General features: G+C 69.1%; 45 protein-coding genes and 1 pseudogene (1 of these 46 running past the window's edge). 35 read left to right on the forward strand and 11 right to left on the reverse strand.

What is annotated here, in order from left to right; translation table 11 throughout:
* The first annotated feature begins 285 nt into the window (after positions 1-285).
* From rplS to dprA, 8 genes are all read left to right on the forward strand, one after another.
* A complete protein-coding gene (gene rplS / locus C5E10_RS06365) occupies positions 286-636 on the forward strand; it encodes a 50S ribosomal protein L19 (RefSeq protein ID WP_068484112.1) in 351 nt (116 codons plus the stop codon).
* A 101-nt stretch (positions 637-737) separates the two neighbouring features.
* A complete protein-coding gene (lepB, locus tag C5E10_RS06370) occupies positions 738-1,616 on the forward strand; it encodes a signal peptidase I (RefSeq protein WP_258071018.1) in 879 nt (292 codons plus the stop codon).
* Entirely contained in the window at positions 1,613-2,266 is a 654-nt protein-coding gene (locus C5E10_RS06375; RefSeq protein WP_258071019.1) for a ribonuclease HII, read from the forward strand. The genes lepB and C5E10_RS06375 overlap by 4 nt, the downstream gene beginning before the upstream one ends.
* Before the next feature lie 12 nt (positions 2,267-2,278).
* Positions 2,279-2,602: a DUF2469 family protein gene (locus C5E10_RS06380; protein WP_068484088.1), complete on the forward strand. Its 324-nt coding sequence runs from the start codon at positions 2,279-2,281 to the stop codon at positions 2,600-2,602.
* 73 nt (positions 2,603-2,675) lie between these two features.
* Complete coding sequence (locus C5E10_RS06385; RefSeq protein ID WP_104330929.1) at positions 2,676-4,763, forward strand: RecQ family ATP-dependent DNA helicase; 2,088 nt, start codon at positions 2,676-2,678, stop codon at positions 4,761-4,763.
* 180 nt (positions 4,764-4,943) lie between these two features.
* Entirely contained in the window at positions 4,944-5,303 is a 360-nt protein-coding gene (locus C5E10_RS06390) for a YraN family protein (protein ID WP_104330930.1), read from the forward strand.
* On the forward strand, positions 5,300-6,931 hold the full coding sequence (locus C5E10_RS06395) for a YifB family Mg chelatase-like AAA ATPase (protein WP_104330931.1): 1,632 nt from the start codon (positions 5,300-5,302) through the stop codon (positions 6,929-6,931). The genes C5E10_RS06390 and C5E10_RS06395 overlap by 4 nt, the downstream gene beginning before the upstream one ends.
* Positions 6,932-6,937: 6 nt before the next feature.
* Positions 6,938-8,281: a DNA-processing protein DprA gene (gene dprA, locus C5E10_RS06400; RefSeq protein WP_146080178.1), complete on the forward strand. Its 1,344-nt coding sequence runs from the start codon at positions 6,938-6,940 to the stop codon at positions 8,279-8,281.
* 38 nt (positions 8,282-8,319) lie between these two features.
* On the opposite strand, the gene C5E10_RS06405 is transcribed toward dprA, so the two are convergent.
* On the reverse strand, positions 8,320-8,790 hold the full coding sequence (locus C5E10_RS06405; RefSeq protein WP_104240681.1) for a MarR family winged helix-turn-helix transcriptional regulator: 471 nt from the start codon (positions 8,788-8,790) through the stop codon (positions 8,320-8,322).
* A gap of 65 nt (positions 8,791-8,855) precedes the next feature.
* On the opposite strand from C5E10_RS06405, the gene C5E10_RS06410 reads away from it, so the two are divergent.
* Positions 8,856-10,997 (forward strand): MMPL family transporter, encoded by a 2,142-nt coding sequence (locus tag C5E10_RS06410; protein ID WP_104330933.1) that lies wholly within the window; start codon positions 8,856-8,858, stop codon positions 10,995-10,997.
* Between the two features lie 55 nt (positions 10,998-11,052).
* Positions 11,053-11,958, forward strand: a complete 906-nt coding sequence (locus C5E10_RS06415; protein WP_104240683.1) for a tyrosine recombinase XerC — start codon at positions 11,053-11,055, stop codon at positions 11,956-11,958.
* A 157-nt stretch (positions 11,959-12,115) separates the two neighbouring features.
* On the opposite strand, the gene C5E10_RS19110 is transcribed toward C5E10_RS06415, so the two are convergent.
* Positions 12,116-13,702, reverse strand: a complete 1,587-nt coding sequence (locus C5E10_RS19110) for a hypothetical protein (RefSeq protein WP_181062674.1) — start codon at positions 13,700-13,702, stop codon at positions 12,116-12,118.
* Positions 13,703-13,743: 41 nt separating this feature from the next.
* Positions 13,744-14,286, reverse strand: coding sequence for a murein hydrolase activator EnvC (locus C5E10_RS06435; RefSeq protein WP_104330936.1), 543 nt, complete (start codon positions 14,284-14,286; stop codon positions 13,744-13,746).
* A gap of 305 nt (positions 14,287-14,591) precedes the next feature.
* Here C5E10_RS06435 and rpsB point away from each other — a divergent pair, with 305 nt between their 5' ends.
* The 11 genes from rpsB (at position 14,592) to C5E10_RS06490 (ending at position 23,255) form a co-directional block, all read left to right on the forward strand.
* Positions 14,592-15,497 carry a 30S ribosomal protein S2 gene (gene rpsB, locus C5E10_RS06440; protein WP_104298832.1) on the forward strand — a complete coding sequence of 302 codons (906 nt, stop codon included), beginning with the start codon at positions 14,592-14,594 and terminating at the stop codon, positions 15,495-15,497.
* A 27-nt stretch (positions 15,498-15,524) separates the two neighbouring features.
* On the forward strand, positions 15,525-16,355 hold the full coding sequence (gene tsf / locus C5E10_RS06445; RefSeq protein WP_104240687.1) for a translation elongation factor Ts: 831 nt from the start codon (positions 15,525-15,527) through the stop codon (positions 16,353-16,355).
* A gap of 150 nt (positions 16,356-16,505) precedes the next feature.
* Positions 16,506-17,231 carry a UMP kinase gene (gene pyrH / locus C5E10_RS06450; protein ID WP_104240688.1) on the forward strand — a complete coding sequence of 242 codons (726 nt, stop codon included), beginning with the start codon at positions 16,506-16,508 and terminating at the stop codon, positions 17,229-17,231.
* Between the two features lie 124 nt (positions 17,232-17,355).
* The gene (frr, locus tag C5E10_RS06455) at positions 17,356-17,910 is read left to right on the forward strand and encodes a ribosome recycling factor (protein ID WP_104330937.1); all 555 of its coding nucleotides are present in this window, start codon (positions 17,356-17,358) and stop codon (positions 17,908-17,910) included.
* A gap of 6 nt (positions 17,911-17,916) precedes the next feature.
* Positions 17,917-19,101, forward strand: coding sequence for a phosphatidate cytidylyltransferase (locus C5E10_RS06460; RefSeq protein WP_258071020.1), 1,185 nt, complete (start codon positions 17,917-17,919; stop codon positions 19,099-19,101).
* A gap of 55 nt (positions 19,102-19,156) precedes the next feature.
* The gene (locus C5E10_RS06465; RefSeq protein ID WP_374953083.1) at positions 19,157-19,717 is read left to right on the forward strand and encodes a DivIVA domain-containing protein; all 561 of its coding nucleotides are present in this window, start codon (positions 19,157-19,159) and stop codon (positions 19,715-19,717) included.
* A gap of 94 nt (positions 19,718-19,811) precedes the next feature.
* The gene (locus C5E10_RS19520) at positions 19,812-20,420 is read left to right on the forward strand and encodes a hypothetical protein (protein ID WP_104330938.1); all 609 of its coding nucleotides are present in this window, start codon (positions 19,812-19,814) and stop codon (positions 20,418-20,420) included.
* 82 nt (positions 20,421-20,502) lie between these two features.
* Entirely contained in the window at positions 20,503-21,153 is a 651-nt protein-coding gene (locus C5E10_RS06475) for a transglycosylase family protein (RefSeq protein WP_104330939.1), read from the forward strand.
* Positions 21,154-21,283: 130 nt separating this feature from the next.
* Positions 21,284-22,036 (forward strand): transglycosylase SLT domain-containing protein, encoded by a 753-nt coding sequence (locus C5E10_RS18830; protein WP_146080180.1) that lies wholly within the window; start codon positions 21,284-21,286, stop codon positions 22,034-22,036.
* 107 nt (positions 22,037-22,143) lie between these two features.
* The gene (locus C5E10_RS06485; RefSeq protein ID WP_258071021.1) at positions 22,144-22,500 is read left to right on the forward strand and encodes a hypothetical protein; all 357 of its coding nucleotides are present in this window, start codon (positions 22,144-22,146) and stop codon (positions 22,498-22,500) included.
* On the forward strand, positions 22,497-23,255 hold the full coding sequence (locus C5E10_RS06490; RefSeq protein WP_104330940.1) for an alpha/beta hydrolase: 759 nt from the start codon (positions 22,497-22,499) through the stop codon (positions 23,253-23,255). Before C5E10_RS06485 ends, C5E10_RS06490 begins: the two co-directional genes overlap by 4 nt.
* Here the strand turns inward: C5E10_RS06490 and C5E10_RS19550 are convergent.
* From C5E10_RS19550 to C5E10_RS06505, 3 genes and pseudogenes are all read right to left on the reverse strand, one after another.
* A pseudogene (locus C5E10_RS19550) lies at positions 23,227-24,263 on the reverse strand (putative zinc-binding metallopeptidase). The gene C5E10_RS06490 and the pseudogene C5E10_RS19550 sit on opposite strands and share 29 nt — an antisense overlap.
* 46 nt (positions 24,264-24,309) lie before the next feature.
* Positions 24,310-25,356: an AI-2E family transporter gene (locus C5E10_RS06500; protein WP_104330941.1), complete on the reverse strand. Its 1,047-nt coding sequence runs from the start codon at positions 25,354-25,356 to the stop codon at positions 24,310-24,312.
* A gap of 84 nt (positions 25,357-25,440) precedes the next feature.
* Positions 25,441-26,940, reverse strand: coding sequence for a DivIVA domain-containing protein (locus C5E10_RS06505; protein WP_181062675.1), 1,500 nt, complete (start codon positions 26,938-26,940; stop codon positions 25,441-25,443).
* 332 nt (positions 26,941-27,272) lie between these two features.
* Between C5E10_RS06505 and C5E10_RS06510 the strand changes: the two genes are divergently transcribed.
* On the forward strand, positions 27,273-29,627 hold the full coding sequence (locus C5E10_RS06510) for a hypothetical protein (RefSeq protein ID WP_104330943.1): 2,355 nt from the start codon (positions 27,273-27,275) through the stop codon (positions 29,625-29,627).
* Positions 29,620-30,603 carry a tetratricopeptide repeat protein gene (locus tag C5E10_RS06515; protein ID WP_104330944.1) on the forward strand — a complete coding sequence of 328 codons (984 nt, stop codon included), beginning with the start codon at positions 29,620-29,622 and terminating at the stop codon, positions 30,601-30,603. Before C5E10_RS06510 ends, C5E10_RS06515 begins: the two co-directional genes overlap by 8 nt.
* Positions 30,604-30,681: 78 nt before the next feature.
* Here the strand turns inward: C5E10_RS06515 and glgB are convergent, their stop codons facing one another.
* The 3 genes from glgB to glgX all read right to left on the reverse strand — a co-directional run bounded on the left by glgB (position 30,682) and on the right by glgX (position 37,409).
* Complete coding sequence (glgB, locus tag C5E10_RS06520; RefSeq protein WP_104330945.1) at positions 30,682-32,886, reverse strand: 1,4-alpha-glucan branching protein GlgB; 2,205 nt, start codon at positions 32,884-32,886, stop codon at positions 30,682-30,684.
* A 57-nt stretch (positions 32,887-32,943) separates the two neighbouring features.
* On the reverse strand, positions 32,944-35,085 hold the full coding sequence (locus C5E10_RS06525; protein WP_104330946.1) for an alpha-1,4-glucan--maltose-1-phosphate maltosyltransferase: 2,142 nt from the start codon (positions 35,083-35,085) through the stop codon (positions 32,944-32,946).
* Positions 35,086-35,276: 191 nt separating this feature from the next.
* Complete coding sequence (gene glgX / locus C5E10_RS06530; RefSeq protein WP_104330947.1) at positions 35,277-37,409, reverse strand: glycogen debranching protein GlgX; 2,133 nt, start codon at positions 37,407-37,409, stop codon at positions 35,277-35,279.
* A gap of 120 nt (positions 37,410-37,529) precedes the next feature.
* Here glgX and C5E10_RS06535 point away from each other — a divergent pair, with 120 nt between their 5' ends.
* Entirely contained in the window at positions 37,530-38,741 is a 1,212-nt protein-coding gene (locus tag C5E10_RS06535) for a cysteine desulfurase family protein (RefSeq protein ID WP_104330948.1), read from the forward strand.
* 71 nt (positions 38,742-38,812) lie between these two features.
* Complete coding sequence (locus C5E10_RS06540; RefSeq protein WP_104330949.1) at positions 38,813-40,690, forward strand: ABC transporter ATP-binding protein; 1,878 nt, start codon at positions 38,813-38,815, stop codon at positions 40,688-40,690.
* A gap of 1 nt (position 40,691) precedes the next feature.
* Here C5E10_RS06540 and C5E10_RS06545 read toward each other — a convergent pair whose 3' ends face one another.
* Complete coding sequence (locus tag C5E10_RS06545; RefSeq protein ID WP_181062676.1) at positions 40,692-41,960, reverse strand: CynX/NimT family MFS transporter; 1,269 nt, start codon at positions 41,958-41,960, stop codon at positions 40,692-40,694.
* 76 nt (positions 41,961-42,036) lie between these two features.
* Here C5E10_RS06545 and C5E10_RS06550 point away from each other — a divergent pair, with 76 nt between their 5' ends.
* From C5E10_RS06550 to C5E10_RS06595, 10 genes are all read left to right on the forward strand, one after another.
* Positions 42,037-42,651 (forward strand): TetR/AcrR family transcriptional regulator, encoded by a 615-nt coding sequence (locus C5E10_RS06550; protein WP_181062677.1) that lies wholly within the window; start codon positions 42,037-42,039, stop codon positions 42,649-42,651.
* Entirely contained in the window at positions 42,648-44,282 is a 1,635-nt protein-coding gene (locus tag C5E10_RS06555) for an MDR family MFS transporter (protein WP_104330951.1), read from the forward strand. The genes C5E10_RS06550 and C5E10_RS06555 overlap by 4 nt, the downstream gene beginning before the upstream one ends.
* A gap of 55 nt (positions 44,283-44,337) precedes the next feature.
* Complete coding sequence (gene mnmA, locus C5E10_RS06560) at positions 44,338-45,528, forward strand: tRNA 2-thiouridine(34) synthase MnmA (RefSeq protein ID WP_258067521.1); 1,191 nt, start codon at positions 44,338-44,340, stop codon at positions 45,526-45,528.
* A complete protein-coding gene (locus tag C5E10_RS06565; protein ID WP_104330952.1) occupies positions 45,525-46,001 on the forward strand; it encodes a hypothetical protein in 477 nt (158 codons plus the stop codon). The genes mnmA and C5E10_RS06565 overlap by 4 nt, the downstream gene beginning before the upstream one ends.
* Positions 45,998-48,376: an NAD-dependent DNA ligase LigA gene (gene ligA, locus C5E10_RS06570; protein WP_104330953.1), complete on the forward strand. Its 2,379-nt coding sequence runs from the start codon at positions 45,998-46,000 to the stop codon at positions 48,374-48,376. Before C5E10_RS06565 ends, ligA begins: the two co-directional genes overlap by 4 nt.
* Positions 48,377-48,494: 118 nt before the next feature.
* On the forward strand, positions 48,495-50,894 hold the full coding sequence (locus tag C5E10_RS19115) for a DUF6882 domain-containing protein (RefSeq protein WP_181062678.1): 2,400 nt from the start codon (positions 48,495-48,497) through the stop codon (positions 50,892-50,894).
* Between the two features lie 75 nt (positions 50,895-50,969).
* Positions 50,970-51,269 carry an Asp-tRNA(Asn)/Glu-tRNA(Gln) amidotransferase subunit GatC gene (gene gatC / locus C5E10_RS06580; RefSeq protein ID WP_104298847.1) on the forward strand — a complete coding sequence of 100 codons (300 nt, stop codon included), beginning with the start codon at positions 50,970-50,972 and terminating at the stop codon, positions 51,267-51,269.
* Entirely contained in the window at positions 51,266-52,792 is a 1,527-nt protein-coding gene (gene gatA, locus C5E10_RS06585) for an Asp-tRNA(Asn)/Glu-tRNA(Gln) amidotransferase subunit GatA (RefSeq protein ID WP_104240710.1), read from the forward strand. Before gatC ends, gatA begins: the two co-directional genes overlap by 4 nt.
* Positions 52,792-54,306, forward strand: a complete 1,515-nt coding sequence (gatB, locus tag C5E10_RS06590; protein ID WP_104330955.1) for an Asp-tRNA(Asn)/Glu-tRNA(Gln) amidotransferase subunit GatB — start codon at positions 52,792-52,794, stop codon at positions 54,304-54,306. The genes gatA and gatB overlap by 1 nt, the downstream gene beginning before the upstream one ends.
* Before the next feature lie 86 nt (positions 54,307-54,392).
* The gene (locus C5E10_RS06595; RefSeq protein WP_146080182.1) at positions 54,393-55,925 is read left to right on the forward strand and encodes a hypothetical protein; all 1,533 of its coding nucleotides are present in this window, start codon (positions 54,393-54,395) and stop codon (positions 55,923-55,925) included.
* A gap of 52 nt (positions 55,926-55,977) precedes the next feature.
* Here the strand turns inward: C5E10_RS06595 and C5E10_RS06600 are convergent, their stop codons facing one another.
* Positions 55,978-57,671, reverse strand: the 3' portion of a protein-coding gene (locus C5E10_RS06600; protein ID WP_104330957.1) for a long-chain-fatty-acid--CoA ligase. 85 nt of this gene lie beyond the right edge of the window; 1,694 of the gene's 1,779 nt are visible here — the last part of the coding sequence; the start codon falls outside the window, past its right edge — the gene reads right to left on this strand; the stop codon is at positions 55,978-55,980.

Here is a 57,671-nt window from a genome sequence, read left to right on the forward strand (position 1 = left end):
GCTGCGCTCCTCCGGGTCGGGGTCGAGGGTGATGACCTTTCCGGCATCCGGACCGGATGCCGGAAAGGTCATCACCCTCGACCCCGACCCGGAGGAGCGCAGCTGAGCGCAGCTGAGCGCGCGTTCCGCACGGCGCTCGCATTGCGGGCGTCTGTCGGGCGTGGTTTACTAGATCCTTGTGCCGCGGCTCGACTCTGCCACAGGGGAAGAGAGCACTTCGCGATGCACGCCAACCTCTTCACTGACCTTCGCAGCCGACCTGTGGCGACTGCAGAGAGCGAAATCATGACCAACGTTATCGACGTCATCGACGCAGCATCGCTGCGTAGCGATGTCCCAGACTTCCGCCCCGGCGACACCGTCAAGGTGCACGTGAACATCGTCGAAGGCACGCGCTCGCGCGTCCAGGTCTTCCAGGGTGTTGTCATCGCTCGTCAGGGCGCTGGCGTCCGCGAGACCTTCACGGTCCGCAAGGTCAGCTTCCAGGTGGGCGTGGAGCGCACGTTCCCCGTGCACACCCCGGTCATCGAGAAGATCGAGATCGTCTCCCGCGGCGCCGTGCGTCGCGCGAAGCTCTACTACCTCCGTGGTCGTCGTGGCAAGGCTGCGAAGATCCGCGAGAAGCGCGACAACTAGGCTTCAGCAGTAGGCGAATGGCTCCCCATAGCGGGAGCCATTCGTGTCGATCCGGACGAAACATCACAACCGCCACGGCGGACCGAGCTTGAGGGGGCGCCATGGTCGACGCGAGTGCGCGCGATCGCCGCGCTCCGTCTCACGGACGGGCGCCGCACGAGGGCAGGCACCGCCTCGGTCGCACCGATCGCCCTGCGGGACTGGGCGCGTCCGAGATCGCCGACGCGCCCATCCACGCGACGGGGCTCATCGCCGCCGATGAGCCCGCGCCGGAGCGCACCGGCCGTCTCGGCAAGGCGATGCTCTCGTTCGCGCGCGACCTCGTCATCGTCGCGGTCCTCGCGATCGTCATGTCGATGCTCATCAAGACCTTTCTGCTGCGGCCCTTCTACATCCCCTCCGCGTCGATGAACGACACGCTCGTCGTCGAGGACCGCGTGCTCGTCAACCTCCTCGTCCCGGACATGATCGGCATCGAGCGCGGCGACATCGTCGTGTTCGAGGATCCGGGCGGATGGCTCCCGGTCGTCGCGCCGACGGAGAAGACCCCGTCGCAGGCCGCGGTCGACGGCGCCCTCGAGTTCGTGGGCCTCAAGCCGGAAGAGACGAGCAACCACCTCATCAAGCGGGTCATCGGGCTGCCTGGCGATACGGTCTCGTGCTGTAACGAGTACGGCCAGGTGCTCATCAACGGCCTGCCGATCGGCGAGCCGTACCTGCTGCTCCAGGACGGGCAGGCGGCTTCCGGGCTGCCGTTCGACGTGACCGTCCCGGAGGGGCACCTCTGGGTCATGGGCGACAACCGCTACAACTCGGAGGATTCCCGCTACCACCAGGACGAGCCGGGAGGCGGCTTCGTGCCCGTCGACGACGTCGTCGGCAAGGCGTTCCTGCTGAACTGGCCGCTCGATCGCTTCACCTTCCTCGGCAACTACCCCGAGGTCTTCGACCGCGTCCCGGAGCGGACGGACCAGGAGTGACTCCCCCCGTCGACCCCACGCTCGACGTCGAGCGAGAGCTGCTGCTCACCGCGCCCGTCGTCATCGGCGTCGACGAGGTCGGGCGCGGAGCCATCGCCGGGCCCGTCGCCGTCGGAGCCTGCGCGATCGATGCCGGCCGGATCGAGCTCGGGGCCCCGGCGGGCGTCCGCGACTCGAAGCTGCTGAGCGCGAAGCGACGGCTCGAAGCACGCGCGGGCATCGAGGCGTGGGCGATGAGTGTCGGCGTCGGGTACGCGAGTGCCATCGAGATCGACGAGCGCGGCATCACCGCCTGCCTCGGGGCCGCCGCCAAGCGGGCGCTCGCCGAACTCCACGCGGGCGGTGTCCCGGTCGCGGACGCCGTCGTGCTGCTCGACGGCTCGCACGACTGGCTCTCGCCGTGGCTGTCGACGCCGCTCCGTGTCGTGGTGCGCCCGAAGGCCGACCGGGACTGCACCTCGGTCGCAGCAGCGTCCGTGATCGCGAAGCTGGAACGAGATGCCCTCATGGTCTCGGCGGGCGAGGCGCATCCTGAATACCTCTGGGAATCGAACAAGGGATACGGCAGCGCGGCCCACCTCGCGGCGATTGCCGCGGCAGGCCCGAGCGAGCTCCACCGGCACACCTGGCTTCGCGCCGCGACCCCGTAGACTGGGCGGATCATGGACGACGAGAATTTCGACGATTACGAGCGCGAGCAGGAGCTTTCCCTGTTTCGCGAGTACCGCGACGTCGCGGGGCAGTTCAAATACGTGATCGAGACCGAGCGCCGCTTCTACCTTGCGAACAGCGTGGACCTGGTGCGGCGCGACACCGAGCACGATTTCTACTTCGAGCTCACGATGAAAGACGTGTGGGTGTGGGACATCTACCGTTCCGACCGCTTCGTCAAGCAGGTTCGCGTGCTGACGTTCAAGGACGTCAACGTCGAGGAGACGGGCTCGAAGGAGTTCGAGCTTCCCAAGGAACTCGCGCTCGACGAATAGCGGGCGCGCGGCGACGCGCCGGGTGGACGCTGATGTCGGTGGTCCATGGGAGCCTCGTGGAGTGACAGAGACGATGATTTCCGAGGCCACCGCATCCGCAGCCACTCAGATCCTGAGGGCGCTTGTCGGCAGAGACGACGCGGTCTTCCACGACGGACAGCTCGAGGCGATCTCGGCGATCGTCGACGAGCGCCGACGAGTCCTCGTCGTGCAGCGCACCGGCTGGGGCAAGTCGGCCGTGTACTTCATCTCGAGCCTCATGCTGCGTGCCCGCGGCGCCGGGCCCACGATCCTCATCTCGCCGCTGCTCGCCCTCATGCGCGACCAGGTCGAGGCCGCGAGTCGCGCCGGCGTGCGCGCGGTGTCCATGTCGTCGGCGAACGCGCACGAGTGGGCGAGCATCCGAGAGCAGCTCGCCGCCGACGAGATCGATGTCCTGCTCGTCTCACCCGAGCGTCTCAACAACCCGGAGTTCCGCGACACGCAGCTGCCTGAGCTGCTCAACCGCACGGGTCTTGTCGTGGTCGACGAGGCGCACTGCATCTCCGACTGGGGTCACGACTTCCGGCCCGACTACCGTCGCATCGCGTCCCTCATCTCCGGGCTCGGCACCGACATCCCCGTCCTCGCGACGACGGCGACCGCGAACGAGCGCGTCGTCCACGACATCGAGGAGCAGCTCGGTCGCAGCGGCATCCTCACGATCCGCGGCCCGCTCGCGCGAGCCAGCCTCCGACTCGGCGTGCTCCGACTCGGCAACGCTCGTGAGCGGCTGGCGTGGCTCCTGCAGCACCTCGAGGAGCTGCCGGGATCCGGCATCATCTACACCCTCACGGTCGCGGGGGCCGAAGACACGTCTGCGGCCCTCCGGGAAGCCGGAATCCACGCGCCCGCGTACACGGGCAAGACCGACCCTGACGAGCGCGAGCGCCTCGAGGGCGCGCTGAAGCGCAACGAGGTCAAGGCCCTGGTCGCCACAAGCGCCCTCGGCATGGGGTTCGACAAGCCCGACCTCGGGTTCGTCGTGCACCTCGGGGCGCCGTCGTCGCCCGTGGCGTACTACCAGCAGGTTGGTCGAGCCGGTCGTTCGAGCGCGTCGGCCGACGTGCTGCTGCTGCCGGGCGAGGAGGACCGCGCGATCTGGGAGTACTTCGCGACGGTCTCGATGCCGGACGAGGAGCGCGCGCAGGCTGTCCTCGGTGCGCTTGGCGGCTCGCCGCGGTCGACGGTCGCTCTCGAGTCGGCGGTCGACCTCCGACGCTCTCGCCTCGAGCTGCTGCTCAAGGTGCTCGACGTCGACGGCGCTGTGCGGCGCGAGCAGGGCGGCTGGGTCTCGACCGGCCAGCCGTGGAGCTACGACGGCGAGCGCTACGCCCGCATCGCCTCGGCCCGCTCGGCGGAGGCGCAGTCGATGATCGACTACGAGCGCACCGACGGCTGTCGCATGGAGTTCCTGCAACGTCAGCTCGACGACTCGACCGCGGCGCCGTGCGGGCGCTGCGACAACTGCGCGGGCATCTGGTTCGACTCGACGACGGATGCGGCGGTGCAGGCGAGAGCGGGGGCCGCGCTCGATCGTGTCGGCGCCGACATCGCGCCGAGGCGCCAATGGCCGAGCGGGATGGCGAGCCTGGGTGTCGAGCTGAAGGGGCGTATCCCCAAGGAGGAGCAGGCGTCAGAGGGCAGGGTGCTCGCGCGCCTCAGCGACCTCGGCTGGGGAGGTCCGCTGCGTGAGCTGTTCGACTCGGCCGGGTCGGAGACGACCGTGACGGGGCCGTTGCTGCAGGCGTGCATCCGCATCCTGTCCGAGTGGAAGTGGGCGGCGCGGCCGCAGGGAGTCGTGTTCGTTCCCTCGCGCTCGAGGCCCCGCCTGAGCGCTTCGCTTGCCGAGGGCATCGCGAGTGCGGGGCGTCTGCCGCTCCTGGGGTCGCTTGATCTCGTTCGCGGCGGGCCGGCGGGCCAGCCGGGTGGCAACAGTGCGTTCCGGCTCTCCAGCGTCGAGGGGCGCTTCTCGGCGGGGTCGCTCGAGATCCCGGCCGGGCCCGTGCTCCTCATCGACGACTTCGTCGACAGCGGCTGGACCATGACGGTCTGCTCGCGTGAGCTCCGTCGTGCGGGTGCAAGCGCCGTGCTGCCGTTGGCCCTCGCGCAGCGCGGCTGACGCGCAGCCAGGCAGGCGGAGACTGCGTTCCGGCGGCGTTCCGGGCCGCGGTGCGTCCGGGGTCGGTCGGCGACTCTGCTGACGCTCGTTCTGTGGACGCCCGGCGCTCCACAGAGGCTGGTCTCGACGTGGGCGAGCGGTGCGTAGCGGTCCAGACTCCCGGCAAGGGAGGTGGTGCGGATGCGTGCCAAGGATCAGCTGGGGCGGCTCGGGGAGAATCTCGCGACCGCGTATCTCGAGGAGCGCGGCCACGATGTGGTGGAGCGGAACTGGCGGTGCCGCGAGGGGGAGATCGATGTCGTCTCGCGTCGGGGCGGGTTCATCGTGTTCACGGAGGTGAAGGCGCGGCGGTCGACGGCGGCGGGGCATCCGCTCGAGGCGATCACGCCGACGAAGCTGGCCCGCATGCGGCGGCTGGCGGGGCTCTGGATGCTCGCGCACCCGGACGAGCGCGGTGCGATGCGGCTCGACGTGATCGCGGTGATCGCCCCGAGCGATGGCACGCCGACGGTGCAGCACGTCGTGGGGGTGGGCGCGTGACGCAGGGCACGGTCGGCCATTCGGTGGCGATCGCGCTCGAGGGGCTCGGCGGGGAGCTCGTCGAGGTGGAGACGCAGATCAGCCCGGGCCTGCCGTTCTTCAAGCTCGTGGGGCTGCCGGACACCTCGCTGGGGGAGGCGCGCGAGCGGGTGAGGGCGGCGCTGCAGAGCTCGGGATGCCCGCTGCCGGCGAGCCGCGTCGTCACGAACATGTATCCCGCTTCGCTGCGCAAGCACGGGGCCGGGTTCGACCTCGCGATCGCGGTGTCGTTCCTCGCCGCTGCCGGGATCATCTCGGCCGAGTCGCCGACGCGCGCGGTGCACATCGGCGAGCTCTCGCTCACCGGGCAGGTGCGGGCCGTCGTCGGTGTCCTGCCGGCCGTGGCCGCCGCGCGAGCCGCGGGCTTCGATACCGTCGTCGTGCCAGCGGACTCGAAGGCGGAGGCGGAGCTCGTGGAGGACATCCGCGTCGTCGCCGTCACCTCGCTGCGGGCCGTGGCACTGCACTACGGGGCTGATGCGGATGAGCTCACCGAGGAGCTCGAGTATCCCTCGAGCTCGGCAGGGCGGTCCGTCGCGGTGCGGGAGCGCGAGCGCAGCGAGGACCCGACCGGGGCGCTCAGCGCGGGGTCGGCGCTGGATCTGTCCGATGTGGTCGGCAGCGACGCCGCTGTCCGGACCCTCATCATCGCGGCGGCCGGCGGCCACCACCTGCTCATGCTGGGACCGCCGGGCGCCGGCAAGACCATGCTCGCGGAGCGACTGCCCGGCATCCTCCCCGACCTCGAGCCGGAGGCCGCCGTGACCCTGGCCGCGGTGCGCTCGCTCAGAGGGATACCGCTCGCCGCGCGCCTCGACCGGAGGCCGCCATTCGAAGCACCCCACCACACCGCGTCGGCCGTCGCGCTGCTGGGCGGTGGTAGCGGCCTGATCAGGCCAGGTGCCGTCTCGCTCGCGACGGGCGGGGTGCTCTTCCTCGACGAGGCGCCCGAGTTCGCGCGCCACACGCTGGACTCGATGCGCCAGCCGCTCGAGAACGGCGTCATCGAGATCCACCGCGCCCAGGGCCGGGCTGCCTACCCCGCCGAGATGCAGCTCGTGCTCGCCGCGAATCCCTGCCCCTGCGGCAACCACGGCGACCCCGACGCGGAGTGCCGCTGCGATGCCTCCGCCCCGCGACGCTATCTCGCTCGCCTCTCCGGTCCGCTGCTCGACCGAATCGACCTCCAGCTGCGGGTCGAACGCGTCTCGGCCGCCCGGGCCCGACTCGTGGACCACGAGGCGCAGCTGGGCCACGCCGGGCAGCAAGCCGGGCACCCGAGCATCAGCACAGCCACGGCGCGCGGGCTGGTCGAAGAAGCTCGCGGACGCGCCAGGAGGAGACTCGAGTCGACACCCTGGACGATCAATGCCCGAATCGTCTCGCGGTGGCTGCGCGCCCCAGAGCACCGACCGAGGCGCGAAGCCTACGCACCCCTCGCGATCGCGCTCGAACGCGGGCAGGTCACGATGCGCGGACACGATCGTGTCCTCCGGGTCGCCTGGACCATCGCCGACCTCGACGGAGCATCGCGCCCGGAAGTCCACCACGTGCACGAAGCCCTGTCCTATCGAATCAGGCTGGGGTAGGTGGAGATGTCAGCACAGGAACCGCAGGGCGGCGCGCACGATCGCGGGAGCGATCGCGTCCGACGAGCAGATGGCCAGCCACGCGAGTCGTGGCCCGACCCGGCTGCCGTGCGAGGCGCGCTGGCCGGAGTCAGCGGCGGGCAGGTCGATGATCTCGGCGATGCAGCTGTGCAGGCGCGCATCGCGCAGCTGGCCTGGTCCTGCACGGTCGAGCCCGGCGATGCCACAGCCGGGCTGCTCATCGGGGCGCTCGGCCCCGTCGATGCCCTCGAAGCGGTCGCCTCTGGGGCTCTGCTCCGGCGGGCCAGGGAGCGTGGCTCGGGTGCGGGCATTCCGTTCGACGAGCTCGCGACGGCAGCCGAACGGTGGCACCACCGGCTCGATCTCGAGCGCACCGTGGCCATTCTGCGCAGCTCGGCGCGGCTCGGAGTGCGCGCCGTTCTCCCCGGAGACCGCGAATGGCCGACGCAGCTCGGCGACCTCGGCCCGCACGCGCCGTGCGCGCTCTGGGTTCGCGGCTCACTCGACACGCTCCGCCAGCTCACGCCGTCCGTCGCGCTCGTGGGTGCCAGGGCATCCACCAGCTACGGCGAGGAGGTCACGGTGCGCCTCGCGAGCGGACTCGCCAACCGCGGCTTCGGACTCGTCTCCGGAGGCGCGTACGGCATCGACGCCGTCGCGCACCGGGTGGCCCTCGCGGAGGGGGCGCCAACGGTGGCGGTGCTCGCCGGCGGTCCTGATCGGCTCTACCCGCAGGGCAACCGCTCCCTCCTGGAACGGATCATCGCGCACGGCGCACTCGTCAGCGAGCTCCCGATCGGGCAAGCGCCCACGCGATGGAGATTCCTGCAGCGCAACCGCATCATCAGCGCCCTCGCTTCGGCGACCGTCGTCGTCGAGGCAGGGCGCAGGTCCGGGGCCGCGAACACCGCTGCCCACGCGCTGACGCTCGGTCGACCGCTGGGCGCCGTGCCCGGCCCCGTCACGAGTGCGGCCTCGGTCGGCTGCCACCGGCTGCTGCGCGAGTCCGATGCGTCGCTCATCACCTCCGTCGACGACATCGTCGAGCTCCTCGGCGATCACCGCGGAAGCGAGCTCGAACTGCCGGACGGAGCCGCGTGGCCCGGCGAGCGCGGCCGCGAGCGAGCCGATGGTGATCGCCCTTCATCGAACGCAGTGCGAGCCAGGGACGCCCTCCGAGTCGGGCGGCCCCAGCGCAGCGCTGCGATCGCGTCGGCGGCGGGGCTCACGGTCGCCGAGACGGCGGCGGGTCTGGCGGAGCTCGAACTCAACGGCCTCGCCCAAGAGGGTGCCGCAGGGTGGACCAAGACCACCAAGGCGAAACGCTGAAGAACGGGGGAGGGCGCGGGTAGTGCACGTCGCCCGGGTCAGCTCGGAGGCTGAAGGTGCTCCCGGTAGCTCGCGACGACCCCCTCCAGGTAGCGCACGATGACGGCACGTTCGGCCTCGTCGAAGTCCTGGGCGACCGAGTCGATGTCCATGATCATCGGCGCCAGCAGACCGCGGGCCTTCGCCGTCGAATCCTCTTCCGGGAAGACGAGCACACCGCGGCGATCGCTCGGGTTCGGCTCGCGACGCACGTGCCCCGCCTTCACGAGTCGATCCACCACGACCGTCACCGCCGCCGTCGTTATGCCGAGGCGGCGTGCGATATCGGATGGGGTGAGGTGACCCGAGGAGATCAGGTGCTGCATCGCCACGAGGTCGGTGTGATTGACCTCGAGTTCCTTCGCCACGACGACCTCGTACTCGTCGGAGATCGTGAGGATCTCGCGCAGCAGCGCGGTCGACTCATGCACGCGCGGAAACGCGCGACCCCGTTCATCCCCGGATTGCATGGAACACATCCTAGCGCTAGGTTAGCTAAGCAAATTGATTACTAGTGCATTTAGGCGGTTCGTTCATGCGTGGCATCATCCGATTCATCACCGGCAAGGCGAGCGGTGCGATCGTCATCGCCGTCTTCGTCGCCTTGAGCGGCCTCGCGTTCTTCTGGGGCTCGGGTGAGGGCGGCGACGTCGCGCCAGCCGGAGATCTTCCCGCATCCGCTGAGTCCGCGAAGGTCGAGGAAGCGCTCGCCACGTTCGAGGCCGAGGACAGCAGCGCCGCGCTCTTCGTATTCCACCGCGACGGCGAAGCGCTCACTCCCGACGATCTGGCGGCCGTCTCCGCGGCCAGCTCTGGCATCGCCGACGCCGCGGGCGTCGACGCGCTGCCGCCGGCCTTCCCAGCCGAAGATGGCGAGGCCATGATCCTCACGGTGCCGCTCGAGGCGACCACCGACGTCGAGGCGCAGTCCGCGCGCGCCGAAGCCATGCGGGCCGCCGCGGCCGACGGGCTGCCGGACGGGCTCATCCCGGTCATGACGGGCCCCGAGGGCTTCGCGGTCGACATCGCCGCGGTCTTCGAGGGCGCCAACTTCACGCTGCTCACGGTCACCGTGCTCGTCGTCGCCTTCCTCCTCATCGTCACCTACCGCAGCCCCGTCCTCTGGCTCATCCCGCTCTCCGTCGTCGGGCTCGCCGACGGCGTCGCCGGCATCGTCGCCACCCGGATCGTCGGCGCGTTCGGGTTGACGATGGATGCGTCGATCAAGGGCATCCTCTCCGTCCTGGTCTTCGGTGCGGGCACGAACTACGCGCTGCTCCTCATCGCCAGGTATCGAGACGAACTCCGTGTCTCGGCCGACAGGCGGGAGGCCATGGCAACCGCCCTGCGTGGCGCGGGTCCCGCCATCATCGCGAGCGGTGGGACCGTGGCGCTGAGCCTTGCGACGCTGCTGTTCGCCTCGCTCGGCGGCAACGTCGTCCTCGGCCTCGCCTGCGCGATCGGCGTCGTCATCGCCATGGTGTTCGCGCTCGTGCTCCTGCCGGCCACCCTCGTGCTCTTCCCGCGCGGCATCTTCTGGCCGGTCGTGCCCCGCGTCGGCGACGACCAGCACGGCAAGGGCTTCTGGTTCAAGCTCGGAACCGGCGTCTCGAAGCGCCCAGCCATCGTCGCGGGCGCCGGCATCGTCGTGCTCATCGCGTTCGCCGCCGTCGCGCCCAGCATCAAGGTGGGGCTCGCTCAGACGGAGCGTTTCACGTCCATGCCGGAGGCGGTCGTCGGGCAGGAATTGCTTAACGAGCATTTCCCCGACCTGGCAGGCGCACCGGCGGTCGTCGTCGCGAATTCCGGTGCAGCGCAGGCGGTGGCCGATCGTGCCGCCGAGATCGAGGGTGTCGCGTCAGCGTCGGTGGGCGACTCCAGCGGCGAGATCACGCGCATCGATGTCGGGCTCTCCTCTCCTGCGGAGACAGAGGAGGCACTCGCCACCGTCGAGCGCCTGCGTGCGGAGCTGTCCCAGGTCAACGGTGCTGACGCGATCGTCGGCGGCTTGGATGCTCAGGCCCTCGACGAGCAGGCGGCCCAGGACCGGGACCAGCTGCTGCTGTTCCCCCTCATCCTCGCGGTCGTGTTCGTCGTGCTCCTGCTCCTCCTGCGGTCGCTGGTCGCCCCGATCCTGCTGCTCCTCACCGTCGTCGGCTCGTTCTTCGCGTCGGTGGGTGCCAGCTGGCTGCTGTTCGAGAACGTGTTCGGCTTCCCAGCTCTGGACACCTCGGTGCTGCTGTTCAGCTTCCTCTTCCTCGTCGCCCTCGGCGTCGACTACAACATCTTCCTCGTCACGAGGGCTCGCGAGGAGGCGGTGAAGCACGGAACGAAGGACGGGATGATCCGCTCGCTCTCGGCGACGGGCGGCGTGATCACGAGCGCTGGGATCCTGCTCGCCGCCGTGTTCGCGGCGCTCGGTGTCCTGCCGCTCATCACGCTCACGCAGATCGGCATCATCGTGTGCGTCGGCGTGCTCCTCGACACCCTCCTGGTGCGAACGGTCATCGTGCCGGCGCTCGCCTTCCTCACCGGTGACCGCTTCTGGTGGCCGAGCAAGGGCATCCTGGAAGATGCGAGGCCAGCGCACGCCGAGTCGGCTGATTCCGGCCAGGTGGGCGGGGGCTCGCACCACGCGAAGCCTGCACACGCGAAGCCTGCGCACGCCAAGTCGTAGGCTGCCGGGTCGCGTCGCGGCCGGGGCGCCCGGGTCGCGACCTACGATGGTGGGCATGCAGGAGCTCTCGGTCGCGGTTGACGCCTACCTGCGCTCGCTGCGCTCCGAGCGTGGGCTGTCGCCGCGGACTGCGCAGGCCTATGCGGGCGATCTCGGCATCCTGCTCGACTCCTGCGAGCGCGCTGGGATCGACGGGCCGGGTGCACTCAGCCTGGAGGTCTTCAGGGATCTGCTGTGGCAGCAGACGCAGGCGGGCAAGGCCGCGTCGAGCATCGCCCGCATGGCTGCGTCGTTTCGCGGGTTCACGTCGTGGCTCGAGGAGACCGGCCGCGGCCCGGATTCGGCGCGGCGCCTGAAGAGCCCGAAGGCGGGGTCGACGTTGCCGCGGGTGGTGTCGGCTGACGGGATGCGGGGGATCCTGGATGCGCTCGCCGAGCGAGCGTCCTCGGGCGATCCGGTTGAGCAGCGCGATGTCGCGATCATCGAGCTGCTGTATGCGTCTGGCATTCGTGTCTCGGAGTGCTGTTCGCTCGATGTCGGGGCCGTCGATCTGGGGCGGCGCGTGGTGAGGGTCGTCGGCAAGGGCGACAAGGAACGAGTGGTGCCGTTCGGGGCGCACGCTGCGAAGGCGGTCGAGCGGTGGCTCGAGGTCGGCAGGCCGGTCCTCGAGCAGCCGCGTTCTGGGCAGGCGCTGTTCCTCGGTGCTCGCGGCGGGCGCTTGGATGCGCGCACCGTGTACGCGCTCTCCCGTGAGGTGCTGGGGGCTGCGCCCGGAGGTGGCCCTTCGGGGCCGCACACGTTCCGCCATACTGCGGCGACGCACCTGCTGGATGGGGGAGCGGACCTTCGCGCCGTCCAGGAGATCCTGGGCCACTCCGACCTGGGGACGACGCAGATCTACACCCACGTCTCCGCGGAGCGCCTGAAGGCGTCGTACCTGCAGGCGCATCCCCGAGCCTGAAGTCGGGGCCGATCTGACGGGACTCCGGGACTCCGGACTCCGGACTCAGGTCGATGCACGCCAACAGGCCAGCAGGCAGGCACGCCTCGACGGCCTGGTCTGGCGGTCGAAGCGTGCCTGCGTCCCTGCGGTTCGTGCTCCGCTGCGTCGAGGCGGGTCAGGCCTGGTGTCGGCGGCTCAGCAGTCCCCAGGCGAGTGCGCCGATGCCGATGACAAGCGCTCCGGCGCCGAGGAGCAGGGGCCAGCCGATACCGGAGGCACCAGTCTGGGCAAGGGCGTCTGGCGAGCTCGACGGCGATGGTTCTGCGGCTGCCGGGCCGGCGGCCGTCGGTGACGCGGGCGCCGTGCTCGGCGCCGGAGTGCCTGCCTTCGAGCTGGGCACCGGCGTCGTGGACGCCGGCGGCGACGCGGTGGCACTCTGCGTTGCCGTGGGCGTCGTGCTCGGCCTGGAGATCTCCGGAGGGTTCGAGCTCCCAGGAGGGTTCGAACTCTCCGGAGGCGCCGACACCGGAGCAGTGGGCGGCGCGGCGCTGACGGGCGGGCTCGTCGGGGTAGAGCTTGCAGGGATCGGAGGAGCGCTCGGAGTGACGCTCGGTGCCGGTGCCGGTGCCGGTGCCGGTGCCGGTGTGGCCGTGGCCGTGGCCGTTGGTGTGCGGGTTGCCGTCGGTGTGGGAGTGGTCGTTGATGTGTGCGTTGCCGTTGCCGTTGGTGTCGGTGTGGGCCTGGGCGTTGAGGTCGGCGTTACTGTCGGCGTCGGCGTCGGCGTGGGTGTTGGTGTCCGCGTCGCGACGGGCACCCGAGGCACTCGGTCCTGGCCGACGGCCGTGAACTCCCCGGGCAAGGTGCCGCCGCTTCCGCCGAGCAGCTGAGCGCCTGGCGTGTGCAGGACGAGGATCTTCGCGGCCCAGGGCTGAGACGGGGAGGTGACGCTCGCGGTGCCGCTCACCGTGACGGGCCCGCGGTCGAAGGCCGCGGGGGCGACGACGATCGGAGCCGATTCTCCGCCTCGAAGCGTCGAGGTCTCGGCGCCGGTGGCGACGAAGGTGGCGCCGCTCAGCACCACTGTTCCCGTGGCTCCGGGTACCTCCGTTGCCAGGGTGACGGTGCCCGTTCTCGAGTCTGCCCCGCCGGTCGTGAACGCAAGGCTGCCCTTGAGGTCGACCGGCGCGCTGGCGCCGACCTTCGCCGCATCCGCGCGAATGGCCGCGAGGGTGCTGCCGACGTTCGCCCGCTTCTCCTCGGGCACACGTCCGAGGTAGTGCTCGTCTCCGCTCACCGCGTGGCCCGAGTAGCTTCCGGGGGCCGCCAGCGACCAGACGAACATGGCGACGGCGCTGGTCACCGTCGGGTCCGCGGACTGCCCGTGGGTCGAGATGGCCCAGTTAACGCGGGCTGTGTCGTCGTCGCTCATCTGGAACTGCTCGCCATCGACGATGCTTCCCTTCGTCGTCTCATCGAGCGGTCGGGGCAGCCACGGCTGCAGGCAGTAGACGTTGCGTCCCTCGAAGCTGTAGGCCCCGATCCGTCCCTGTCCGCCGTTCTGGGCGTCGTCGAAGCCGGGGCCGTAGCCGGCTGCGCTCGCGGTCTGCGCTCCGGAGAACAGCAGGAACGACGCGGTCATGGCGAGCATGACGAGGCCAGCCGCGGCGCGAGGAAGTCGAGTGATCCAGCGTGATGGGGAGAGCGCGGTGCGATGGGCAGCCCCGGCGGGCGAGGGTGGTCGCTGCTGGTGGAGAGGAGACATGTGGTGCCTTTCTGGTGTGGGTCGTGGCGAGCGTCGGCAGTTCATCGGTAAAGCGGAAGCAGGACGGCCGCGGGGGGTCGCAGCAGTCCGAACAGCGGGGCGGGGTCGAGGTAGGCGCCGTCCCGTCGAACTCCGAGGTGCATGGCCCCTTCGGGCGTGTGTCGATGTGCACTGCTCAGCTCGCCGATGCGCTGGCCGGCGGAGACGACGTCTCCGGGGCTCAGCTGTGTGACGACCGGCTCGTAGCTGGCGAGCAGGCCGTCGGCATGCTGGATCGAGAGCACCGGTCGGTCGACGACGAAGCCAGCGAACGTGACGGTCCCCGGGGCGGGGGAGCGGACGTCATCGCCCGGTGCCGCGGAGATGTCGATGCCACGGTGGCCCGCCCCGTACCGGGCGGCGAGATCGAATCCGCGAGCGACGTTCGGAGGCGCTTCGACTGGCCAGCTCCACGTGCTCGGAGCCCCGGCAGCGTGCGAAGCGCCGCCCAGGCTCGCGCTGGCCATGAGCAGGAGGAGAATGAGCGTCGCGAGACCGCGCCGGGGGCGGACGAGGGACGCTGGGGACTCCGGGGCGCGGTGCATGGTGTCATCGTGGTGCCCGGTGCGCGGGCCCCCGCGGCAGACGACCACGAGGTGTGGAGGACGCCTGTCCACAGGCTCGGCTGCAACTGAGTCCGTGCACCGGTTCCCTGCGCAACCGCTCGTGTGTAGACTGACGCCAGCAGCCCGCCATGCGGGCTGACTTCGCGTGCCCATCGAGGCGTGCATCCATCGGTCTCCAGCACTTCGGTGCGAGAGCGGATGCGCGCTGGGCACCAGGCTGTGCGGCCGCCGGTCGCAGAGAACAACCGCGCGCAGGAATGCGCATTCGAATAGGGAGAACGACCATGGCTGTCGTCACCATCCGCCAGCTGCTTGACAGCGGCGTGCACTTCGGGCACCAGACCCGTCGCTGGAACCCGAAGATGAAGCGATTCATCTTCACCGAGCGGTCCGGCATCTACATCATCGACCTCCAGCAGTCGCTGGGCTACATCGATGCTGCTTTCGACTTCGTCAAGGAGACCGTCGCACACGGCGGAACCATCCTCTTCGTCGGCACCAAGAAGCAGGCTCAGGAGTCCATCTCCGAGCAGGCGACGCGCGTGGGCCAGCCCTACGTGAACCAGCGCTGGCTCGGTGGCCTCCTCACGAACTTCGGCACCGTCCAGAAGCGCCTCAACCGTCTCAAGGAGCTCGACCTCGTCGACTTCGACGACACGACGCGCGGCTTCACGAAGAAGGAACTCCTCATCCAGCGTCGCGAGCGTGACAAGCTCGAGAAGTCGCTCGGTGGTATCCGCAACCTCTCGAAGACGCCTTCGGCGCTCTGGGTTGTCGACACCAAGAAGGAGCACCTCGCGATCGACGAGGCCAAGAAGCTCGGCATCCCGGTCATCGCGATCCTCGACACGAACTGCGACCCGGACGACGTCAACTACCCGATCCCGGGCAACGACGACGCCATCCGCTCCGTTGCGCTGCTGACGCGCATCATCGCCGACGCAGCAGCTGAGGGCCTGATCCAGCGCCACCAGAAGCCGACCGAAGGCCAGGCCGAGGTCGAGCCGCTGGCTGAGTGGGAGAACGACCTGCTGCAGGGCGACGCTCCTGCCGCTGAGGCCGTCGTCGAAGCTCCTGCTGAGACCGAGGCTCCTGCCGAGGCCGAGGCTGTCGAGGCAGCTGAGCCTGCCGAGGCCGCCGAGCCTGCTGAAGCAGCCGAGGCTGTCGAAGCTGTCGAAGAGTCCAAGTAACTTCAAGCACTAGGGAGAACCCCACACATGGCTAACTTCACCCTCGCTGATGTCAAGGAGCTGCGCGAGCAGCTCGGTACTGGCATGGTCGACACGAAGAAGGCGCTCGAAGAGGCCGACGGAGACAAGGAAAAGGCCGTCGAGATCCTCCGCCTCAAGGGTGCGAAGGGCAACGCGAAGCGCGCTGACCGTTCCACCAGCGAAGGCCTCGTCGCCGCGAAGGACAACGGAAACGGCACCGCGACGCTCATCGAGCTCGCAACCGAGACCGACTTCGTTGCCAAGGGCGACAAGTTCATCGCACTCTCCGAGAAGGTGCTCGATGCTGTGGCCGCCGCTGGCGCGTCGAACGTCGACGAGGCGCTTGCCGCCCCTGTCGACGGCACGACCGTCAAGGAGACCATCGATGGCGTCGCCGCGATCCTGGGCGAGAAGATGGAACTCCGCAAGGTGAGCCTCCTCAAGGGCGCCAACTTCGAGATCTACCTGCACCGCACCTCGCAGGACCTGCCTCCGCAGGTCGGCGTCGTCGTGGCGTACGAGGGCGACGACGCGGCGACGGCTCGCGGCATCGCTCAGCACATCGCGATGTTCGACCCGCAGTACCTCACCCGTGAGGACGTTCCTGCCGAGGCAATCGACAAGGAGCGGGTCATCGTCGAGGAGATCTCTCGGAGCGAGGGCAAGCCAGAGGCAGCCCTTCCGAAGATCATCGAGGGACGCCTGACCGGCTTCTTCAAGCAGATCGTGCTCCTCGAGCAGGACTACGCTCGCGACAACAAGCAGACCGTGAAGAAGATCGCTGACGCCGCAGGCGTCAACGTCGTCGACTTCGGTCGCATCCGCGTCGGCGCCTAACGCCTGACGCACACGAATTCGGGGCCGGATGCGCAAGCATCCGGCCCCGTTTCGTGTTCCCGGAGTCCGCTTGCGGAGCTCCGCTGAGACTCGTGTGCGCTCCGCACAAGGTAGGCTCGTGGACGATCAGCGATCCCACAAGGAGCACAAATGTCACCACAGGCCCCGCGCAGACGCGTTCTCCTCAAACTCTCTGGCGAAGCGTTCGGTGCAGGCAAGATGGGTGTCGATCCCGAGGTGCTCACGAGCATCTCCAAGGAGATCGCCGCTGCTGCACGCGACGTGGAAGTCGCCATCGTCGTCGGCGGAGGGAACTTCTTCCGCGGCGCCCAGCTCGCGAACGCCGGCATGGACCGCGCGCGAGCCGACTACATGGGCATGCTCGGCACCGTCATGAACGCCCTCGCACTGCAGGACTTCATCGAGCAGGCGGGCACCCCCGCACGTGTGCAGTCCGCCATCGAGATGCGCCAGGTCGCCGAGCCGTACATTCCGCTCCGCTCCAAGCGCCACATGGAGAAGGGCCGCGTCGTCATCTTCGGCGCAGGCGCCGGCCTGCCGTACTTCTCGACCGACACGGTCGCCGCACAGCGTGCGCTCGAGGTCGGAGCAGACGTGGTGCTCGTCGCGAAGAACGGTGTCGACGGCGTCTACACCGCCGACCCGCGCCAGGACCCAAGCGCCGAGCTGCTGCACTCGGTCACCTACCAGGACGCGCTCCAGCGCGGTCTCAAGGTCGTCGACTCGACCGCCTTCAGCCTCTGCATGGACAACGGCATGGACATGCGCGTCTTCGGCATGAGTCCAGAGGGCAACATCGCCCGTGCCATCCTCGGCGAGGACATCGGCACGCTCGTCACGTCGAGCCTCGACTAGTCGAGAGCCCCGACCGCAAGCGCCACCCCGCGACAATTTCGTCAGCGCGCCGCGCCTTCGAGCGTGGCGTGCGCATCCGACCATCTCGGTAGGATGATGCAGAACGCCCTGGAAAGGACACCCCGTGATCAACGACGTGCTCACCGAGACCAAAGACAAGATGGCGAAGGCCGTCGACCACGCGAAGGAAGACTTCTCGACGGTGCGAACGGGGCGGGCGAACCCCCAGCTCTTCACGAAGATCCCCGTCGACTACTACGGCACCGCGACGCCGCTCGAGCAGCTCGCGTCGATCGCCGTGCCCGAAGCTCGCGTTCTCGTGATCACGCCCTACGACAAGTCGGCGCTCAAGGAGATCGAGAAGGCCATCGTGTCGCGGCCGAACCTCGGCGTCACGCCGAGCAACGACGGCAACCTCATTCGCGTGGTCATGCCGGAGCTCACGGCTGACCGCCGCAAGGAGTACGTCAAGCTCGTGCAGACGAAGGCGGAGGAGGCGCGCGTCGCCGTCCGCAACATCCGTCGCAAGGCGAAGACCGACCTCGAAGCGCTGAAGGACGAAGTGGGCGAGGACGACATCGCTCGCGGCGAGAAGGAACTCGAGGCCTTCACGAAGGCGCACATCGATCGCATCGACGAGGCTTCCAAGCACAAGGAAGCCGAGCTTCTCGAGGTCTAGTCGCTCGTGTCCACGACTGGGAGTGACGGGGCAGACCCCGGCGAGCGCCTGGACCGCGAGGTCCAGGAGACAGAGGCGGAGTCCGAAGCGCGCGAGACGCCGAGCGCCTTCGGTCCCGCCGCCAGCGAGGGCGACGGCGCGTCAGCGGCCGAAGCCTCCGCGGCTGCTGATGATCTCCCGGTCATGGGCGACGGCGCTCCGGCGCCGCCGCTGACCCCGCTCCGCTCACCATCGCGCCTCGGTGATACCGGGACGAACATCCTCCACGATCTGGAATCTCGCGCGCAGCAGGCACGGACCCAGGTGCGGGAGCAGCGCGACAAGCTGCGGGCACGCAACGACGCGATCAACGCTCGGAGCGGGCGGAACCTGTCCTTTGCGATCTTCTTCGGCGTCGTGCTCGGGGCGCTTCTCATCTCGAGCCTCATCTTCATCAAGCAGCTCTTCATCCCGTTCGCGGTCGCGATGGTCATCTTCGCGACGATCGAGCTCGCGAGCGCAATGCGCGGCGCTGGGCGCGACGTGCCGCGCATCCCGCTTGTCGTCGCAGCCGTCGCGATCCAACCTGTCGCCTACTACTTCGACGTCGTCGGGCAGTGGCTCGCGCTGCTGATCGGCGTCTTCGTCGTGACCGTGTGGCGGCTCGTGGAAGCCTCGGTGTCCGTCGATCGGCCACCGCGGAAGGCGGTCTGGGCTGACTTCCTGGCCGCCGCGCTCATCCTCATCTACGTCTCGTACCTCGGCTCGTTCACGGTGCTCCTCACCTCGCAGGAGGACGGCCAGTGGTGGGTGCTCGGCTTCCTCATCATCGTCGTGGCCGTGGACGTCGGCGCCTACGTCTTCGGCCTCAACTTCGGCAAGCACAAGCTCGCGCCGAAGATCAGCCCAGGCAAGACCTGGGAGGGGTTCGCGGGAGCCGGCCTCACGTCGGTCGTGGTCGGCATCCTCGTCAGCATCTTCCTCCTCGACCAGGCCTGGTGGTTCGGCTTGATCATGGGCCCCCTGCTGCTCATCACCGCCACGGCCGGCGACCTGACCGAGTCGATGATCAAGCGCGACCTCAAGATCAAGGACATGAGCTCCTGGCTGCCCGGGCACGGCGGGTTCTTCGACCGCATCGACTCGATCCTGCCGTCGGGAGCGATGGCCTTCGCGCTCTACTTCTGGAGCGCAGACTCGACGCTTTGGTGATGCCCACCGGGGAGCCGTGCGACATGTTCGCCCGTGATGCGGCAGAATGGTCCGCGTGAGCAGCACTTCATTCCCTCTGGCATCTCGTGGCACCCTCGGCTACGACGCCGAAGAGGTCGACCGTGCATTCCGCGTCGCCCGGCAGCGTTACGACAACTTCGACAACGGCACGCAGGGCAAGCGCCTCTCGACGAGCAGCATCCGCCACACGGCGTTCACGATGCGCAAGGGCGGGTACTCCGCCCCGCACGTCGATGCCGCGCTCGAGCGTCTCGAGGACGCCGTCGCCATCCGCGAACGCGACGAGCACATCGACCGGGTCGGCCGTGATGTCTTCCTGCGCGAGACGAAGACGACGGCTCGGGCGGTCCTAGCTCGGCTTCGTCGCGAAGACGGCGAGCGCTTCGATCGGGTCTCCGTCCTGCAGCGTGGATACGACGTCAAGGAGGTCGACGAGTTCTCCAGCAGGCTCGCTGACTTCCTGCGCGGTGGAACCGCCATGTCGCTCCGCGAGGTCCGCGGGGTCGCGTTCACGCCGAAGCGCCACGGCTACAAGGAGACGCAGGTCGACCTGCTCATCGACGCCGTGATCGACGTCATGCTCGCCATTCGTTAGGTACACCTGCCACCTCAGCTGAGCCTGAGCGTTGTCAAATCGTGACCTCCCCGTTACGATTGCGTGGTCCCCTAGGCCCATCGGTTGGAGCTCCATGCCGGAAACCACTGCAACTCGCGGAGAGCGTGCACGCCAGCGTCGCAAGACTCGCGCCAGGCGCCGCGCCGCGATCTTCGGCTCATCGGCGCTCGGCGTCGTCGCAGTCGGGGCCATCGCAGTGACCACCCTCACGGGTGCCGGGGCCACAGCCTCGGCCGACGCGTCGCTGAGCCCGAGCATCCAGGAGCTGTCGCAGGAGCAGGCTCAGGCCTACGCGGTCCTCGCCGTCTCGGGGGAGAGCTCGCAGGGGACCACCATCGACGACCGGGGTTCGAGCGTCAGCATCGACGTCGTGCCGACCGACCCTGCCTCGCTCAAGAAGATCACCGAGGAGATGGTCAAGACCCAGTACGGCTGGGGTGCCGACCAGATGTCCTGCCTCGACAAGCTGTGGATGAAGGAATCCGGCTGGAACTACCTGGCCGAGAACTCCGATTCAGGCGCATACGGCATCCCGCAGTCGTGGCCCGCCGAGAAGCTCGCCACGATGGGCGCCGACTGGAAGACGAATCCGCTGACGCAGATCAAGTGGGGGATCGACTACATCGACCGAGCGTGGGGCACCCCGTGCGCCGCCTGGAACCAGCACAACGGCTCCTATTGACCTCGGACAAGCTGCCCGGCACGACCGCAGCGTCACCTTCGGCTGAACACCTCGCCACCGCGAACCACCTGGGAGTACCCGCATGACCACCACCGCCATCCGCACCGGCTCGACGCGGGCCTCACGGCCCGCAGGCCTCCGCCGACGTGCGGGGGCTCGCGTGATCGTTCCGACCCTGGCAGGGATCGCGATCGCTGCCCTCGCGGTCACCGCGACCGTCCAGCTGGGGGCCCAGGGCGATGGCGAGAGCGAAGTCGTCTCCGTCGCATCCGTCGACGAGCTGACCGCCGCGGGGGCGCAGGGCTACGCCGTGAGCCTCGTCTCCGCAGTGGATGCGGCACCGGCGGACACGAGCCGCACGAGTGACATCGCCAGCATCGTCGTGGTCACGCCGACCCCGACCCCGACGCCCGAGCCGGAGCCCGAGCCCGAGCCCGCCCCCTCGAACTCGAGCAAGAACTCCTCATCCGGCGGATCCTCCTACGAAGAGGCCGACGTCTCCTCGGATCCGAGCATCGACGCCACGCTGGCGCGCATCGCGCAGTGCGAGTCGACGAACAACCCGAAGGCCGTCAATCCTGCCGGCTACTACGGTCTGTACCAGTTCTCGATTCCGACCTGGCAGTCCGTCGGTGGGACGGGCCTCCCCTCCGACGCATCTCGTGAAGAGCAGACCATGCGCGCGAAGATGCTGCAGGCGAAGGCCGGCTGGGGGCAGTGGAGCTGCTACTGATCGGCAGACCGGTCGGATTCCCAGGGGGAACGGCGACGGGATGCGGCGGGCGACTGATGCCGTTTTCGTTGCCATTCCGTGACCATTCCGTTATCCTCGGTGAGTCCCTAGTTCCAACCCCGGGAGATCAATGACCACGTTGCAGCGCACAGGCTCGACGCGAGCAGCGCGTCCGACAGCCGCACGACGCTCACGGGCGAAGATCATCGTCCCCATCGCGGCAAGCACCGCTGTCGGTGCGCTTGCCCTCACGGCGATCCTGCAGGCGGGTGTCGCCGGAGGCGCCTCCCCAGCTCTCGCCATCGCGCCGAGCGTTGCAGACCTGACCGCCGCGGGAGCCCAGGGATACGAGGTCAGCCTCGTCTCCGCCGTCGATGCGAGTGACGACGCAGTGGTTGAAGACGAGGGCACCGCCGCCCCGACTGCGACTCCGCGAGACAACGATCTGGCCGGCATCGTCGTGACGACGCCGACCCCCACTCCGACGCCGACCGAGGAAGAGTCGAGCTCCTCCTCATCTTCCTCTTCCTCTTCCTCTTCTTCTTCTTCGAAGAGCAGCCCCGACTACGTCGCGCCCGATCCGGGCACCTCGAAGGCGGTTGCCGCCGACGTCGTCGCATCCATGGGCTGGGGCACTGGCGAGTTCGCATGCCTCGAGAAGCTCTGGCAACGTGAGTCCGGCTGGAACGCGGCGGCCGAGAACCCCTCGTCCGGGGCCTACGGCATCCCCCAGTCGCTTCCCGGCAGCAAGATGGCCACGCACGGCTCAGACTGGCGCACGAACCCCGAGACGCAGATCCGCTGGGGAATCGACTACATCAAGGGCCGCTACGGCACTCCGTGCGGCGCGTGGGCGCACTCGGAAGCCAACAACTGGTACTGATCCACTTCTCGAGCCCGCTGGGCTCAGCCACACGACGCCGCGTGACCTCAGGGTCACGCGGCGTTGTCTGTCAGCTCGGTTCCCACGAGCTTCCTAGAATGGTTGTCATGCCCCGCTCGAACCGATCCCGCCGTCCAAGCGGTGATCCGTCCCCGAGGACGAAGGGGGGTCGGGCGGCGAAGCGGCAGCAGGCTGCCGCCGACCGCGCTGGAGGCCAGGCCGACGAGCTGGAGCGTCTGCGCGACGGCTGGCGCCGCACGGAGGTGCGCCGCGGCGTCTCCTACACCGTGCAGCCGATCTCGGCGGTCCGGGCGGTCAAGGACTACGTGTGCCCCGGATGCTCCAACCCCGTCGAGGCGGGAGTCGCGCACGTTGTCGTCTGGCGGGCCGAGGGCATCCTCGGAGACGAGCACGCCTTGGCGGCCCGCCGCCATTGGCACAACCACTGTTGGAGGATGGCATGACCGATGCATCGACGGCCCGAGCAGCGGGCGAGTCCATCGAGATCCGGAGCGGAACGGAGCTGCCAGCTCGCCGCGAGGAGATCGAGCTGCACACGAGTGACGGACTGACGCTCGTGGGGGAGCTGGCGCTGCCCCTCGACCGCGAGCCGGTCGCAACACTGGTCACCCTGCACCCCCTGCCCACCGCGGGCGGCTTCATGGACTCGCACGTGCTGCGCAAGGCGTCGCTGCGTCTGCCCGCGCAGGCAGACCTGGCTGTTCTTCGCTTCAACACGCGAGGCACGAGCTCCCCGCGAGGCACGAGCGATGGCGAGTTCGGCGACGGTGAGACCGAGCGCGCCGATGTCGAAGCCGCCATGGCGTTCGTCCGCGAGCGTCGACTGCCGAACCCCTGGCTGGTCGGCTGGTCGTTCGGCACCGAGCTCGCGCTCAAGCACGGCCACGAGCATGCGGACGTCAGGGGCCTCATCCTGTTGTCCCCGCCCCTGCGGCGCACGAGCCAGGCCGAGCTCGACCGCTGGGCGGATGCGCGCGTCCCGGTCGTCATGGTCGTTCCAGAGCACGACGACTTCCTCAAGCCCGACGAGGCGGCGCAGCGTATCGCGCACCTCCCGAACCTCGAACTCGTCCCCGTCGACGACGGCCGACACCTGTGGGTGGGGGAGAAGCAGACGAAGCGAGTGCTGACGGAGATCGTGCAGCGCACGAACCCGGGTGCGCTTCCGCTCAGCTCGAGGTGGCCGAGCGGCGAGTGATCCGCGTCACGATCCGGTGCATGAAGCCGAGCTTCACCTCGGTGGGGGCGTTCAGCACGAACGGGTAGAGGTCGTTCTGGCCCATCGCTCTGCTGAAGCGGTTCAGGAGCAGCGAGACCTCGTGCCAGTCGGCGAGCACCCGCTCGATGGGCTCCTCCGTGTAGTCGATGAGCGGGGCTGTCGCCGGCTGCAGCACCACATTCGAAGCGGCGGCGGTCCACAGCGATCCGAGGATGTGCAGGTAGTGCGCGAAGGTCTCGGCGAAGTCCTCCCAGGGGTGCATCGTCGCGTACTCGGAGATGTACGACGCCGACCAGCCCTCGGGGCGCCCAGGCGGTAGTGGCGCTCGAGCGCCTCCCGGTAGCTCGCGCGCTCGTCCCCGAACAGTTCGCGGCACTCGTCGAGGAGCGTCTCGTCGTCGAGCAGGATCGACTGGTAGTAGTGGCCGATCTCGTGTCTGAAGTGGCCGAGCAGCGTCCGGTACGGCTCGCCCAGACGCACTCGGAGGGCCTCGCGGTGTGCATCCAGGGTTTCGGCCAGGTCGATCGTGATGATGCCGTTCGCGTGGCCGATCGACACTCGCTGGCCTGAGCTCCGGCTCGAGAGCAGGTCGAACCCGAGACCCCCGTCGCGTTCCGCGTAGCTCTCGATGGGGAGGCGGAGGTGCAGGCACTGCGCGAGAAGGCGCCGCTTGTCGGCGTTCGCCTCTGCCAGCTTCTCGAGCGCGAGGGTGTCGTCGGATTCCGGACGCTTGCGAACGAGCCTGCAGGAGAGGCACGACGAGGTCGCGATGCCGTCCTCCACGAGCCAGTTGCACCGCCAGCTCCGGTTGCCGCACTCCCGCCACAGCCTGCCGTCGACGAGGACTGCGCCGCCGCTGACGTCGACGAAGGCCTGCGTCTCGTCGTGGAACGCGATCGGCGTCGCACAGGCGTCGCACGACAGTGACTCGAGCATGACGAGCGAGGCGCAACGGGGGCACTGGATGCTCTGCACGCCTCGAATCATAGGTGGAGAACGGGCCGTGCCACGCTCGGCCTGCGCCGCAGTGGGGCTAGCGCTCGTTCTGCGCCGGTATCCAGACTTCCTTGACGATGAGGAGGATGGCCGCCGCGATCGGGATCGCGACGAGAGCACCGAGGAGCCCCAGGAGCGTGCCTCCCGTGAGCGCGGCGATGACCACGATGGCGCCGGGTACCTGCACGGCCGAGCTCATGATGCGAGGGCTGATGACGTAGGCCTCGACCTGCATGTAGACGACGTAGTAGATGGCGGCCATCCACCACACGCTGCTGTCGACGGGCATGAGCGCCAGCTGCAGCACGACGATGATGATCGACGCCGACAGCGTTCCCACGAGGGGGATGAGCGAGCCGAGGAAGGCGATGATGGCGAAGACGGCGGGCATCGAGGCGCCGATGATGGAGAGGAACGTGAAGGACAGGATCCCGTTCGCGAGGCCGAGCGCGAGCTGCCCGAGGACGAACTTGCCGACGGACGCCGTGATCTGCTCGGTCAGCTCGGCGGTGCGGGCCCGGCGGGAGGCCGGCAGGAGCTGGTAGAAGCCGCGCTTGATGCTGTTCATGCTCGAGACGAAGTAGAGCATGAGGATGAAGACGATGAGCACCCCGAAGAAGGCATTCACGATGCCGAAGCCGACCTCGAGCACGCCGCCGCCGATCGCGGCGAGGTTGTTGCGCAGCCACTCGAGCGCGTCGGTCACGAACTCCTGAGCCTGGAGATCAGGGAAGCGCTCGTCGACCCACTCGATGACGTTCGAGCCCGCGAGGTCGTTCACGATCGACGTGTAGCGCACCGAGAGCTGCTCGACCTGGGTCGAGATGCTCGGGATGAGCGCCCACACGACGAGACCGAGGGCGAGGGCGGCGCCGCCCAGCGAGGAGATGATGGCCGCCCACCTGGGCCAGCGGTGGCGCTCCAGGAACGCGATGATCGGCTCGAAGCCGAGCGCCAGGAACAGTGCCGCACCGATGTACGTGAGGATCGTGCTCAGCGAGGCGATCATGCCACCGAGGACAAGGGCTACGAGCACGCCGACCGTCGCGACGAAGCCGAGCCTGAACGGATTCTCGATGCGCATGCGGTGTTCCCCCTGATCGGATCCCGGCCGATGGTCGGGATCCGAGTCTAGACGCGCGGGGCGGGTCGAGATGGCACGCTGGGCCTACCGCTGGCGCGGACCTCCGCGCTTCTGGCTCGGGTTCTGTCCGCCGCCCTGGCCCGCGGCCTGAGCGGGGACGGGCTCTTCCTTGGAGGTGCTCTCTTCGGAGCGCTCGCTTGACGTCTCGGAGGTCGCGCTCTCGTCGTCGGCCCCAGCCTCAGGCTCCTGCTGCGAGCCGCTGCTCGAGAGCGCGAAGGCGTGCGCTTCGGCGCCGTCGTCGGTGCCCGATGCTGCCGCCTCGGCGTTGTCAGTGGCGGGGCGCTTCGTGATCTGCTCGTCGGCCTCGGGAAGGCTGAAGTCGGTGCGCGAGAAGGCCCGCTTGAGCTGGTCGAGGTAGTTCTGCACCTGGTCCCGCTCCTCGCGGAGCTCCGAGAGGCGCTGCTCGGCGTTGTCGAGCAGGCTCTGGGTGTGCTGCTCGACCTCGGTGTTGCGCTCGCGAGCCTGCTTGTTGCTGGTCTCGAGCAGGTCGGCTGCCTTGCGCTCCGCCTGGTCCTGCGTCTCCTGCGCGCGGCGCCGCGCATCGGCCATGATCTTGCCCGCTTCGCGTCGAACCTGCTCGCTGCGCTGGTTGAGGTCGGCGAGCTGCTCGGTCGCGTCGTCGATGAGCTTCTTCGCGGCGGCCTCCGCCTTGCGACCGGCGGCGACAAGCTGCTGCTCGAACGCGTTGCGACGCTTCGAGAGCTCGACGTCGAGTTCCGTGCGCTTCGCGTTCATCTCCCGCACCGAACCCTCGCGGAGCGCGTCGAGCTCACCCTTCGCGGCCTGGCGCTCCGCCTCCTGCTCATGCTCCATCTGCGTGCGACGAGCTGCGGCTTCGCGCTCGAAGTCGGCACGGACCTTCTCCATCTCCCGCTGCCGCTCGGCGAGGCGAGCGGCAGACTCGGCGATCTCGTTCTCCACGGCCTGGCGCTTCGTGGCCAGCTCCTCGTCGACCGATGCGCGCAGCGCGCTGATCTCGAGGTCGGTCGAGTGCCGCAGCTCACGCAGCTCGGTCGTGACCTGGTCCTTGACCGTGTCGATCTCGCGCTCCTGGTTGGTCCGCGTGAGATCGGCTTCCTGCTTCGCGTTCTCCAGGAGGCTGTCGGCCTCCGAACGGGAATCGCTCAGCACGCGCGAGGCGCGAACATCCGCTTCCCGAGTCACGCGTTCCGCGTAATCGTTGGCTTCCTGGTGGATGCGGGCCGCGTTCCTGTGCGCTTCGCTGAGGATCTTGTCTGCCTCGCGTTGCGCTTCGGCGGTGAGCTTCTGTGCCTGCTGCTCGGCAGTCGCGAGCGTGCCCGCGAGCTTGGTGCCGAGGCCGGAGTAGGTGGGGTTCCCGACCTCGTTGAGCTCGGACTCGAGCTGCTTGATGCGGGTCCGCATCGCCGCGATCTCGCGGCTCGCACCGGAATCCTGGTTGCCGGCCTGGGCGAGCTGCGTGCGCAGTGACCTGATGACCTCGTCGACCTCTTCGCGGTTGTAACCGCGCATCGCCGTGTTGAAGTTGATGTCGTCGAATGCCAAGGACGCCTCCGCGTGAGTCAGGGTGCAGGTGCGCGCCGACCGCCTGCGCACGTCCTGAAGTCTAGACGGCGGCTTCGAACAGCGCCCTGATGAGGCGCGGAATGGCGAAGACATCTCTCGCGAAATCGCCGGTTTCCGGGACGGGGGCGCCGGCGCATACACCGAATTCCGGGGCGAAACCGGCGTATTCCAGGGGAAGTGCGGGCACGGTGCGTTAGATTGAGGGTCGAGAGTCTCCATGAACCTCATGGAAGACGACGGCACCCTCGCGAGAGGAGCACGTCGAGCGCACAAACGATGCACGGCGCAATCACTCGAGAAGGAGTCACTCAGTGAGATTCATCCTAGCCGCGATCGCATTTCTCGGAAGTGCGGCGCTGCTTGTCGTCGGCTGGCTGCAGGTCACGGAAGCGAGGGCCGCTGACACGGTCGTCGCGACGGGCACGCTGACCCAGGAGTCGCCGTTGCTGGTCATCCCCAGCGACACGCTCATCGAGCACGCTGGCACGCAATCCATCACGATCCGCGGCGACGGCCCCATTCGCGTCGCGATCGGGCGCCAGGCCGACATCGCAGGCTGGGTCGGCACGACGCAGCACGAAATCGTCACCCTCGACGACACGAGCGGAGCCCTGGTCTTCACGCCGGGCGAGGCCTCGCCGGATGAGACGACGGCCCCCAACATCCTCGGCAACGACCTCTGGTTCGAGGAGTACGAGGGGGAGGGCCAGCTCGAGATGCAGCAGACGCTTCCCGTCGGCTTCGCCCTGCTCGTCCAGTCGGACGGAGAAGCCTCCGCGCCCAACGAGGTCTCCATCTCCTGGCCGCTCGACGGACGCGCGCCCATGGCCGGTCCACTGCTGCTCGGCGGCGGAGTCCTGCTGCTGATCTCGCTCGGCCTGCTGCTCTGGGCGCTGCTCAGCATGCGCCGCCGCTCGAAGCCGCAACGACAGGCTCGCGAAGAGGTCGACTCCGAGATCCCGGTCGCCGTTCCCGCCGCTGACGGGGCAACCGCGGCCACGCCGGCGTTCTCCTTCGAGGGTTCGACGCAGGCAGCGAACGATGGGCTCGACTCGTCCGAGGTCGATCCGATCGAGCAGTCGCAGAGCGTCGTGGCCGAATCGGTCCGGCTCTCTGAAGAAGACGTGCGAACAGCCGAGGCAGACCACGAACGCTTCCGGCCGGTCGATGAAGCCGTGCCCAGCTGGGCACCACCGGCCACCGTCGACGCGGAGGATCAGCAGCCCCAGGCTGCCGCCTTCCCCTCCTTCCGTGCCCCGAGCGCCGAGGCACCAGCATCGAACCCGGCACCTGGCGCACCGGATGCTCCGGCGGTCGACGACCCGTTCAGCTGGAGCGGCCAGGAAGAAGCGACGTCGTCCGATGCGGGCGCCGCCCCGGCTGAGCCGGCAGCGCCTCCAATGGACAACGACGCAGACAAGCCGGACGCAGACGAGCCGGATGACGATTCCACCGGGGGCGGGGAGCCTCCCGCTGGCGGTGCACCCGGTCCCGATGCGACCGCACCATCCGGCGACGCGCCCGCTGCTGAGCCCCAGCAGTGGCGTCGACCCCGGGGTCGCGACCGGAGCCAGGCCCCGAAGCGACTCTTCAGGCTCATCCCGGTGCTGCTCGTCGGATCGATCGCGCTCTCCGGATGCTCCGCCGACTTCTGGCCAGAGCAGTTCGGCGGGTCGACGAGCGCGCCGACGACGCCGACGCCGACCTCCTCGATCGACCAGGCGCTTCTCACCGAAGGCGAGGCACTCCCCGCGGTGAACGCGCAGCAGCTCACGGAGATCCTCGACGACGCAGCCAAGCTCGCCCAGGAAGCCGATGCCGCCAACAACGCGGACGGGCTGGCGCCCAGATTCACCCAGGCCGCCTACCAGGAGCGCGCTGCCGAGTACCAGGCGAAGGCCGCCGACAACGCGCTGCCGGGTCCCGCGGCCTTCCCCACCGGCGAGATCGTCTACGCCGTACCGCAGGCCTCGGAGGCCTGGCCGAAGTCGATCTTCGTGGTTCGTGAAGCCGGCGGAGAGACGCCGACGGCACCGTTCGGCATGATGCTCACGCAGTCGTCGGCTCGCGACGGCTACAAGGTGGCATCCATCGTGCAGCTCACCCCCGACGTGACTCTGCCCGAGGCGGCCCCCGTCGAGATCGGGGCCCCCGGCATCGACGGTCTTGCGCAGCCGCTTGTCATCGCCCCCGAGGAACTCGCCGCGGCGTACGCCGACGTCATCAGCAACGGGGACGGCTCGCAGTTCGCCGCGCTCTTCTCTCCCGACGGAGATTCCCTTCGCACCCAGATCGCCGATGCCAGGGCAACGGTCTCGGGCGAGATCGACGCGAACGCGGCGCGGATCGAATTCCAGACACGGGCGAGCGACGATCCTCCCTTCGGAGTGCAGACGCTCGACGGGGGAGCGATCATCGCGGTCTCCATCGAGGAGGTCGAGAAGCTGAGCGCGCGGACGCAGCTCGCGACGCTGAGCGTTCAAGGGCGCACCGCCGCTCTTGCAGGTGCCAGCTCCTCGTCACTTGGATTCGAGACGCTCTACACCAACCAGCTCATGTTCTACGTGCCGTCTGAAGCGACAGGCGGCGCAGTCCAACTGCTCGGCTACGCCAACACCATGACCGGCGCACGCCAGCTCAACGCCAACGAGGTTACCTATGGCTGAAACCCCTCCACTCAACCCAGCAAGTCTCTACGGAGCCGTTGATCTCTCCTCGCTCGTCCAGCGTGCGAACACGCCGGCAGGTCAGGAGCCCGGCGCTCCGGCAGCCGGCGCTCCCGGACAGCCCACGCAGCCAGCGGCCGGCGAGCCGGTGGCGACGCTGCCGGACGTCGTGGTCGATGCCGACGAGCAGACGCTCGAGCAGTTCATGCAGCTCTCGCAGTTCCTACCCGTCATCGTCGAGATGCACGCCGCCTGGTCGAGTGATGCGCAGGCCCTCTCGCCCGTGCTCGCGAACATCGTCCGCAGCGCGGAAGGACGCATCGTGCTCGTGCGCGTCGACCTGGACGCGCATCCGCAGCTCGGGCAGCAGCCGCAGGTCATCGCCATCATCGGCGGTCGGCCATTGCAACTCTTCTCCGGAAACCCGCCCCAGGAGCAGATCACGCAGATCGTCGGCGAGATCCTCCAGGTCGCGGCCCAGCAGGGGCTCACGGGCCACGTCGCAGTCGATGCAGCACCCGAGGCCGAGGCGGAGGCGCAGGCCGAGCCTGCCGCACCGCCGCTCCCGCCGCTGCACGCCGAAGCCTTCGAGGCGCTCGAGCGTGGAGACTATCCCGCAGCCATCGACGCCTACGAGCGCGCCCTCGCTGAGCGCCCCGCCGACGACGAGGCTCGCGCCGGCCTCGCCCAGGTGCAGCTCCTCGTCCGGCTCCAGGGCAAGACGCTCGAGGAGATCCGGCAGCGAGGCGCCGCCAACGCGGACGACCTCGATGCGCAGCTCGACGTCGCCGACCTCGACCTGTCGGGCGGGCACATCGACGACGCATTCGACCGCCTGCTGACGCTGTTCCCGAAGCTCGACGCCGAGGGCAAGACGACGGTGCGCGAGCGCCTGCTCGATCTGTTCCTCGTCGTGGGCGTCACGGACCCCCGCGTGGGGGCTGCGCGGGCACGGCTCACGAACCTGCTGTTCTGACCTGAGCCGGTGAACTGAGCGAGGCCCGGATGCGATCTGATCGCATCCGGGCCTCGCTTCGTCGAGCGTGCCGGGCTGCTATCCCTCGAACTTGAGCCAGACCGCCGCGAGCGGCGGGAGGGTGATGGCCGCCGACTGCGCGAAACCGTGCGACGCGACATCCTCGGTCGTGACGGAACCGTAGTTGCCGGCCCCCGAACCCGCGTACGTCTCCGCGTCGGTGTTGAGCACCTCCGACCAGCGTCCTGCGTGCGGCAGGCCGAGGCGGTAGCCGCCGATGGCCTGGTTCGAGAAGTTGAAGATCATCGCGACATCCGGAGTGCCGTCGAAGCCACGGCGCGCGAACGCGAGGACGCTGTTCGCCGCGTCGTCGCCGCTGAGCCACACCATGCCTGACGAGTCGTCGTCGAGCTCCCAGAGCGCGCCCTCGTGCTTCGCGAGACGGTTGAGGTCTCCCACGAGACGCTGGACGCCCGCGTGGCCGGGGTTGTCGAGCTCCCACCAGTCGAGTCCGCGAGACTCGCTCCACTCGGTCTGCTGCGCGAACTCCTGCCCCATGAAGAGCAGCTGCTTGCCCGGGTGCCCCCACTGGTACGCCAGGAAGAGGCGCGTGCCGGCGAGCTTCTGCCACTCATCGCCGGGCATCTTCGAGTACAGGGACCCCTTGCCGTGGACGACCTCATCGTGGCTGATGGGAAGCAGGAACCGCTCGCTCCACGCGTACACGAACGAGAAGGTCAGGTCTCCCTGATGGTGGGAGCGGTAGATGGGGTCGCGCTCGACGTACCTGAGGCTGTCGTTCATCCAGCCCATGTTCCATTTGAGGCCGAAGCCGAGGCCGCCCCAGTCGGTCGGCTTCGTGACGCCAGCCCAGCTGGTCGACTCCTCGGCGATCATGGCGATACCGGGGTAGAGCTTGTAGGCCGTCGCGTTGACCTCCTGCAAGAAGGCGATGGCCTCGAGATTCTCGCGCCCGCCGTGGATGTTCGGCACCCACTCCTCGCGCGAGTAGTCGAGGTAGAGGATCGAGGCGACGGCGTCGACGCGCAGCCCGTCGATGTGGAACTCCTCGAGCCAGTACAGCGCATTGGCGACGAGGAAGTTGCGCACCTGGGAGTCACCGAAGTTGAAGACCTTCGTGCCCCAGTCGAGCTGCTCGCCCAGGCGAGGGTCGGCGTGCTCGTAGAGCGCCTGGCCGTCGAACTCCGCGAGGCCGAAGCCGTCCTTCGGGAAGTGGCCGGGCACCCAGTCCATGATGACGCCGTAGCCTGCCTGGTGGAGCCGGTCGATGAGGTAGCGCAGGTCGTCTGGTGAGCCGAGGCGGGAGGTGGGAGCGTAGTAGCCGGTGACCTGGTAGCCCCACGAGCCGCCGAAGGGGTGCTCCGAGAGCGGCATGAACTCCACGTGGGTGAACTCGAGGCCGTCGAGGTACTCGACGAGCTGGTCGGCCAGCTCGCGGTAGCCGAGTCCGGGTCGCCAGGACATGGCGTGGAGCTCGTAGGTGGTCATGGGGCCCGTGTGCGGGTCCTTCTGCGCGCGGGAGGTCATCCAGTCGCCGTCGCCCCACTCGTAGGTGCTGGGCTTCGCGATGACCGACGCGGTCTGGGGCGGCTGCTCGGCGTGCAGCGCGAGGGGGTCTGCCTTCTCGACCCAGTCGCCGGAGGCGGTGCGGATCTGGAACTTGTAGGTCTCGTGCGGTGTGACACCTGGTACGAAGAGCTCCCAGATGCCGAGTGCGTCGAGGCGGCGCAGGGCGTGCGCCCGGCCATCCCAGCCGTTGAACGAGCCGATGACGCGCACGGCCTGCGCGTGGGGAGCCCAGACGACGAACGAGGTGCCCCAGACGGCGGAGTGGGTGCCCCAGTGCTCGCGGTGGTGCGCGCCGAAGACGTGCCAGAGGCGCTCATGGCGCCCTTCGCCGAAGAGGAACTGGTCGACCTCGCCCACGACGGGAAGGAAGCGGTAGGGGTCGTCGACGATGTGCGGAACGCCGTCGCTGTAGACCGTCTCGATGCGGTAGTCGTCGAGGCCCTGATCGTGCGCGCCCTGCCAGATGCCGTGGGCGAGGTGCTGCAGCTCGACCCGCTCCCCGCTGGACTCGAGGATCGCGGTGACACGCTCCGCGAGAGGGCGACGCGCTCGGACGAGCGTGCGGCCGTCTTCCTGCAGGTGCTGTCCGAGGATCGCGTGCGGGCCGGAGTGCGTGCCCTCGGCGACCGAGCGCAGCTCACCCTCGGGAACGCCGATCGGTGCGGGAGCGGCGGGCTTGAGTTCGTCGGTCATGGTGTTTCCGTTCTCGAGATCGTCCGGTCGCACCGCCTGGCGCGACCGGACGACGGGTCAGAGTGCCGAGTGCCTGACGCGCAGGATGTGCGCGGGAAGGGTGGAGGGGTCGAGGCGCACGTAGTTCGCGCCGCCCCAGACCCATTCGTGGCCGCTGAGGAGGTCCTCCACGCCGAACTCCGTGTCGGGCGCGAACCCGAACTTCGTCTGGTCGATGTAGACGGTCGCCTCCTCGATACCGGAGTGGTTGAGGTTCACCGCGACGATCACCGTGTTGGAGACGCCGTCGGGGGCGTACTCGGCGGGCAGGTGCTTGGAGAAGACGAGCACGTTCTCGTTGTCGCTGAACTGCACCTCGAAGTTGCGCAGCTGCTGGAGCGCCGGGTTGGCGCGCCGCAGCTCGTTGAGCTTCGTCAGGAGCGGAGCGAGGGAGTAGCCGCTCGCTTCCTGGGCCGCCCAGTCACGCTGCTTGAACTCGTACTTCTCGTTGTCGATGTTCTCCTCCGAGCCGGGGCGGGCCACGTTCTCGGCGAGCTCGAATCCGGCGTAGACCCCCCACAGGGGGGAGGAGGTGGCGGCGACGATCGCTCGGATCTTCGCGGCGTTGCGCCCACCCTTCTGCAGGTACTCGGTGAGGATGTCCGGTGTGTTGACGAAGAAGTTCGGGCGAAGGAAGTCGCTTGACTCCTTCGATACCTCGGTGAGGTACTCCTCGAGCTCCGTCTTCGTGTTGCGCCAGGTGAAGTAGGTGTACGACTGCTGGAAGCCGGCCTTCGCGAGCGCGTGCATGATGGCGGGTCGGGTGAACGCCTCGGCGAGGAAGATGACCTCGGGGTGCTTGGCGTTGACCTCGTGGATCAGCCACTCCCAGAACTGCAGGGGCTTCGTGTGCGGGTTGTCGACGCGGAAGATCTTGACGCCGAGGTCGATCCAGTACTCGACCGTGTCGAGGACCTCCGCGTACAGGCCGTTGCGGTCGCCGTCGAAGTTGATCGGGTAGATGTCCTGGTACTTCTTCGGCGGGTTCTCGGCGTAGGCGATGCTGCCGTCCGGCAGCTGCGTGAACCAATCGGGATGCTCAGCCACCCACGGGTGGTCGGGGGTCGCCTGCAGGGCGAGGTCGAGGGCGAGCTCCATGCCGTTCTTCTCGACCTCGCTGACGAAGTACCGGAAGTCCTCGACGGTGCCCAGGTCGGGGTGGATGTCGCGGTGGCCGCCTTCTGCGGACCCGATCGCCCACGGGGAGCCCGGGTCTCCAGGCTCCGTCGTGAGGGAGTTGTTCGGCCCCTTGCGGTTGGTGTGCCCGATCGGGTGGATCGGCGGAACGTAGAGCACGTCGAAGTTCATGGCCGCGACCGCAGGCACGCGCTCGGCGGCGGTGCGGAACGTGCCGGAGGTCCAGCTGCCGTCCGCCGCCTGCCTGGCGCCCTCCGAGCGGGGGAAGAACTCGTACCAGGCCGCGTTTCCGGCCAGCGCGCGGTCGACCTGGATGCTGCGCTTGGCCGAGCGCGTCACGAGGGAGCGGACGGGGTGCGCCTCGACGACCTCGAGCACGTCTTCGGCGAGCAGCGAGGCGAGGCGGAACGAGGCGGACCGGGAGGTGAAGCGCGACGCGGTCGCCGCGTCCCGCAGCACGGCGCTCTGATGCGCGGTGAGCTCAGGATTGGTGGCCGCACGGTCGACGACCATCGCGCCGAGCTCGAGCATGACGTCGACATCGATACCGGCGGGGATCTTGATCTCCGCGTTGTGCTGCCAGGTCGCGAAGTCGTCGTTCCAGGCTTCGACCCACCACTCGTGGGTGCCGGCGGCGGTGACCTGCGCCTCGGCCAGCCAGGAGTCGGTGCCCTTGGGGCCGGGCTGCATGCGGATACGCGAGGCCTCCGCGCCTGGCTCGGTGAGCACGAGCTCGACGCCGATGATGTCGTGCCCCTCGCGGAAGGCGACGCAGGAGAAGGGCACGACATCGCCTACGTACCCCTTCGTCGGGAACAGGTTGTCGACGAGCTGCGGCTGCAGGTCGAGGATGGGGATGCGGCCGATCACCGGCACGTAGCCGGAGCCCGGGAAGGCGTCGCCGGTCGGCGGGAGCGCCGTCGCGACGGCCGCGGCTGCTGCCGGCTTCGCCGCTGGAGCCTTCGGCTTGCGCGCCCTTGGCGCCTTGGCCGAGGAGGGCTCGGGTGCTGCCGCTGCGCTCACTGGCGCGTCCTGCGCCGCTGGGGCAGGCTTCGGCGAGGTGCTCGCTCGCTTCGCGGCTGCCCGACGTGGGCGGCTCGGTGGAATCTGGTCGTCTGACGCTGGTGTCGTTGCCACATCCGAACGCTACCAACACCCACCCGCATCGGGGCTGTTCGCGTGTCACGGAATGCGAACGACCCCTACGCCGTGGGCTAGATGCGGTGGTGTCCCGGCTCGACGTCGACGGCGTAGACCTGCACCGAGGGTCCCTCGAGACCGGTGAGCTGACCTGGGACGAGCACGCGACTCGAGCTGAGCGCCTCGTCAGGGTGCTCGTGCGTCGAGTCCCAGAGGAGCCGGTACCCGGTGATCTCATCGACGGCTGGCGCGCGGAGCGCCGCGTCGTCCTCGCTGCCGTGCACGACGAGCAGGAGACGGTCGGTGAGCATCCGCACCCCGTCGACGAGCTCGGCGTCGCCCGTGAAGTCGGCATCGGCTTCCGGGATGTAGGCGTCGAGCAGCACCTGCAGGGTTCGCCCGCCTGGCCCCTGCCAGGAGCCGTCGCCCATGGGGTTGCCGAGCGCGTCGAACCACCGGCGCCTGGTGCCGTGCTCGCTGAGCGCGTGCCCGTGGTTGAAGCTGCTCGGACGCAGCACCTGGTGCTTGCCACGCAGCTCGATGAGCCTGCGCGTGTGCGCGAGCTGGGCGAGCTGGACCTCGCTCAGCTCCCAGGAGAACCAGGTGAGGGGCGAATCCTGGTTGTACGGATTGTTGTTGCCCTTCTGCGACCGCGCGACCTCATCGCCCGCCGTCAGCATGGGCACACCTGCGCTCAGGAGCAGAGTGCCGAGGAGGTTGCGCATGGAGCGCCTGCGCAGCGCCTCGATGTCGCCGCGGTCGCTCGGCCCCTCGACGCCGAAGTTCCAGGAGCGGTTGTCGCCGGTCCCGTCGCGGCCGAGCTCGGCGTTCTGCAGGTTGTGCTTGACGTTGTAGGAGACGAGATCGCGAAGCGTGAAGCCGTCGTGGGCCGTCACGAAGTTGACGGAGGCGAGGGGCCCGCGGTCGTCGCTGAACATGTCGGAGGAGCCGGCGAGCGAGGTGCTGAACGCGCCGGCCCCCTCGGGATGCACGCCGGAGCTGCGCGCCTCGGCGATGTCCCGAACCCAGAACGAACGCGCGTGGTCGCGGAAGCTGTCGTTCCACTCCGACCAGTCCTCCGGGAAGTTTCCCGTCTGCCAGCCGCCCATGCCGACATCCCACGGCTCCGCGATGAGCTTCGTCTCGGCCAGGCGGTCGTCGCTGACGATCGCCTCGAGCAGGGGGTGATGCGTCTCGAAGGCATGGTGCGCATTTCGGCCGAGCGTTGCCGCCAGGTCGAAGCGGAAGCCGTCGATGCGGAACTCCTCCACCCAGTACCTGAGCGAGTCGAGGATGAGCTCGCGCACGATCGCCTCCGACGTGTCGAGCGAGTTGCCGCAGCCGGTCTGGTCGACCGGGTTGCCGTGCATGTCGTGCCGGTAGTAGGTGGCGTTGTCGAGGCCGCGGAACATGGACGTCTCGTCGCCGCGGCCACCCTCGGAGGTGTGGTTGTAGACGACGTCGAGGTACACCTCGATGCCGGCTGCGTGCAGGTGCTTGACCATGCCCTTGAACTCGCGCGCGATCGCGTGCGGGCCAGCCGCACGGGCGGCGGGGGAGGCGTAGTCGGCATGCGGGGCGAAGAATCCGAGCGTGTTGTAGCCCCAGTAGTTCGCCATGCCCTGGCGCCGCAGGAACGACTCGGACGCGAACGCGTGCACGGGAAGCAGCTCCACCGCTGTGACCCCGACCGATTGGAGGTAGGCGATCGTGTCCTCGTGCGCGAGGCCGGCGTAGCTGCCACGCAGGTCTTCCGGCATGTGCGGGGCGAGCTGCGTGAATCCCTTGACGTGGGCTTCGTAGACGACGACGTCGCGGAGGGGGAGGAGCGGTGCTCGGACCTGACCCCAGTCGAAGGGCTCGGACTCGACGACCTGGGCGGTCCAGACCGGAACGGCCAGGCTGCCGACGTTCGCGACCTGCCTGGCGTACGGCTCGACGAGCAGCCGATGCCTGTCGAAGGCGTTGGTTCCGCTCGACGGCCCGTCGGCGCGCACGGCGTACCGCTGCCCGTTCACGAGCTCGGCGCATTCTGCCTGCCAGACGCCGCCTGGCATGCTGGCCATCTCGATGGTCCGCGTGACCGTGCCGTCGGCGGCCACGAGGCACAGCGTCATCGAGGTCGCGTGCATCGAGAACACGCGGAGGCGCGCGATTCCCTGGCGGTGGGTCACGCCGAGGTCTGAGCGGGTCTGGGAATCGGGCATGAGGCCTAAACTGTTCGAATCGAGCGGCCGGGCGCCGTCCGGCGGCTTCCTGGTCACATGCGTGCGCCCTGGTGCGCACAGATCGCGCAAGTCTATGTCGAGAGTGAGGCGAGGAGCGAAATGGCCGTTTACCTCGACCACGCCGCGACGACGCCGATGGTGCCGGAGGCGAGGGCTGCGCTGCTCGCGGGACTCGAGCTCACGGGGAATCCGTCGTCGATTCACGGCCACGGGCAGGCGGCGAAGCGGATGCTCGAGGGGGCACGAGAGCGCGTCGCTTCCGCGCTCGGCGCAGACCCCATCGAGGTGGTGTTCACCTCTGGCGGTACCGAGGCCATCAATCTCGGCGTCAAGGGCCTCTACTGGTCCCGACTGCGGCAGCGGCCCACCCGCACGCGCGTCCTGGCGCCTCGCGGTGAGCACCATGCGACGGTGGATGCGCTCGAATGGCTCGCCGCGCACGAGGGAGCGGTGATCGACTGGCTGCCTGTCGACGGAGCCGGCCTCGTCGATCTCGAGGTCGCGGCAGCGCGGATGCGCGAGCACGCGGACGAGATCGCCCTGGTCACGGTCATCCTCGCGAACAACGAGGTGGGCTCGGTGCAGCCCGTGCGTGCGCTCGCCGAGCTCGCGAACGAGCAGGGGATTCCCGTGCACGTCGACGCAGTCGCGGCGTTCGGGCACATTCCCGTCTCCCTCCGCGATCTCGGCGTCGCGGCGCTCAGCGTCTCCGCGCACAAGATCGGCGGGCCCGTCGCGATGGGGGCGCTCGCCCTCGCGCGCGCCCACACGGTCGAGGCGCTCATCCACGGGGGAGGGCAGCAGCGGGGTGTGCGCTCGGGCACCCAGGACGTGCCGGCGGCGCTCGCCTTCGCGGCGGCCACCGATGCCGCTATGACGCGTATGGCTGCGGAGGGTGCGCGCCTCGACGGCCTCGCGCTGCGGCTCTCGGAGGGCCTCGAGCGCATTCCGGGTGCGCAGCTCCGAGGGGCACGGCTCGATGGCACGCTCGTCGATCGCGGCGTGGAGGTCCGGGCGAGAGTGCCCGGGAACGTCCACGTCACCTTCAACGGCTGCCAGGGCGACTCGCTGCTCTTCCTGCTCGACATGGCAGGGTTCTCCGTCTCGACGGGCTCGGCCTGCCAGGCCGGCATCGCGGAGCCGTCTCACGTGCTGCTCGGCATGGGCCTCGACGAGCGTGCCGCGCTCAGCGCGCTCCGCTTCACCCTGGGCGCCTCGACATCCGCTGCGGACATCGACGCCCTCCTCGCAGTGCTGCCGCGGATCGTGGAGCAGGCGCGCACGGCCGGTTTCTCCGACCGCGCCGTCTAGTTTCGAGTCGTCTCCGCTGGGCAGGCCTCGGCTCTCGCCTCAGAGTCGGCGGATGCGCCTACGCTGACGCCATGACGATGCGAGGCGCTGGAGGCGGGCCCCCTGCCGGAGGCCGCGTGCGCGATGAGTCCGTGCTCCGCGCGGCGAACGAGCAGGCCCCACAGATCGACGACCTGTGGCAGCGGGTCATCCGGCTGTTCTCGCCGTACCGGCGGAAGATCGCCATCGCGCTGGCGCTGGTGCTCGTCACCGCCGCCATCTCGGTGCTGCCTCCGCTGCTCACCGAGCAGGCGTTCGATGTCGGCCTGTTCCCGCCCGATGGAGCGGGGCCGAACATCGGCGAGCTGTGGAAGATCGTCGGGCTCATGGCGCTGCTGTGGGTCGCCTCGAGCGCGCTCGGGGTCGTGCAGACCTACTTCACGGCCAGCGTCGGCAACTCGGTCATGGGCGACCTCCGCGTGCGGCTCTTCGAGCACCTCCAGCGCATGGAGCTCGCGTTCTTCACGCGCACGAAGACCGGCGTCATCCAGTCCCGCCTGCAGAACGACGTCGGCGGCGTCGCATCCACCCTGCAGTCGATGATCACGAGCGTCGTCGGGAACATCGTCACCGTCCTCGCAGCCGTCGTCGCGATGGCGCTGCTCTCGTGGCAGCTCACGATCATCGCCTTCGTGCTCATGCCCGCCCTCGTCTGGGCGCAGCGTCGGGTCGGCCAGGTGCGTGCCCGGATCGCGACGAAGACGCAGGAGTCGCTCTCCGAGATGACCGCGATCACGCAGGAGTCGCTGAGCGTCTCCGGCATCCTGCTCGCGAAGTCGTTCGGCCGCGAGGAAGCCGAGGGGCAGCGGTATCGCGCTGAGAACCTCAAGCAGATCGGCCTGCAGGTCAAGCAGACCATGAGCGGGCAGAGCTTCTTCGCGTTCGTGTCGATCGTGTTCTCGCTTGTTCCCGCGGCCGTCTACATCGTCGCCGCCTACCTCATCACGGGTGGCGTCGACCTCACGGCCGGTGCGATCGTCGCCTTCACGACGGTGCAGACGAGACTCACGATGCCGCTCATCGGACTCATGCGCATCGGTCTCGAGGTGCAGACGTCGAAGGCGCTTTTCGCCCGGATCTTCGAGTACCTCGATCTGGCTCCCGCCATCACGCCGTCGCCGTCGCCGACGCCCCTGGACGAGTCGAAGCTCGGCGAGGTGACGTTCGAGCACGTGTCGTTCCGCTACCCGGACGCCGAGACCGACGCCGCCCCGACGCTCGACGACGTCTCGTTCACGGTCCGCCCCGGTGAGTTCGTCGCGTTCGTCGGGCCGAGCGGTGCCGGGAAGACGACCATCGGCTACCTGGTGCCGCGGCTCTACGAGGCGTCATCCGGGGCCGTGAGGTTCGCCGGCACCGACGTGCGAGACCTCGACCACGACGCGCTCATCGCCAACACGGGCATCGTGAGCCAGGAGAGCTACCTGTTCCACGCGTCGATCGCAGAGAATCTGCGCTTCGCGAAGCCCGAGGCGACGCAGGCGGAGATCGAGGATGCGTGCCGGCAGGCCAACATCCACGAGACCATCTCGAAGTTCCCCGATGGGTACGAGACGCTGGTGGGGGAGCGCGGGTACCGGCTCTCCGGAGGTGAGAAGCAGCGCGTCGCCATCGCGCGAGTTCTCCTGAAGGACCCGGCCGTCCTGGTCCTCGACGAGGCGACCAGTGCTCTGGATACACGGTCCGAGCGATTCGTGCAGCGTGCCCTGGACGCCGCATCGCGTGGGCGCACGGTGCTCGCCATCGCGCACCGCCTCTCGACGGTGAAGGATGCCGATGTGATCTGCGTCCTCGACGAGGGCCGCATCGTCGAGCGTGGCAGCCACGCAGAGCTCATGGCCGGCGGCGGGCTCTACGCCGCGCTCCACGAGGAGCAGCGCACCGACGTCGAGCCCGAGCTCGAGTCCTGATTCAGCGGGCCAGCTGGATCTCGTCCTCGATCTTCCACTTGCCCGCAAGCGCGGGGGCGAGCGGGATGACACCGAGGGTGAGGACGGCGAGGAGGCCGAGCGAGATCGACCAGTTGCCCGTCGCCGTTGCCAGCACGCCGACCGTGAACGGCGCGAGGGCAGCGAGGGCGTAGCCGACCAGCTGGACGAAGCCGCTGAGGATCGCCGACCCGCGCTGGCCCGATGCGCGGAGGCCGATGAGCGTGAGGCAGATGGGGAAGATCAGCTGCCCGAAGCCGATGAGCAGCACCCAGACGACAGGGGCTGCCGTCGGGGCCAGGATGAGGCCCAGGTAGCCGAGCGCGAAGCCGGCTGCCGCGGAGATGAGCGGCCAGGTGGTGCCGAGGTGCTTGATGACAAGCGGGGTCGCCAGCGAGAGCGGGATGCCCATTGCCGCGAACAGCGAGAGGTAGCCGGCCGCGGCGACCGTGTCTGCCCCCGCCCGTTCCTGCAGGATCGTGGGGAGCCAGCCGAAGCAGCAGTACGCGTTCATCGACGAGATGGCGAAGGTCGTCGCGAGCGCCCATGCCCGCTTGGAGCGCCAGATGGAGCGTGCGGGACGTGCGGGCCTGCCGTTCGGCAGCGTCACGGCGCCCGTCGTCTCGGGCACGTGTCCGCGGGCCGCGCGCACCTGGGCGCGAACGAGGAGGATGAGCCACGGCACGGCTGCCGAGGCCGCGACGATGCCCCACATCGAGAGCGAGGTCCGCCAGCCGGAGGCCAGGGCGACGGGTGCCGCGAGCAGCGGAGGCAGCATCGTGCCGAGTGCGACGACGATCGCGTAGGTGGAGGTCATGACCGGGATGCGCGACCGGAAGTACGTGACGACGACCGGAGGCAGGAGGATGTTGCCGATGCCCATGCCGAGGAGGGCGATGCCGCTGCCGCCGAGGAGGGTGGGGACGTTGGGGGCTGATCCTCGGAGCAGGTGCCCGGCGATGATGGCGGCCAGGGCGAGGACGATGAGCAGCTCGAGGCGCACGCGACGCAGCAGCCACGGGGTGATGAGGCCCGCGATCGCGAAGGCGACGGGAGGCAGCATCGTGAGGAGCCCGGTTGTGGCGCCCTGGAGCGGGAGGTCGACGGAGATGAGATCGAAGATCGGCGAGGCGTTGGTGACGGCGGTCCTCAGATTCAGTGCGAGGAGCACCAGCGCGAGGACGGCGAGTGCCGTCCAGAACCACGGGGACCGTGCGCTGCCTGGGGGGTTCGGAGCGGGGAGAGACGACACGAGGTGCCACTGTACCCAGGGCCTGCACAGGAAAGTTGCACTTGTGAAACTTTGCACTCATGCATATTCTTTAGTGGTGTCGAACCCAGCCCTCTCCCTCCGCGAACGCAACCGCATCGACTGCTGGCACGCCATCCACGATGCCGCTGCCGACCTCACGATCGAGCGGGGCCTCGACGAGACGACGATCGACGCGATCAGCGATCGCGCCGGCGTCTCACGCCGAACCTTCTTCAACTACTTCCCGAGCAAAGAGGATGCGGTGCTCGGCATGCAGGCACCGACCCTGCCCGACGGCGCCCTCGAGGACTTCCGCGCCAGTGCGGGTGACTCGTTCGGCCGCACGATGCGGCTCATGCTGGCTGTCCTCGATTCGGCGATCCCCGACCACGACGACTTCCCACGGCGGCGAACGCTCGCCGACCAGAACCCAGTGCTCGAGGAGCGCCTCAGGCGCCACATCAGCGCGGCGGAGGACATCGTGCTCGCGATCCTGACCGAGCAGGACGGCGACAGCTCGACCGAGCCGCTGCCCGACGGCATCGAGTCCGCCAAGGCGCTCCTGTCGCTCGCCGCCACCATCCTGCGCTTCACCAGCCGGAACGACCCCCACGGCGTCCTGGTCGACCGGGAAGCCGCCATCAACCGCTCTATCGACGTATTCAGGAAAGCGATCTCAGAATCCCTATGACGACTCCCCCCAGCATCGATTCGCAGGCCCGCGCCGAGACCGGCACAGGAACCGGCGCGAGCGACGGCGCGCGCGCAGCGAGGCCCGCGGCTGGCGCGACGACCGGCACGTCCCACAAGCGGAGCATCGTTCCGCTCTTCCTCGGCCTGATGGTCACGATGCTCATGGCATCGCTCAACAACACGGTCCTCTCCAGCGCCATGCCGACCATCGTGGGGGAGCTCCACGGAGTCGAGCACATGAGCTGGGTCGTGACGTCGTTCATCCTGGCGTCGACCGTCATGATGCCGGTCTACGGCAACCTCTCCGACCTGTTCGGACGCAAGCCGCTTCTGCTCATCGCCATCGGACTGTTCATCGCCGGCTCGGTGCTCGGCGGCCTGGCGCCCTCGATCGAGCTGCTCATCGGCGCGCGCATCGTCCAGGGACTCGGCGGCGGAGGCCTCATGATCCTGTCGCAGGCCGCCATCGCCGACGTCGTCCCTGCGCGCGAGCGTGGCAAGTACATGGGGGTCATGGGCGCGGTCTTCGCCTTCTCCTCCGTGGCCGGCCCGCTGCTCGGTGGCTGGTTCACGGAAGGGCCGGGATGGCGCTGGGTGTTCTGGATCAACCTGCCGCTCGGTGCTCTTGCGCTGCTGGCGACGATCTTCCTCCTCCGTCTCCCCAAGCGCCCCGCGCAGGAGCGCACTCGGATCGATGTCAGCGGCATGGCCCTCATCTCCCTCGCGACGACCGCGCTCGTGCTCGTCGGAACGTGGGGCGGGTCGCAATACGCGTGGACGTCGCCGACGATCCTGCTGCTCGCAGCGCTTGCCATCGTCTCGGCCACGGCGTTCGTCTTCGTCGAGCGCGGTGCCGCCAACCCGATCATGCCGCTCGGCATGTTCCGCGACCGCAACTTCATCCTGACGACGATCGCCAGCCTCTCCACGGGCGTCATCATGTTCGGCACGCTCGGCTACATGCCGACCTACCTGCAGATGGTGACGGGTTCCGGACCCACGGTGTCCGGATTGCTCATGACCCCGATGATGGGTGCGCTGCTGATCACATCGATCCTGAGCGGCCAGTACGTCTCGCGCACGGGGCGCTACAAGTGGGTGCCCATCGCGGGGTCCGCCGTGCTCGGTGCCGGGCTCCTGGTGCTCTCGTTCGTCACGGTCGACAGCCCGGTGTGGATGATCTGCGTCGCCCTCGGCATCATGGGAATCGGACTCGGCGGGAGCATGCAGCTGCTCACGCTCATCGTGCAGAACTCGTTCCCCGCTCGCATCGTGGGCACTGCGACGGCGGCCAACAACTACTTCCGCCAGGTCGGCGCGACGCTCGGCTCCGCGGTTGTGGGCTCGGTCTTCGCAGCGCGGCTGACGCAGATGGTGGCCGACCGTCTTCCGGACGGGGCTGCCGCCGAGGACGGCGCGAGCTCCTTCACGCCGGCGGCGATCGCTGAGCTGCCCGATCAGCTCAGGGCCATCATCGTCGGCTCGTACAACGAGGCGCTCATCCCGATCTTCCTCGCGCTTGTGCCCCTGACGGTCATCTCCATCATCGCGCTGTCCTTCCTGAAGGAGAAGCCGCTCGCGACCGGTGCTGAGCCGGCCACGACAACCTCGGCGACGCACATCGGCTGACCCCAACCTGTTCCGCACACGGGGCGGTGTCGGAGGCCCGACGTACACTTATCCGGTGAAAGTTCTAGCCGCCATGAGCGGCGGGGTCGATTCCGCCGTCGCAGCAGCCCGAGCCGTCGAGGCCGGGCACGAAGTCATCGGCGTGCACCTCGCGCTCTCCCGAATGCCAGGCACGCTTCGCACGGGGTCTCGAGGGTGCTGCACCATCGAGGACTCGATGGACGCCCGCCGTGCCGCCGACCTCCTCGGCATCCCGTTCTACGTGTGGGACTTCTCCGAGCGCTTCAAGCTCGACGTCGTCGATGACTTCATCGCGGAGTACAGCGCCGGCCGCACGCCGAACCCCTGCATGCGCTGCAACGAGAAGATCAAGTTCGCGGCGCTCCTCGAGAAGGCCATCGACCTCGGGTTCGATGCCGTGTGCACCGGGCACTACGCCACCCTCGCGACGGGCGAGGACGGACTCGTCGAACTGCACCGAGCGAGCGCTTGGGCGAAAGACCAGTCGTACGTGCTCGGCGTCCTCACCCAGCAGCAGCTCGAGCACTGCTACTTCCCGCTCGGAGACACGCCGTCCAAGGACCTCGTGCGTGCGGAGGCAGCCGAGCGTGGAATCAGCGTCGCGCAGAAGCCCGACTCGCACGACATCTGCTTCATCCCAGACGGCGATACTCGGGGATGGCTCGGTGACCGCATCGGCACAGCCACCGGCGAGGTCGTCGACAGCGCCGGGGCGAAGCTCGGCGAGCACGACGGAGCGACGGCGTACACCGTCGGCCAGCGCAAGGGGCTTCGGCTCGGCGTTCCAGCCCCGGACGGGAAGCCGCGGTTCGTGCTCGAGATCCGCCCGAAGACCAACGAGGTCGTCGTCGGGCCGAAGGAGGCGCTGAACATCGCGGAGATCGCCGGCCAGCGGATGAGCTGGACGGGCGCCGCGAAGACGGAGGCCGACGGCGCGTTCCGCTGCGACGTCCAGATCCGCGCTCACGCCGATCCGGTCCCCGCCACCGCGCGTGTGAGCACGAGCGCCGCGAGCACACGTGACGACGCCACCATCCCGGGCGTCGAGTGGAGCGTGGTCGTCGACGAGCCGCTTGTCGGCGTCGCACCAGGCCAGACCGCCGTGGTCTACGTCGGCACGAGCGTGCTCGGCCAGTTCACGATCGACCGGACCGTGAGTGCCGTGCAGGAGAGCACCGCGCAAGATGGCGTTGCGGGCAGCGCAGACGGGCAGGAGGCGGCATGAGCAAGCAGGCTGAGGGCTCGGTCCTGAAAGACGGTGAGGCGATGGACATGCTCACCGACCGAGCGGAGCGCTGGGCGGCGAAGTACAAGAACCTCTCCGACTCGGAGCGCTGGCGCAGTGACTACGACGAGCACTTCGACGCGCCTGCCCTCCAGCTCGCGAAGCGCTGCACCCTGGAGGCGCGCCCGTTCGGAGCGAAGGACTGGATCCTCGCCCTCGTGCTCTGGTTCCTCATCGGCGGCACGGTGTTCCTCGCCTCGAACTTCCTCATGCAGCTCGAACCCACCTGGCAGATCGTGTTCGCCATCTTCGCGGTGCTCATCGCCGTCGTCGGCATCGTGCAGAGCTACCTCGAGACGACCAGTGAGCGGCGCGCCGCCAAGCGCCTCGCGGGCAAGAAGGACTGGCTCCTCTCCGTGAGCCGCAAGGCTGCGATGGCGACGCTCAGCTCCCGCGCAGGAGCGACAGCATGACGAGCTTCGATGATGCACGGGAGCGCGTCGCCGAGGTGCGGGAGCTCGTCGCCGAGTACCAGGCGGCGTACTACGAGCGCGACGCGCAGCTCGTCTCCGATGCCGAGTACGACACGCTCGTCCGCGAGCTCGACGAGCTGGAGCGCGAGCATCCCGAGCTGCAGTCGCAGGACTCCCCGACGCAGACGGTCGGCGGCGGCGTCGCTGACGGCCTGCGGCCCATCGAGCATGCGGAACGCATGCTCTCCCTCGACAACGTCTTCTCGATCGATGAGCTGCGCGAGTGGTGCGCCAAGACGGAGGCGGCCGCGGGTCGCCGAGTCGCCTGGCTCACGGAGCTGAAGATCGACGGGCTCGCCATCGCCCTGCGCTACGAGCACGGCAAGCTCGTCACCGCGGCAACCCGCGGTGACGGCCGCACGGGCGAGGAGGTCACGCAGAACGCGCTGCAGATCGACGGCATCCCCGAAGCGCTCTCGGGCGAGGGGCATCCGCCGATCGTCGAGGTCCGAGGCGAGGTCTTCATCCCGGTCGCCGCGTTCAAGCAGCTCAACGAGTTCCAGGCGTCGCTGCGCCCCCGAGCCGTCGACGAGTACCGGGCGAGGTGGGAAGCCCGGCCCGCCGCGACGCGCGGTGAGTTCGACGAACAGGCCGAGCTGGAGCGGGCCACGAAGCGATTCCCCGACTTCGCGAACCCGCGCAACGCGGCCAGCGGGGGTCTGCGGCAGCAGCTCGAGAAGAAAAGCGGCCTCGAACGCGAGGCCGGTGAGCTCCGACTCCACTCGCTGCGGATGTACGTCCACGGGATCGGCGCGTGGCCCTCACCACCGGTCGAGTCGCAGAGCCAGGTCTACGAGCTCCTCGCCGGATGGGGCCTACCCGTCACCCCGTACGCCAAGGTCGCCGAGGCGGTCGACGACGTCGTCGACTTCGTCGAGCACTACGGGGCCGAACGCCACTCCGTCGAGCACGAGCTGGACGGCATCGTCGTGAAGGTCGACGAGCTCGAGCTGCACGACGAGCTCGGCATGACCAGCCGCGCGCCGCGCTGGGCCATCGCCTACAAGTACCCGCCAGAGGAGGTGCACACGAAGCTCCTCGACATCGCGGCGAGCGTGGGACGCACCGGGCGCGTCACGCCGTTCGCGATCATGGCACCCGTCAAGGTGGCGGGCAGCGTCGTGCGGATGGCGACCCTCCACAACCAGGACGTGGTGCGGGTCAAGGGCGTCAAGATCGGCGACACGGTCGTGCTGCGCAAGGCCGGAGACGTCATCCCGGAGGTGCTCGGACCGGTGCTCGAGCTGCGCGGAGACGACGTGCGCGACTTCGTCATGCCGAGCGATTGCCCGGAGTGCGGGACCCCGTTGCGTCCCATGAAGGAGGGCGACGTCGACCTGCGCTGCCCGAACGCACGCTCGTGTCCTGCCCAGGTCCGAGGCCGAGTCGAGCACATCGGCTCGCGCGGGGGACTCGACATCGATGCGCTCGGCGAGGTGACCGCCGCGGCGCTGACCCAGCCGACGGTGCCCGAGCTGCCTCCGCTCGAGACCGAGGCTCGCCTCTTCGCGCTCACTCTCGAGGAGATCGTCCCCATCGAGGTCGTCGTCCGCGACTCCGAGACGGGAGAGCCCAGGACCGACGACGAGACGGGCGAGCTCATCCGCAGGGCTCCGTTCCAGAAGGTCTCGCTCGTCTACCCGCCGGGCTCCGAGGAGATGACGCCCGCCGAACGGCGCAAGGCCGGCATCAAGAAGGACTTCAGGCTCGTCGAGCCGTCCAAGCAGGCGACCACCCTCCTCGATCAGCTCGAGGTCGCCAAGACGAAAGACCTCTGGCGCCAGCTCGTCTCGCTCAACATCCGCCACGTCGGCCCGGTTGCCGCGCGGGCACTCGCGGACTGGTTCGGTTCCCTCGACGCGATCGAGGCGGCTCCGGCCGAGGAGCTCGCCCAGGTCGAGGGCGTCGGCCCGACCATCGCGGACGCGATCGTCGAGTGGCTCGCGGAAGACTGGCACCGTGACATCGTCGAGGCCTGGCGCGCTGCCGGTGTGCGCTTCGCGACGCCGGACCATCCGGGCCCCGGCGCGCGGACCAGCACCGAGGGGCCGCTCTCCGGCCTGAGCGTCGTGGCGACGGGAACCCTCGAGGGGTTCACGCGGGACGGCGCCAAGGAGGCGATCATCGCCGCTGGCGGGAAGGCCGCTGGCAGCGTGTCGAAGAAGACCGACTTCGTCGCGGCAGGACCCGGAGCGGGCTCGAAGCTGACGAAGGCAGAGGAGCTCGGCATCCCCATCCTCGACGCAGACGGCTTCCGCCTGCTCCTCGAAGGCGGACCCGGTGCGGTCGAGCACCTGCGAGTCGACGCGGAATGAGAGCTCGGCGCGCACCGACGACAGGAAGCGGACTCCGAGGCGGCGGACCGGTCGCTCGGCTACAGTGTGCAGGCCGTGGCAATGGCTCGCCGCGGGGGAACGGGGAACCATGCTCAGCGTGAGCTTGCAAGATCTGGCGGACGACGCCGCCATCCTCCACTTCGACGCGCACGCGCAGCTCACGGAGCAGCTCGGCGACGCCGGATGGGACGTCGACCTCACCGCCCCGTCGATCACGTATCAGACCCAGCCGACCGCGACGGTGCTCCCGGTGCAGCTCATCGGCAGCGTCGCGCAGAGCGCCGGCACGTGGATGTGGGGCTGGAACAACGTCAACGGCTTCCCGGAGCAGGCCATCGAGCTTGCCGGCCGGGTGCGCTCGTTCGTGCTCGACGGCGGACCAGAGCAGCTCTCCTCGTCGGTCGTGAAGACCGACGAGGCGTCCCCGCTTCACCTCGTCCTCGCGGCCAAGGCGCTGACGCGCTCGCGCGACAGCGTCGTCGTCGAAGCGGCGCCCGGCGTCCAGGTGCATCTCATGGTGCAGGCGGGGCCCGACGCGGCCACAACCGCAGAACGCGCGACGCGCGCCATCCTCGAGGCCGTCGACGCGGGTGTCCTGGGCGACCACGTGCGTGCTCTGCACTCCTACGCGGCACGGACGCACTCGCAGCTCCAGCGCACGGGAGCCGCCAGCTACGAGCTGGCGACCGGCGAGGGGTTGGTCGAGATCACGCTCGACGACGCCCAGCAGGTGCTCGTGGTGCGCGTGGCGCCCGCCGCCGCGGTCCCGACCGAAGACGACAGCGCTCCCGAGGCCGCAGTCGAGCCCGCGCCCGTTTCGGAGCACGAGCCGATTCCGGTGTCTGAGCCCACTACGGAACCCGACCCCGCTGGGGAGCCCGCGCTTCTCTCGGATCCCGCGCCCGCTTCGGATCCCGGTGTCGAGCACACCACCGCAGCGGACCCCCATCCGGCTCCCGAGTCGGCCGCTGACACCCCCTCCTCTCCGCTGACGGCCCCATCAGCCACCCTCGACTCGCACACCGAGGGCGAGCAGGGCCCTGTGGCCGAGACATCATCCGACAGTGAAGCTCCCGCCGAGCTGCACGTCAGCCCCACCGCCTCCTCGACCGACGCGCCGCCGGTGTCTCCTCGCGAGGAGCCGTCGTTCGACGCCCACCAGCCCGCGCCCGTCCCGGTCGTGCCGCCGGCGGGGCTCCCGACTCCGCCTCCGCCCGTCGTGCCGGCTTCGGCTCCGTACGTGCCGATCCCGCAGCGCCGGGATCAGCCGAGCGCGGCGTCGGCGTCGCAGGCGCCAGCAACCTCCTCGGCAACTGACCAGCAGCAGGCGCCGAGCGCCCCCTGGCAGCCCTTCGACGCCTCGCCCCGATGGGAGCGCACACCAGCATCTGCCGTCGCTCCTCCCAACGGCGGACCTCCGCCCGTGCCAGCACCTGCGCCTGGTGAGGGCGCGGCCCAGGGGTTCCTGCCGCCGCACCTGGCCAACCCACCGCAGGTCGCTCAGCCGACGCAGTTCGGGCAGCCGAGCAACCAGGGCCAGCCTCCTCGTCAGGGCTGGCCGCAGCCAGGCGTCCAGCCCGGGCCTGGCCAAGGCCAGGGAGCGTGGCAGCAACCTCAGCCGCAGCAGAATCCCGGACAGGCCTACCCGGCGGGGCAGTCATTCCCGGGTCAGCAGGCGCCCGCTCAGCAATTCCCAGGGCAGCAGTTCCCAGGGCAGCAGTTCCCGGGTCAGCAGGCGCCGGGGCAGCAGTTCCCGAGCCAGCAGGCTCCAGGTCGGCAGTTCCCGGGGCAGCAGAATCAGGGCCCCCAGGGTCAGGGGCAGCCTGGCTCGGCAGGCGGCTACCCGCCTCAGGCTCCATGGGGTGGAGCGCGCCCCGGACAGGGCCAGCAGCCAGGGCAGCAGGGCCAGCAGGGACAGCCGCCGCAGCAGGGTGGCTCCTGGCAGCGACCGCAGGGGCAGCAGCCGGCAGCCGGCAACGACTTCGGCCGTGCGCCACACCAGCAGCAACGTGACCCACGCCAGGGACAGCCGCAGTATCCGGGCCAGCCCAACCAGGGTCAGCAGCAGCCGGGCCAGCCCAACCCGGGTCAGCCGTACCCCGGCCAGCAGCAGCCGGGCCAGCCGTACCCGGGCACCCCCTACCCGGGCCCGGCCGGGGGCTTCGATCCCCGCCAGCAGGGCGGTCCGCAGCAGTTCCCGCCGACGCGCGCCCCGCAGCAGAACCCGCAGCCGGGCGGATGGAACGGCCAGCCTCCGCGCACGCAACCCCAGCACGGCCAGCCGCAGTACCCGGGCCAGCCGCAGTATCCGGGGCAACAACCCGCCCAGCCGCCGTACCAGGGGCAGCCGCAATATCCAGCCCAGCCGCCCTACCAGGGGCAGCCGCAGTACCCGGGACAGCAGCCCGCCCAGCCGGGGCAGCCCGGATACGACCCCCGCTGGCAGGGCAATGGGCCATCGTCCCAGCCTCCCCAGCAGCAGCCACCACGCCAGTAGCCACGGACGGAGCACGGCCGCGTCAGCACGCGGCCTAGACTTGTCCAGCCCTGGCCGACTCACTATCGGAGACGAATGACCGACATCACTGCCGCCGACGTTGAGCACCTCGCTCAGCTCGCGCGCATCGACCTCGCCGAAGGCGAGATCGAGCGCGTCACCGGCGAACTCATCGAGATCCAGCACCTCATCCAGAAAGTGCAGGAGGTTGCGACGCCTGACGTCAAGGTGACGACCCACCCGATCGCCATGCACAACGTGACGCGAGCCGACGAGGTCGGCGAGCCGCTGGACCGCGACGCCGCACTCGCGGGTGCCCCGGACAGCGACGGAACTCGCTTCCGCGTGACCGCGATCCTGGGGGAAGAGCAGTGAGCACCGACATCACGCGCTTGAGCGCGACCGACCTCGCCGCGGCGATCGCCGACGGCAGCATCAGCTCCATCGAGGCCACCACCGCGCACCTCGAGCGCATCGAGGCAGTCGATGGAGACGTCCACGCCTTCCTCCACGTCGACGCCGACTCCGCACTCGCCGCAGCCGGACGCGTCGACGCGAAGCGCCAAGCGGGGGAGCAGCTCTCACCGCTGGCCGGCGTCCCCGTCGCTGTCAAGGACAACATCGCGACCAAGGGCACCCCGACGACCGCTGGCTCGCGCATCCTCGAAGGGTGGGTGCCTCCATACGACGCGACCGTCGTCGAGCGCCTCCGCGACAACGATCTCGTCATCATCGGCAAGACCAACCTCGACGAGTTCGCGATGGGCTCCTCCACGGAGCACTCCGCCTACGGGCCGACCCACAACCCGTGGGACCTCGAGCGCATCCCAGGCGGGTCCGGAGGCGGTTCCGCCGCTGCCGTCGCCGCCTACGAGGCGCCGCTGGCACTCGGCACCGACACGGGCGGGTCCATCCGTCAGCCCGCATCCGTCACCGGAACCGTCGGCATGAAGCCCACCTACGGCGGCGTGAGCCGCTACGGCGCGCTTGCGCTCGGCTCGTCGCTCGACCAGATCGGGCCGGCAGCGCGCGGCGTGCTCGACACCGCCGCGCTGCACGATGTCCTCGCCGGTCACGACCGACGCGATTCCACCTCCCTCACGGGCGAGTGGCCGTCGTTCACGCAGGCAGCCCTCGCGGGCCGTGCGGACGACTCCGTCCGTGGCCTGCGCATCGGCGTACCCAAGCAGATCGCCGACGGAGCCGGCTTCGAGGCCGGCGTCACGCAGCGATTCCAGGAGGCGCTCGCAGCCCTCGAGGAACGCGGCGCGATCATCTCCTGGATCGAGACCCCGCACTTCGAGTACGCCGTGGCCGCGTACTACCTGATCATGCCAGCGGAGGCCTCCAGCAACCTCGCGCGCTACGACTCCGTGCGCTTCGGCCTGCGGGTCACCGACCCCTCGGGGACCACCGTCGAGCGAGTCATGTCCGCGACGCGCAGCAAGGGCTTCGGCGACGAAGCCAAGCGTCGCATCCTCCTCGGCACGTACGCGCTCTCGGCCGGCTACTACGACGCGTTCTACGGCTCGGCGCAGAAGGTGCGCACACTCGTGCAGCAGGACTTCGCCGCCGCGTTCGCCGAGGTCGACGTGCTCGCGGCGCCCACCTCGCCGACGACCGCCTACAAGCTCGGCGAGAAGGCGGAAGACCCGACGGCCATGTACCTGGCCGACCTCACGACGATCCCGGCGAACCTCGCCGGCGTCCCCGGCATCTCCGTTCCGGGCGGTCTCGCGCCGGAGAACGGACTGCCCGTCGGTATCCAGTTCATGGCAGCCGCCCGTGACGACGCGCGCCTCTACACGGTGGCCGCGGCACTCGAACAGACTCTCGAAGACCGCTGGGGTGGGCCCCTGCTCTCGCAGGCCCCCCAGCTGAAGGCAGGTGCACGCTGATGGCCAAGCCAGAGCTCATGGACTACGACCGCGCACTCGAACTCTACGAGCCCGTCATCGGTCTCGAGGTGCACGTCGAACTCGGCACCAAGACAAAGATGTTCTCCGACACCCCGAACCACTCGGGCAACGAGGTGGGCGGAGAGCCCAACACCAACATCGGGCCCGTCGACCTCGGCCTCCCGGGTACCCTGCCCGTCGTCAACGAGCAGGCAGTCCGCTACTCGATCGCACTCGGGCTGGCGCTCGGCTGCGAGATCGCGGAGGTCTCTGGCTTCGCTCGGAAGAACTACTTCTACCCGGACAACCCGAAGAACTACCAGATCTCGCAGTACGACGACCCCATCGCGTTCGACGGCGAGGTCGAGGTGGAGCTGGAAGACGGCACCGTGTTCCACGTGCCCATCGAGCGCGCACACATGGAAGAGGATGCAGGGAAGCTGACCCACGTGGGCGGCTCCACCGGGCGCATCCAGGGCGCCGAGTACTCCCTGGTCGACTACAACCGAGCTGGCGTCCCCCTCGTCGAGATCGTGACGCGGCCCATCTTCGGCGGCGAAGCGCAGACGCCGCAGCTCGCGGCGGCCTACGTCTCGACGATCCGCGACATCGTGCGCGCCCTCGGCGTCTCCGAGGCCCGCATGGAGCGTGGCAACCTCCGCTGTGACGCGAACGTCTCGCTGCGTCCGCGCGGTGAGGAGAAGCTCGGCACCCGCACGGAGACGAAGAACGTCAACTCCTTCCGGTCCATCGAGCGAGCCGTCCGCTACGAGATCCAGCGCCAGGCCGCGCTCCTCGCGGCAGGGGGCAGCATCACGCAGGAGACGCGACACTGGCACGAGGACACGGGACGCACCTCGTCCGGTCGTCCGAAGTCGGATGCCGACGACTACCGGTACTTCCCGGAGCCCGACCTCATGCCGCTGCGCCCGAGCCGCGAGCTGGTCGAGGAGCTGCGCGCCACGCTGCCAGAGGCACCCGTCGCTCGCCGCCGCCGCCTCAAGTCGGAGTGGGGCTTCGCCGACCAGGAGTTCCAGGACATCGCCAACGCCGGCCTCCTCGACGTCGTCCACGCGACCGTCGCCGCCGGCGCCACGGCCGCCGGTGCGAAGAAGTGGTGGATGGGCGAGCTCTCGCGTATCGCCAACGACCGTGGCGTGCAGGCGACCGACCTCGCGACGCCGGCGCAGATCGCGGAGCTCGACGGGCTCATCACGGCGGGCACCGTCAACGACCGACTCGCGCGAGACGTGCTCGAGGGTGTGCTCGCAGGCGAGGGCTCACCCGCGGAGGTCGTCGAGTCACGCGGACTCGCCGTCGTCAGCGATGACGGTCCGCTCATCGAGGCCATCGACGCTGCCCTCGCGCAGCAGCCCGACGTGCTCGCCAAGATCCGCGACGGCAAGGTGCAGGCCGCAGGCGCGGTCATCGGCGCCGTCATGAAGGCGATGAGGGGCAAGGCAGACGCGGCACGCGTGCGCGAGCTCGTGTTGGAGCGCGCGCAGAACTCGTAGGACCCACGTCGTACACCGAGGAATTGTCGGGCACGACTGAGGTGCCTCTGTGGCTCTGGCGCTAGCGTCAGAGCCACAGAGCCTCGGTGAACGGAGCAGTGAGTCGTATGGGCAAGAAGTCGAACAAGAAGTCAGGCAAGAACACGCCGGTCGAGCGACCCGACGCCACCCAGGGCGGCCCTCGGGCGAAGGTCAAGAAGGAGCGCGTGCAGCCGCCCAAGACGGTGCTGCGGCCGGCTTCCCTCGAAGACGTGGCCGCGCCGTCAGTTGCCGAGTCCGTCGCCGCGGCAGAGCACAAGGGCAGGAAGCAGCACGCCGATTCCGCCACGAAGACCACGGCGGACAAGAAAGCCAAGTCGGACAAGAAGAGCAAGTCAGACAAGAAGAGCAAATCGGACGGGAAAGACAAGTCAGACGAGAAGGCCAAGTCGGACAAGAAAGCCAAGTCAGACGAAAAGTCGAAGTCGGGCAAAAAAGCCAAGTCTGACAAGAAGGCCAAGTCTGACAAGAAGAGCAAGACCGGCAATCCCGGCCGCGAAGCCAAGCAGGTCGCCACGAGCTCCCTCGAGGAAGGCTCGTCTGCCGAGAAGTCTCGCGCGTCAGCTCCGGACGCCGGGCTCAGCACGCCAACGCAGCCAGGAGCAAAGAAGCCAGAGGCGAAGACGCCAGGCAGACCCGCTCCCGCAGCTGCCAAGAAGAAGCCGGGCAAAGCCGAACCCAGCGCGCGTGAGCGCACCGTTCGCGACGCGGCGCTGCTCTCCGACGAAGGCGACGAGGCGCACGGCTTCGCGCGTCTCATCCGCGCCATCCCCGGCATCGTCGCGCTTGTCGAGCAGCACGACACCTCCGTGCACCGTGCAGTCTTCGATACCTACGTGACCGCCGTCGTCGAGTTCGGCGTCGACGCGGCAGATCTCTCTCCCATCGACATCCGCACGGTGGCACCCGATGCGCCGACGGTGGACGAGACGCCCACCAGGTCGTCCGGCCGGAGCGGCTCCGGTGGCGCCAGCGTCGGGTCGGGGGTGGAGCCAAGCGCCAGACGCGCGCGCCGCCCCTCCGGGATCAACAGCGCCAAGGCCCCGGAAGCCGTCTCGCCCTCGTCTGTGACCGGTGCACCGGGACGAGTCGAGGATGAAGCGGCAGGGCCAGGACGGGCGCGGAACCCAGGCTCGTCCGTGCGCGCGTCGACTCGAGTCCGTGCTGGTCAGGGGCGAGCCTCCGCTGCAGGACGCGCCGACGATTCAGCCCCAGACAGTCGCGGTCGGAGCACCAGCACCCCCATCGCATCCCGCACGAGGGCGGGCGCCCGCGGCGCCGCGTCGAGCCGATCCCGTGCCGCCTCGCAGACGAAGCGCAGTCTCGACGAGCTCGCTTCCGACCTCAAGCCGACGAACAACGGGCAGCGCATCGCGATCGCGGTCGCCGCCATCCTCAGCGCCGATGGTGAGGTCTCCGCGGCAGCGATCGCCAACGCGTTCGAGCGCATGACGTGGCGTGTCCCCGTCAACCTCGCCGCATCGGTCCGGCAGGCAGCACGAGCCGGTCTGATCGAGCTCGAAGGCCCCACGGGGGTCCGCCTGAGTGGAGACGGCGAACGGTACGTCGCAGGGGGCTGATCGCCTCCCGAGGCTACGGCCCGCCCCGTGCGTCGCAGGGGCGGGCCACCCGCTACTCTGCGGTCGTGTCGGAGGCTGACTCGGCCGCAGCTCCGCCATCCGCATCCGGAGCAGCGCTGTCATCGGCTGGCGCAGCTGTCGCGTTGCGGTTCTGCTGGAGCGCATCCCGCACCTTCTTGCGCAGCACCTTCCCGATGAGCGACTTCGGGAGCTCCTCCCACACGACGTAGGAGCGAGGGACCTTGTGCTCCGAGAGTCGCTCGCGAACGAATGCGCGGGCCGCCGCCTCGTCGAACGTCGCCCCCGCGTCGAGCACCACCACCGCGGTGACCGCCTCAGCACCCCCACCGCGCTTGATTCCGACGACGGCAACCTCGGCGATACCAGGGATCTCGGTGACGACCCGCTCGACCTCGGAGGGCGACACGTTGAAGCCGCCCGTGATGATGAGCTCCTTCTTGCGGTCGACGACCGTCACGAATCCATCTTCGTCCTGCACGACCAGATCACCGGAGCGCACCCAGCCGCCCTCGATGAGCACCTCAGCGGTCTCCTCGGGGCGGTTCCAGTACCCCTGGAAGGTCTGCGGCCCCCGGATGAGCAGCTCGCCGACCTCGCCGAGCGCCACCTCCGTGCTCGGGTCGCTGGGTTCGGTGACCTTGATGTGCGTGGACGGGAAGGGGATGCCGATGGTGCCGGTCTTGCGCTTGTCGGTGAAGGGGTTCCCGAGCGCGACGGGGGAGGTCTCCGTGAGGCCGTAGCCCTCGACGAGCTGCCCGCCTGCGACAGCCTCCCACCGGTGCACGATGCCGTCGTTCAGCGTCATCGCGCCGGAGATCGCGTAGATGACGCCGGAGAGGTCGAGCTTGCCGTCCTTCGCGACGCGAGCGAGCCGGTCGTACATGGGCGGGACGGCCGGGATAAACGTCGCCGGCGACTTCTTGGACGCCTCGATGACGAGCTCGGGGTCGAACGTCGGGAAGAGCACGGCCTTCGCGCCGACGCTCACGGAGTAGATGACCGACAGCAGCACGCCGAAGGCGTGGAACATGGGGAGGACGCCGTAGATGGTCTCGTTGCCTGCCGTGAACTCGGGCATCCACGCCGCACCTTGGCGGGCGTTGGACCACAGGTTGCGGTGCGTGAGCATGGCGCCCTTGGGGTTGCCGGTCGTCCCGCTCGTGTACTGCAGGCTCGCGAGATCCTCCGGTCCGGGCGTCGGGATGCTCGCGTCGAGGAGCTGCTGCTTCGCGAGCTTCTCGAACGGCACCGTCCCCGGAGCCTTGGCGCTGAGCTTGGCGCGCGACGCGCGTGCCTTGGCGATCGGCAGGCGCAGGAGCAGCTGCGTCTTGAGTGGCATGCCCTTCGTCACATCGACGGCGATGACGTGGCGGATGCCGAGGCTGTGGGGGAGGGACTGCACGGTCGGAGCGGCCTTGTCCCAGGCGATGACGATCTCGGCGCCGTGGTCCTCGAACTGAGTCCGGAGCTCGTCGCGCGTGTACAGCGGGTTGTGCTCCACGACGACGGCGCCGAGGCGCAGCACCGCGTAGAAGGCGACGACGTGCTGCGGCGCGTTCGGCATGATGAGCGCCACCCTGTCGCCTCGCTTCACCCCGATGCGGCGGAGGCCCTGCGCGAACCGCAGCACCTGGTCCTGCAGCTCCGAGAAGGTCGTCTGGGCGCCGAAGAACTCGATCGCGGGCTTGTCCGGGAAGCGCTCGGCGATCTCCGCCAGCATGTCTG

Origin of the sequence: Pseudoclavibacter sp. RFBG4 (assembly GCF_002931515.1) — a bacterium.
Classification (GTDB): Bacteria; Actinomycetota; Actinomycetes; order Actinomycetales; family Microbacteriaceae; genus Pseudoclavibacter.

Excerpts from the sequence above, each read along its gene's own strand:
- rplS (WP_068484112.1), top strand. The coding sequence starts at position 286 with ATGACCAACGTTATCGACGTCATCGACGCAGCATCGCTGCGTAGCGAT.
- lepB (WP_258071018.1), top strand. The coding sequence starts at position 738 with ATGGTCGACGCGAGTGCGCGCGATCGCCGCGCTCCGTCTCACGGACGG.
- C5E10_RS06380 (WP_068484088.1), top strand. The coding sequence starts at position 2,279 with ATGGACGACGAGAATTTCGACGATTACGAGCGCGAGCAGGAGCTTTCC.
- C5E10_RS06385 (WP_104330929.1), top strand. The coding sequence starts at position 2,676 with ATGATTTCCGAGGCCACCGCATCCGCAGCCACTCAGATCCTGAGGGCG.
- C5E10_RS06390 (WP_104330930.1), top strand. The coding sequence starts at position 4,944 with ATGCGTGCCAAGGATCAGCTGGGGCGGCTCGGGGAGAATCTCGCGACC.
- dprA (WP_146080178.1), top strand. The coding sequence starts at position 6,938 with ATGTCAGCACAGGAACCGCAGGGCGGCGCGCACGATCGCGGGAGCGAT.
- C5E10_RS06405 (WP_104240681.1), bottom strand. The coding sequence starts at position 8,790 with ATGCAATCCGGGGATGAACGGGGTCGCGCGTTTCCGCGCGTGCATGAG.
- C5E10_RS06410 (WP_104330933.1), top strand. The coding sequence starts at position 8,856 with ATGCGTGGCATCATCCGATTCATCACCGGCAAGGCGAGCGGTGCGATC.
- C5E10_RS06415 (WP_104240683.1), top strand. The coding sequence starts at position 11,053 with ATGCAGGAGCTCTCGGTCGCGGTTGACGCCTACCTGCGCTCGCTGCGC.
- C5E10_RS19110 (WP_181062674.1), bottom strand. The coding sequence starts at position 13,702 with ATGTCTCCTCTCCACCAGCAGCGACCACCCTCGCCCGCCGGGGCTGCC.
- C5E10_RS06435 (WP_104330936.1), bottom strand. The coding sequence starts at position 14,286 with ATGCACCGCGCCCCGGAGTCCCCAGCGTCCCTCGTCCGCCCCCGGCGC.
- rpsB (WP_104298832.1), top strand. The coding sequence starts at position 14,592 with ATGGCTGTCGTCACCATCCGCCAGCTGCTTGACAGCGGCGTGCACTTC.
- tsf (WP_104240687.1), top strand. The coding sequence starts at position 15,525 with ATGGCTAACTTCACCCTCGCTGATGTCAAGGAGCTGCGCGAGCAGCTC.
- pyrH (WP_104240688.1), top strand. The coding sequence starts at position 16,506 with ATGTCACCACAGGCCCCGCGCAGACGCGTTCTCCTCAAACTCTCTGGC.
- C5E10_RS19520 (WP_104330938.1), top strand. The coding sequence starts at position 19,812 with ATGCCGGAAACCACTGCAACTCGCGGAGAGCGTGCACGCCAGCGTCGC.
- C5E10_RS06475 (WP_104330939.1), top strand. The coding sequence starts at position 20,503 with ATGACCACCACCGCCATCCGCACCGGCTCGACGCGGGCCTCACGGCCC.
- C5E10_RS18830 (WP_146080180.1), top strand. The coding sequence starts at position 21,284 with ATGACCACGTTGCAGCGCACAGGCTCGACGCGAGCAGCGCGTCCGACA.
- C5E10_RS06485 (WP_258071021.1), top strand. The coding sequence starts at position 22,144 with ATGCCCCGCTCGAACCGATCCCGCCGTCCAAGCGGTGATCCGTCCCCG.
- C5E10_RS06490 (WP_104330940.1), top strand. The coding sequence starts at position 22,497 with ATGACCGATGCATCGACGGCCCGAGCAGCGGGCGAGTCCATCGAGATC.
- C5E10_RS06500 (WP_104330941.1), bottom strand. The coding sequence starts at position 25,356 with ATGCGCATCGAGAATCCGTTCAGGCTCGGCTTCGTCGCGACGGTCGGC.
- C5E10_RS06515 (WP_104330944.1), top strand. The coding sequence starts at position 29,620 with ATGGCTGAAACCCCTCCACTCAACCCAGCAAGTCTCTACGGAGCCGTT.
- glgB (WP_104330945.1), bottom strand. The coding sequence starts at position 32,886 with ATGACCGACGAACTCAAGCCCGCCGCTCCCGCACCGATCGGCGTTCCC.
- glgX (WP_104330947.1), bottom strand. The coding sequence starts at position 37,409 with ATGCCCGATTCCCAGACCCGCTCAGACCTCGGCGTGACCCACCGCCAG.
- C5E10_RS06535 (WP_104330948.1), top strand. The coding sequence starts at position 37,530 with ATGGCCGTTTACCTCGACCACGCCGCGACGACGCCGATGGTGCCGGAG.
- C5E10_RS06540 (WP_104330949.1), top strand. The coding sequence starts at position 38,813 with ATGACGATGCGAGGCGCTGGAGGCGGGCCCCCTGCCGGAGGCCGCGTG.
- C5E10_RS06555 (WP_104330951.1), top strand. The coding sequence starts at position 42,648 with ATGACGACTCCCCCCAGCATCGATTCGCAGGCCCGCGCCGAGACCGGC.
- C5E10_RS06565 (WP_104330952.1), top strand. The coding sequence starts at position 45,525 with ATGAGCAAGCAGGCTGAGGGCTCGGTCCTGAAAGACGGTGAGGCGATG.
- ligA (WP_104330953.1), top strand. The coding sequence starts at position 45,998 with ATGACGAGCTTCGATGATGCACGGGAGCGCGTCGCCGAGGTGCGGGAG.
- gatC (WP_104298847.1), top strand. The coding sequence starts at position 50,970 with ATGACCGACATCACTGCCGCCGACGTTGAGCACCTCGCTCAGCTCGCG.
- gatB (WP_104330955.1), top strand. The coding sequence starts at position 52,792 with ATGGCCAAGCCAGAGCTCATGGACTACGACCGCGCACTCGAACTCTAC.